General features: G+C 63.9%; 51 protein-coding genes (1 of these 51 running past the window's edge). 36 read left to right on the top strand and 15 right to left on the bottom strand.

The features are described 5' to 3' along the window. A protein-coding gene (locus RQH14_RS19950) for a phytanoyl-CoA dioxygenase family protein (RefSeq protein ID WP_311214864.1) crosses the window boundary here: on the bottom strand, nucleotides 1-308 show its beginning. The gene continues 544 nt to the left of window position 1, outside the view; only the first 308 of its 852 coding nucleotides appear in the window; the start codon lies at nucleotides 306-308; its stop codon lies off the left edge, out of view. A gap of 111 nt (nucleotides 309-419) precedes the next feature. Here RQH14_RS19950 and RQH14_RS19945 point away from each other — a divergent pair, with 111 nt between their 5' ends. Beyond that, nucleotides 420-1,265 carry an AraC family transcriptional regulator gene (locus RQH14_RS19945; protein ID WP_311214863.1) on the top strand — a complete coding sequence of 282 codons (846 nt, stop codon included), beginning with the start codon at nucleotides 420-422 and terminating at the stop codon, nucleotides 1,263-1,265. Between the two features lie 160 nt (nucleotides 1,266-1,425). After that, nucleotides 1,426-3,441 (top strand): hypothetical protein, encoded by a 2,016-nt coding sequence (locus RQH14_RS19940; protein ID WP_311214862.1) that lies wholly within the window; start codon nucleotides 1,426-1,428, stop codon nucleotides 3,439-3,441. A 55-nt stretch (nucleotides 3,442-3,496) separates the two neighbouring features. Here RQH14_RS19940 and RQH14_RS19935 read toward each other — a convergent pair whose 3' ends face one another. Further along, nucleotides 3,497-4,633 carry an ROK family protein gene (locus RQH14_RS19935; RefSeq protein ID WP_311214861.1) on the bottom strand — a complete coding sequence of 379 codons (1,137 nt, stop codon included), beginning with the start codon at nucleotides 4,631-4,633 and terminating at the stop codon, nucleotides 3,497-3,499. 133 nt (nucleotides 4,634-4,766) lie between these two features. Between RQH14_RS19935 and RQH14_RS19930 the strand changes: the two genes are divergently transcribed. The 9 genes from RQH14_RS19930 to RQH14_RS19890 all read left to right on the top strand — a co-directional run bounded on the left by RQH14_RS19930 (nucleotide 4,767) and on the right by RQH14_RS19890 (nucleotide 13,998). Continuing rightward, entirely contained in the window at nucleotides 4,767-5,813 is a 1,047-nt protein-coding gene (locus RQH14_RS19930) for a hydroxyacid dehydrogenase (protein ID WP_311214860.1), read from the top strand. A 1-nt stretch (nucleotide 5,814) separates the two neighbouring features. Continuing rightward, nucleotides 5,815-7,161, top strand: coding sequence for a sulfatase (locus RQH14_RS19925; RefSeq protein WP_311214859.1), 1,347 nt, complete (start codon nucleotides 5,815-5,817; stop codon nucleotides 7,159-7,161). A gap of 5 nt (nucleotides 7,162-7,166) precedes the next feature. Beyond that, a complete protein-coding gene (locus RQH14_RS19920; RefSeq protein WP_311214858.1) occupies nucleotides 7,167-8,453 on the top strand; it encodes an extracellular solute-binding protein in 1,287 nt (428 codons plus the stop codon). A 29-nt stretch (nucleotides 8,454-8,482) separates the two neighbouring features. Continuing rightward, complete coding sequence (locus RQH14_RS19915) at nucleotides 8,483-9,439, top strand: sugar ABC transporter permease (RefSeq protein ID WP_311214857.1); 957 nt, start codon at nucleotides 8,483-8,485, stop codon at nucleotides 9,437-9,439. Continuing rightward, entirely contained in the window at nucleotides 9,436-10,323 is an 888-nt protein-coding gene (locus tag RQH14_RS19910) for a carbohydrate ABC transporter permease (RefSeq protein ID WP_311214856.1), read from the top strand. Before RQH14_RS19915 ends, RQH14_RS19910 begins: the two co-directional genes overlap by 4 nt. Next, nucleotides 10,320-11,240, top strand: coding sequence for a gfo/Idh/MocA family oxidoreductase (locus tag RQH14_RS19905; RefSeq protein WP_311214855.1), 921 nt, complete (start codon nucleotides 10,320-10,322; stop codon nucleotides 11,238-11,240). The genes RQH14_RS19910 and RQH14_RS19905 overlap by 4 nt, the downstream gene beginning before the upstream one ends. Nucleotides 11,241-11,319: 79 nt before the next feature. After that, the gene (locus RQH14_RS19900; RefSeq protein ID WP_311214854.1) at nucleotides 11,320-12,282 is read left to right on the top strand and encodes an ROK family protein; all 963 of its coding nucleotides are present in this window, start codon (nucleotides 11,320-11,322) and stop codon (nucleotides 12,280-12,282) included. A gap of 34 nt (nucleotides 12,283-12,316) precedes the next feature. Further along, nucleotides 12,317-13,108 (top strand): glucosamine-6-phosphate deaminase, encoded by a 792-nt coding sequence (locus RQH14_RS19895; protein WP_311214853.1) that lies wholly within the window; start codon nucleotides 12,317-12,319, stop codon nucleotides 13,106-13,108. A gap of 41 nt (nucleotides 13,109-13,149) precedes the next feature. Beyond that, entirely contained in the window at nucleotides 13,150-13,998 is an 849-nt protein-coding gene (locus RQH14_RS19890; protein WP_311214852.1) for a CPBP family intramembrane glutamic endopeptidase, read from the top strand. Between the two features lie 82 nt (nucleotides 13,999-14,080). Here RQH14_RS19890 and RQH14_RS19885 read toward each other — a convergent pair whose 3' ends face one another. The 6 genes from RQH14_RS19885 to RQH14_RS19860 all read right to left on the bottom strand — a co-directional run bounded on the left by RQH14_RS19885 (nucleotide 14,081) and on the right by RQH14_RS19860 (nucleotide 20,030). Further along, nucleotides 14,081-14,689, bottom strand: a complete 609-nt coding sequence (locus RQH14_RS19885; protein ID WP_311214851.1) for a dihydrofolate reductase family protein — start codon at nucleotides 14,687-14,689, stop codon at nucleotides 14,081-14,083. Nucleotides 14,690-14,838: 149 nt separating this feature from the next. Then, nucleotides 14,839-16,035: an amidohydrolase gene (locus RQH14_RS19880; protein WP_311214850.1), complete on the bottom strand. Its 1,197-nt coding sequence runs from the start codon at nucleotides 16,033-16,035 to the stop codon at nucleotides 14,839-14,841. A 23-nt stretch (nucleotides 16,036-16,058) separates the two neighbouring features. Further along, complete coding sequence (locus tag RQH14_RS19875; protein ID WP_396136282.1) at nucleotides 16,059-16,850, bottom strand: amino acid ABC transporter ATP-binding protein; 792 nt, start codon at nucleotides 16,848-16,850, stop codon at nucleotides 16,059-16,061. Next, nucleotides 16,838-17,803, bottom strand: a complete 966-nt coding sequence (locus RQH14_RS19870; RefSeq protein WP_311214849.1) for an amino acid ABC transporter permease — start codon at nucleotides 17,801-17,803, stop codon at nucleotides 16,838-16,840. The genes RQH14_RS19875 and RQH14_RS19870 overlap by 13 nt, the downstream gene beginning before the upstream one ends. Nucleotides 17,804-17,805: 2 nt before the next feature. Beyond that, entirely contained in the window at nucleotides 17,806-18,741 is a 936-nt protein-coding gene (locus RQH14_RS19865; RefSeq protein WP_311214848.1) for an ABC transporter substrate-binding protein, read from the bottom strand. Between the two features lie 86 nt (nucleotides 18,742-18,827). After that, a complete protein-coding gene (locus RQH14_RS19860; protein WP_311214847.1) occupies nucleotides 18,828-20,030 on the bottom strand; it encodes an amidohydrolase in 1,203 nt (400 codons plus the stop codon). Between the two features lie 436 nt (nucleotides 20,031-20,466). Between RQH14_RS19860 and RQH14_RS19855 the strand changes: the two genes are divergently transcribed. Continuing rightward, nucleotides 20,467-21,453 (top strand): ornithine cyclodeaminase family protein, encoded by a 987-nt coding sequence (locus RQH14_RS19855; protein ID WP_311214846.1) that lies wholly within the window; start codon nucleotides 20,467-20,469, stop codon nucleotides 21,451-21,453. A gap of 46 nt (nucleotides 21,454-21,499) precedes the next feature. Here the strand turns inward: RQH14_RS19855 and RQH14_RS19850 are convergent, their stop codons facing one another. Beyond that, nucleotides 21,500-22,579 (bottom strand): substrate-binding domain-containing protein, encoded by a 1,080-nt coding sequence (locus RQH14_RS19850; protein ID WP_311214845.1) that lies wholly within the window; start codon nucleotides 22,577-22,579, stop codon nucleotides 21,500-21,502. A gap of 129 nt (nucleotides 22,580-22,708) precedes the next feature. Then, the gene (locus tag RQH14_RS19845; RefSeq protein WP_311214844.1) at nucleotides 22,709-24,730 is read right to left on the bottom strand and encodes a hypothetical protein; all 2,022 of its coding nucleotides are present in this window, start codon (nucleotides 24,728-24,730) and stop codon (nucleotides 22,709-22,711) included. Nucleotides 24,731-25,020: 290 nt separating this feature from the next. Between RQH14_RS19845 and RQH14_RS19840 the strand changes: the two genes are divergently transcribed. The 5 genes from RQH14_RS19840 (at nucleotide 25,021) to RQH14_RS19820 (ending at nucleotide 31,829) form a co-directional block, all read left to right on the top strand. Next, complete coding sequence (locus RQH14_RS19840; protein WP_311214843.1) at nucleotides 25,021-26,334, top strand: sugar ABC transporter substrate-binding protein; 1,314 nt, start codon at nucleotides 25,021-25,023, stop codon at nucleotides 26,332-26,334. An 84-nt stretch (nucleotides 26,335-26,418) separates the two neighbouring features. After that, complete coding sequence (locus RQH14_RS19835) at nucleotides 26,419-27,351, top strand: carbohydrate ABC transporter permease (protein WP_026547885.1); 933 nt, start codon at nucleotides 26,419-26,421, stop codon at nucleotides 27,349-27,351. Next, the gene (locus RQH14_RS19830; RefSeq protein WP_311214842.1) at nucleotides 27,348-28,307 is read left to right on the top strand and encodes a carbohydrate ABC transporter permease; all 960 of its coding nucleotides are present in this window, start codon (nucleotides 27,348-27,350) and stop codon (nucleotides 28,305-28,307) included. The genes RQH14_RS19835 and RQH14_RS19830 overlap by 4 nt, the downstream gene beginning before the upstream one ends. Beyond that, the gene (locus RQH14_RS19825; protein ID WP_311214841.1) at nucleotides 28,304-29,317 is read left to right on the top strand and encodes a hydroxyacid dehydrogenase; all 1,014 of its coding nucleotides are present in this window, start codon (nucleotides 28,304-28,306) and stop codon (nucleotides 29,315-29,317) included. Before RQH14_RS19830 ends, RQH14_RS19825 begins: the two co-directional genes overlap by 4 nt. Nucleotides 29,318-29,396: 79 nt before the next feature. After that, complete coding sequence (locus RQH14_RS19820) at nucleotides 29,397-31,829, top strand: HAD-IC family P-type ATPase (protein WP_311214840.1); 2,433 nt, start codon at nucleotides 29,397-29,399, stop codon at nucleotides 31,827-31,829. Here RQH14_RS19820 and RQH14_RS19815 read toward each other — a convergent pair. Further along, entirely contained in the window at nucleotides 31,811-32,221 is a 411-nt protein-coding gene (locus RQH14_RS19815; RefSeq protein ID WP_311214839.1) for a hypothetical protein, read from the bottom strand. The two genes, RQH14_RS19820 and RQH14_RS19815, sit on opposite strands and share 19 nt — an antisense overlap. 133 nt (nucleotides 32,222-32,354) lie before the next feature. Here RQH14_RS19815 and RQH14_RS19810 point away from each other — a divergent pair, with 133 nt between their 5' ends. Then, nucleotides 32,355-33,947, top strand: coding sequence for an alkaline phosphatase D family protein (locus RQH14_RS19810; RefSeq protein WP_311214838.1), 1,593 nt, complete (start codon nucleotides 32,355-32,357; stop codon nucleotides 33,945-33,947). 90 nt (nucleotides 33,948-34,037) lie between these two features. Here RQH14_RS19810 and RQH14_RS19805 read toward each other — a convergent pair whose 3' ends face one another. Continuing rightward, nucleotides 34,038-35,564, bottom strand: coding sequence for a GMC family oxidoreductase N-terminal domain-containing protein (locus RQH14_RS19805; protein ID WP_311214837.1), 1,527 nt, complete (start codon nucleotides 35,562-35,564; stop codon nucleotides 34,038-34,040). A 212-nt stretch (nucleotides 35,565-35,776) separates the two neighbouring features. Between RQH14_RS19805 and RQH14_RS19800 the strand changes: the two genes are divergently transcribed. The 17 genes from RQH14_RS19800 to RQH14_RS19720 all read left to right on the top strand — a co-directional run bounded on the left by RQH14_RS19800 (nucleotide 35,777) and on the right by RQH14_RS19720 (nucleotide 53,167). Further along, the gene (locus RQH14_RS19800; RefSeq protein WP_311214836.1) at nucleotides 35,777-36,754 is read left to right on the top strand and encodes a helix-turn-helix domain-containing protein; all 978 of its coding nucleotides are present in this window, start codon (nucleotides 35,777-35,779) and stop codon (nucleotides 36,752-36,754) included. A 108-nt stretch (nucleotides 36,755-36,862) separates the two neighbouring features. After that, entirely contained in the window at nucleotides 36,863-37,555 is a 693-nt protein-coding gene (locus RQH14_RS19795; RefSeq protein ID WP_311214835.1) for a hypothetical protein, read from the top strand. Between the two features lie 35 nt (nucleotides 37,556-37,590). Further along, complete coding sequence (locus tag RQH14_RS19790) at nucleotides 37,591-38,991, top strand: phage tail sheath subtilisin-like domain-containing protein (protein ID WP_311214834.1); 1,401 nt, start codon at nucleotides 37,591-37,593, stop codon at nucleotides 38,989-38,991. A 1-nt stretch (nucleotide 38,992) separates the two neighbouring features. Further along, nucleotides 38,993-39,472, top strand: a complete 480-nt coding sequence (locus tag RQH14_RS19785; protein WP_159708998.1) for a phage tail protein — start codon at nucleotides 38,993-38,995, stop codon at nucleotides 39,470-39,472. Between the two features lie 1,145 nt (nucleotides 39,473-40,617). Next, nucleotides 40,618-41,376, top strand: a complete 759-nt coding sequence (locus tag RQH14_RS19780; RefSeq protein ID WP_311214833.1) for a hypothetical protein — start codon at nucleotides 40,618-40,620, stop codon at nucleotides 41,374-41,376. Further along, a complete protein-coding gene (locus RQH14_RS19775; protein WP_311214832.1) occupies nucleotides 41,373-42,893 on the top strand; it encodes a phage baseplate assembly protein V in 1,521 nt (506 codons plus the stop codon). The genes RQH14_RS19780 and RQH14_RS19775 overlap by 4 nt, the downstream gene beginning before the upstream one ends. Next, nucleotides 42,894-43,232, top strand: coding sequence for a hypothetical protein (locus tag RQH14_RS19770; RefSeq protein WP_311214831.1), 339 nt, complete (start codon nucleotides 42,894-42,896; stop codon nucleotides 43,230-43,232). A 13-nt stretch (nucleotides 43,233-43,245) separates the two neighbouring features. Beyond that, on the top strand, nucleotides 43,246-43,680 hold the full coding sequence (locus tag RQH14_RS19765; protein ID WP_311214830.1) for a GPW/gp25 family protein: 435 nt from the start codon (nucleotides 43,246-43,248) through the stop codon (nucleotides 43,678-43,680). After that, nucleotides 43,677-46,319 (top strand): baseplate J/gp47 family protein, encoded by a 2,643-nt coding sequence (locus RQH14_RS19760; RefSeq protein ID WP_311214829.1) that lies wholly within the window; start codon nucleotides 43,677-43,679, stop codon nucleotides 46,317-46,319. Before RQH14_RS19765 ends, RQH14_RS19760 begins: the two co-directional genes overlap by 4 nt. After that, nucleotides 46,312-46,842 (top strand): phage tail protein, encoded by a 531-nt coding sequence (locus RQH14_RS19755; RefSeq protein WP_311214828.1) that lies wholly within the window; start codon nucleotides 46,312-46,314, stop codon nucleotides 46,840-46,842. Before RQH14_RS19760 ends, RQH14_RS19755 begins: the two co-directional genes overlap by 8 nt. Beyond that, nucleotides 46,835-47,311, top strand: coding sequence for a hypothetical protein (locus tag RQH14_RS19750; protein ID WP_311214827.1), 477 nt, complete (start codon nucleotides 46,835-46,837; stop codon nucleotides 47,309-47,311). Before RQH14_RS19755 ends, RQH14_RS19750 begins: the two co-directional genes overlap by 8 nt. A 54-nt stretch (nucleotides 47,312-47,365) precedes the next feature. Next, nucleotides 47,366-48,295 carry a PASTA domain-containing protein gene (locus tag RQH14_RS19745; RefSeq protein ID WP_311214826.1) on the top strand — a complete coding sequence of 310 codons (930 nt, stop codon included), beginning with the start codon at nucleotides 47,366-47,368 and terminating at the stop codon, nucleotides 48,293-48,295. Between the two features lie 43 nt (nucleotides 48,296-48,338). Beyond that, the gene (locus RQH14_RS19740) at nucleotides 48,339-49,580 is read left to right on the top strand and encodes a pyridoxal phosphate-dependent aminotransferase (protein WP_311214825.1); all 1,242 of its coding nucleotides are present in this window, start codon (nucleotides 48,339-48,341) and stop codon (nucleotides 49,578-49,580) included. Nucleotides 49,581-49,675: 95 nt separating this feature from the next. Next, on the top strand, nucleotides 49,676-50,386 hold the full coding sequence (locus RQH14_RS19735; RefSeq protein WP_311214824.1) for a hypothetical protein: 711 nt from the start codon (nucleotides 49,676-49,678) through the stop codon (nucleotides 50,384-50,386). Continuing rightward, on the top strand, nucleotides 50,383-51,696 hold the full coding sequence (locus tag RQH14_RS19730; RefSeq protein WP_311214823.1) for an Ig-like domain-containing protein: 1,314 nt from the start codon (nucleotides 50,383-50,385) through the stop codon (nucleotides 51,694-51,696). Before RQH14_RS19735 ends, RQH14_RS19730 begins: the two co-directional genes overlap by 4 nt. A 98-nt stretch (nucleotides 51,697-51,794) precedes the next feature. Beyond that, entirely contained in the window at nucleotides 51,795-52,253 is a 459-nt protein-coding gene (locus tag RQH14_RS19725; protein ID WP_311214822.1) for a carboxymuconolactone decarboxylase family protein, read from the top strand. A gap of 17 nt (nucleotides 52,254-52,270) precedes the next feature. Then, entirely contained in the window at nucleotides 52,271-53,167 is an 897-nt protein-coding gene (locus RQH14_RS19720; RefSeq protein ID WP_311214821.1) for a sigma-70 family RNA polymerase sigma factor, read from the top strand. A 4-nt stretch (nucleotides 53,168-53,171) separates the two neighbouring features. Here the strand turns inward: RQH14_RS19720 and RQH14_RS19715 are convergent, their stop codons facing one another. From RQH14_RS19715 to RQH14_RS19705, 3 genes are read right to left on the bottom strand one after another with little or no spacing between them, the layout of a single operon-like run. Beyond that, nucleotides 53,172-53,984, bottom strand: coding sequence for a hypothetical protein (locus RQH14_RS19715; protein WP_311214820.1), 813 nt, complete (start codon nucleotides 53,982-53,984; stop codon nucleotides 53,172-53,174). Between the two features lie 24 nt (nucleotides 53,985-54,008). Next, complete coding sequence (locus RQH14_RS19710; RefSeq protein ID WP_311214819.1) at nucleotides 54,009-54,479, bottom strand: hypothetical protein; 471 nt, start codon at nucleotides 54,477-54,479, stop codon at nucleotides 54,009-54,011. A gap of 19 nt (nucleotides 54,480-54,498) precedes the next feature. Continuing rightward, nucleotides 54,499-56,454 carry a primary-amine oxidase gene (locus RQH14_RS19705; protein WP_311214818.1) on the bottom strand — a complete coding sequence of 652 codons (1,956 nt, stop codon included), beginning with the start codon at nucleotides 56,452-56,454 and terminating at the stop codon, nucleotides 54,499-54,501. A gap of 273 nt (nucleotides 56,455-56,727) precedes the next feature. On the opposite strand from RQH14_RS19705, the gene RQH14_RS19700 reads away from it, so the two are divergent. Further along, a partial coding sequence (locus RQH14_RS19700; RefSeq protein WP_311214817.1) for an aldehyde dehydrogenase family protein occupies nucleotides 56,728-57,671 on the top strand: 944 nt, incomplete at its 3' end.

The following is a 57,671-nucleotide window of genomic DNA, read 5'->3' as shown; positions in this document are numbered from 1 at the left end:
CCCGGCACTATGCGGTCGAAGAGCCCCCGGCGCAACGCAGCACGGTCCACATCACCTGGCGCTGCAAGGCCATCACGCGGATCCGTGCCGGCCGCGTACACATTGGCTTCGCCTAAGGACTCGAAGTAGAACTCCCGGAAATCCAGCAGCTGGTCCGGTTTCAACTGCCCCTTCAAGTAGAGGTAGCCATCCCGGCGGAGCCTTGCCCACAGCGCGTCACGATCCCGGCGCTCGGAAGGGGGTACCGGTTCCAGCTCGGCGAGGCGGGTCTCCGATTCGTCCAGAACATAGCCATTCGAAGTCAACATGTTCTCCACTGTGGCAGTGGCAGGCGGTGAAGTGAATGGACTCAGGTTTGCTGATACTTGGACTTTTGTGTGGCTTGTTTTGGGCTTCGGGTAAGTGCAGCATGGGAGCCTATGGACAATTGGTCAAGCTACCGGCACCCGGCACTCCCCCTTCGTGACCTTGGCCTTGCTTGTCTGGGCGTCGGGGAACAAAGTGGCCTGCTGCCGTCCTTTGCCGGCCGGACCCTCAGCAGCCACGGCATCGTCCTGGTATCCGAAGGTTCGGGCCATTTTTCTGTTGATGGTAAGAGATTCGAGGTCCGCGCCCCCGCGATCATGTGGCTTTTCCCGGGTGTGAGCCATGGGTACGGACCTGGGCCTGCAGGGTGGAAAGAACACTGGCTGTTGTTCACCGGACCTACGGCGAGAGCGTTTGAAGAGTTGGGGTGTTACGCCCGCGACTACCCCGTGCTGCAGCTTAATGGTTCCCCGGGAAACACCTTGATGGAAACACTTGGACTCTTTCCGGCCCTGCGTACGGCCCTCTCGGTGGGCGGTAACCCCTCAGACCTGGACGCTTCCCTACTCTGCCAGCAGGTACTCGTCGAGGCCGGCAAGCATCGCAATCATGGCGCCAGCGGGTCCCCCTTGGATGAGGAGAAACTGCTCACCAGGCTTCATGAGATGGCCCATCTCCCGCTCAGCCTGCCGCAACTGGCCGCTTCAATGGACATGACCGCCTCCGAACTCCGGCAAGCAGTCCAGGCTGCCACGGGCGTGGGGCCGAAAGAGCTGGTGATTCAGCTCCGGATGTCGCGTGCCCAATCACTCTTGGCGGACACTGACCTGCCGGTCCAACGCGTCGCCACGCTCACCGGATACGACGATCCCGCCTACTTCAGCCGACTCTTCACCAAGAAGACCGGGGTTTCTCCGAGCCAATTCCGCCGCGATCATCACCGGAAAAGTCCGCACTGACCTCCACGCAGCCAATGTCTGAAAATGTTCGAATCATGGATTTCCCAGCCCCTGCCTGAAACCCTGAGTGCAGTGCACAGGACGTATCCGGAACGTCCCCAACGACACCACACCACCCAACGATCACTGCCCCACGGGATACTCAATGAGGAGATCTTCCATGTCCACATTTGCCATCAATCGTCGCCAATTGCTGCAGACCGGGGGCATCGGCGGACTCGCCGTAGCACTGTCGGCAATGTCCTCCGGCGCAGCCCATGCTGCACCAGGAAAGCAGACCGCTGGTGGTCCGAAAATCACCGATCTGGGACCCGCCGTCGTGCAGTTTTCCCTGATGAGTTCACTGCTGGTGGGCGACACCGTCTACATCGGTTCCCGCAACCTCAATCCTGTGCGGATCATCGGCTTCCACCTCCCCACCCGCACCATCACTTCAAGGACAGACCTCGGCTCCGGGTACAGCATTCAAGCCCTGGCTGCTGACTCCACCGGCCGCTACCTCTATGCGGGCGTGCTGCGCGAGGGCATCGACGGTAAGCCCAACCTCTACCGCTGGGACCTCAGCACACCCAATGCTCCTGCAGTGGGTGTCGGCGAAACAGGAGACCGGGACATCCGGGCTTTGGCTGTAGCCCCGGACAGCAAGGTCTACGTTGCCGGTGGCGGGTTGACCACCAATGCACCCTCCCTCTGGGAGTACGATCCCGCCACGAATGCCATGACCAGTTGGGGTGTCCCGGACCCCGGAGCCACCATTGCCCAGGCTGTGGCTGCCACTGCCAGCCACGTGTATTTCGGCACAGGCAGCACACTGGGAGGCGGCAACGGCTCCAGCCCGGCCCGCCTCTTTGCGTTCGATCGGACAACGAAGTCCTCCACGAACATCCTTCCGGCCGAGGTAGCCACGGGTGTGTCCGTGACTTCGTTGAGCGTTTTGAACGGACAGCTGGGAGTAGGGGTCAAGGGACCAGGAAAGTCCGTGCTGATCAATCTGGCGGACCACTCCAAGTACACGATCATCGCCAAGACCGGCGTGATGTTCCGGCAGTTGGGCAACGACGTTTTCTTCGTCAAGGAGCCGGGCGTCTGGTCCTACAACATGGTCAGCAAGAAGATCACCCAGATCCTCACGGAGGATGTTGGCGCTATGTGGGGCCTGGACGTCTACTGCAACAAGGCTTTGACGGTGTCTTCTTACGATGTCATCGAGGTGGACCCCGTCGCGAAAACTGCCGTGAAGCATGACCTCACCCAGGCTGGAGCGCCGGGCGGACCGCAGTCGTGCATGGGCCTGGCCGCGGGAGCCGGGGACGTTTATGTGGGCGGCACTGGCACCATTGCGCGTCACCAATTGGCCTCAAACCAGGTTTCTTACCTCCGGGCGACGGGCGAGGCCAAGGACGCCGTGGTGGTGGGCGGAATCCTGTTCGCGGGCCAGTACAACTCCAGGGGCATCTACTCCTACGATCCCTCCACCGGGCAACTCCCCTATCAAGTGGCTGCCCTCCCTGCCGGGCAAAACCGCCCGCTGGATGTCTGCTGGGACGCCGTCAACGGGCTGGTCATTGCCGGCGCGCAGAACGATACCGGCGGAGGCGGCTGCTTCGCCGCTTATAACCCGGTGACAACGCAGGTCATCACCAAGGTCAATCCAATCGATGCCCTCCAGATGGTCCGGGCCGTCGCCACAAAGGACGGAGTGGCCTACCTCGGCGGGGACAACATCTACGCCACCGGCCCCCGGAGCACCGTGGTTGCCTGGGATCCGGTAGCAAACCAGGAGTTGTGGCGCCTTGATCCGGGCCAGCCCCAAGGGATCGCAGCAATGGCCATCCACGGCAAGTACCTCTACGGCATGTCCCGCAAGGCTGCGGGCCTGTTCGTCATTGACCTCGACACCCGTCAAGTGGTTCACCGGGGCGACCTGAGCAGCGTCTGCACGGACTTCGGCGCCCTCCAGGTCAGCCGTGGGATTGTCTACGGTGTATCCGACACCACTGTGTTCCGCATAGACCCGATCACGTTCGCGACGTCCGTTGTTGTGGCAGACATCAATGGCGGCTGGTACAGCGGGCCCCACATCACAGCCGACGAGGACGGTTTGCTGTACACCCTCCGGGGACCCAACCTCGTGCGGATTGACGATCAGCAGGCGATGCAAACCATGCGGCGCTAGGCCGAATCCAAGTAGCAGCAGATGCCGTTTTGAGCTCTCAAAACGGCATCTGCTGCTACCCAGTTGGGCTGGCAGTGAACAGTCCCGCAAGCACCGAACAAGCAGCACCCCTGGCCAGCGCTACGGGATCCGCAATGGCGGTATCAAGGATTGGAGGCGGAGTATTCGCGTGGTCGTATTGCCGCACGAACGCGTCCTTGGTCTGCTTGGCAAACGTGCCCAGAGCGGCTTCAGGAGCGAACCCGACCACCACCTGGCCAGGGCCCAGGACCTTGGCTATGTTCGCCATGCCGATGCCCAAGTGCAGGGCTGCGTCGGCAATCAGTGCGGAGTCGCCGTCGGGGTCCAGCCGCCTGTCCTGGCCGTGTCGCTCCAGTTCACGCTGCATGCCCCACAGGCTGCCGCGGGTCTCGAAACAGTCCTCCGCGCCGCAGTGACAGGGCCTGGCCGGCTCGGGACCGGTGATCGCCCTCGAATGAGCGAAGCCGCCTGCAGAACCGTTGAAGCCACGCTGGATACGGCCTTCAACCACGACGGCGGCGCCCAGGCTGGTGCCGACGCTGAAGATGAGCATCTCGCGGCCTGCAAAGACGTCGTCGAAAAGCAGCCCGCGCGTGTAGGCGTTGACGTAACTGTCGATGATGACGGGGTGGTCCGCGGCTTCTTCGAGGAGCTCTTGGAACGCTATGTCAGCCCAACTCATGGCCCCGCTGTGCCGCACCAGGCCACTTGCTTGGTCCACCACGCCGGAGACGGCCGCCCCCACACCAATAAGCTTGGGCTCCCTGCCGTCTGCAGCAACCCGCACAGCCCTTGCCGCGGCTGCTGCGGCTTCGGCAGGTTCCGTGGATGCCAACGGCTCGCTGTGCGTGGCCACCACGTCACCGCGCAAATCGACGACGACGGCGTGCGCTTCCGTAGCGGACAACCTCACGCCCGCGGCGAAAACGCCCTCGCGGCCAAGTTCGAGCAGGCGGGCGGGCCTGCCGCCCGTGCTGGGCGCGATCTCGGTTTCCACCAGCAGGCCCGAGTTGATGAGCTTGCCCGTAATTCCGGTGACGCTGGCAGCGCTCAAGCCGGTCTGAACAGTGATGGCGGCCCGGGAGACGGGCGATTGAGTCCGCACGACGTCGAGCACCAGGGCCTCGTTGATCTCGCGGATCAGGGCCTTGCTGCCTGCACGTGGCTTCATTGCTGGTGGCTCCTGTTGTTGCGCGGCAAAGGATCCCACCCATTCTGGCATCCGTAGCGCGGTTGCTTTCACACTCTCCATGATACTTACTTTAGTCATTGACAAAAGATATTGAAACTGGCAATCTCAACCCATGAACATCAACAACGGCGTTGCATCGACACCACCTCCACCCACCACCTCCCGGCCGAGGATTCTCCTGAGCATCCCGGACGTGGAACGGGCGGCCTTCATCTCCCCGGAAACCCACGCTGCGCTGAACCAGCTCGGCGAAGTCACCGCCATCGCGCCGGCCCAGCTCCAGTCATTGGAGGCTTTCGCCGCGGCGGCAGCAGAGACAGAAATCTTCATCACCGCCTGGGGCTTCCCCCGCCTCGACGCCGAACACCTGGCAGCGGCACCGAACCTCACATGCGTCGTCCACGCCGCGTCCTCGCTGCACGCCCTTGTCAGCGACGCTTTCTGGGCCGCCGGCATCCCCATCTCCCAAGCGGGCGCAGCAATGGCCCCGGCCGTCGCCGAGCTCTCGCTCACCTTCACGCTGAGCCTGCTGCGCCGCGTGCACCAGCTGGATCACAGCCTCCGCTCCGGCACCAACTGGGACGATGCCCGCACCGTCCCGAGGGCCCGTGAAGTCTCCGGCGCCCGCATCGGCGTTGTCGGCGCCTCACGAACAGGCCGCCGCTATATCGACGCCTGCCGGGCACTCGGCGCAGAGGTATGTGTCTACGACCCATACCTCCTTGAGGGGGATCCCCTTGCGGACAGCTCAGCCACCTTGCATGGCTTGATGGCAAACAGCGATGTCGTCGCCATCCACGCCCCCGCCACCAGTGAAACCGCGGGGCTCATCGGTGCTGCCGAACTCGCCCTGCTTCCGGATGGGGCAGCGTTCGTGAACACGGCCCGCTCCACCATAGTGGACATGGAAGCCCTCTACAAAGAGGTGCATTCGGGCCGGATTGACGCTGCGTTGGATGTCTTCGACGCCGAGCCCCTTCCCGTAGATGATCCTTGGCGCTCCCTGCCGAACGTGCTCATCACGCCCCACCTCGGCGGCGCCACTGTTGACTCGCGGCTACGGGCCGGCGGCATCGTCGTTGACGAACTCAACCGCTTCGTCAACGGCCGGCCCATGGAACACGCCCTCACCCGGGCCGACCTCGAACGGATGGGCTGACATGCGCAACATCCTCTTGATCCACTGCCACGACCTCGGCCGTTTTCTGGGCACGTACGGAGTGGAAACGGTCTCAACCCCGCACTTGGACGCCTTGGCCGATGAGTCCGTGCTCTTCGAGCAGGCCTTCGCCACCGCTCCCCACTGCAGCCCGGCCCGGGCCTCCTTGTTCACCGGTACGTATCCCCAGACCAACGGTGTCCTCGGGTTGACCCACGAGCCGTTCGGCTGGGACCTCAAAGAGCCGAAAGACCACATCGCCTACAGGCTGAAGTCTGTCGGCTACCAGACCGAGCTCGTCGGTGTGCACCACGAATCGCGGGTTTTGGCCGACGACGTGGTCGCCGGAAGGCTCGGGTTCGACCACGCCCGTACGGGAGGTGCGCGGGACGTCGTCGTGGATCGCGCCACTGACGCGCTGCGTCGGATGTCCGGCAGCGACCGGCCTTTCTACCTGCAGGTCGGCTTCACCGAGCCGCACCGCGTGCCCTCCGCAAGGGACCGCCCGGGGGTGATGGGCTTCCTGTCCGACGGCGTCGAACCGGACGTCTCCCTGGGCCACACCGTTCCTGCCCACTTAGTGGACGACGACGGTGCCCGCGAGGAAATCGCCGAGCTCCAGGGCGCGGTCAAACACATGGATGAAGGCGTCGGCAGCATCCTCGCCGAACTGGATTTCCTGGGCCTTCGCGAGCAGACGCTGGTGCTGTTCACCACCGACCACGGGCTTGCGCTGCCCCGCGCCAAATGCACCTTGTACGACGCCGGACTCGGCGTGGCGCTGATGCTTCGCCATCCCGGCAACCCAGCGTGGTCCGGGAGACGCGTGTCGGACATCGTCAGTCACGTCGATGTCCTGCCCACCTTGCTTGACCTGGCAGGACTGTCGACTCCAGACGGCCTCGCCGGGACAACCCTGCGGCCCGCCGTCGAAGCAGGCGAGGCTACGCGAAGCCACTGTTTCAGCCAGCTGAGCTACCACACGTACTACGACCCCAAACGATCAGTGCGGACACCCACCCACAAACTGATCGTCAACTTTTCCAACGCACCACGCGCCATGGATCCCACACAATCCTGGATCCACCGCAGCCTGCCGGCGGACCTTGGCGGGCCCACCATCGGCACCAGCCCGGCGACGGAACTCTACGACCTCACCACAGACCCCGAGGAACTGGACAACATCGCCGGCCATCCGGAGCAGTCGGAAATCCTCAGGGATCTCTCCGCTGCCCTCTTCGACTGGATGCGGGAATGCGGCGATCCCCTCCTCACCGCCCCCGTAGCAGCCAGCCGCCACCAGCTCGCGCTCAGCGCGATCCAAGAAGCCACCCTCACCCGAAAGTAGCCACCATGTTCATTCGAAAGATGCACCGCACCGCTTTGGCGACAGCCGCCGTCGTCACCGCCGCTATGGCGCTCACCGCCTGCGGTTCCGCCGGTTCTACAACGTCCGACGGCGGCCAGGCCACCGGCAAGGTGACGCTCTGGATGTACCCCGTCATCAAGGACGAGACCGCCAGCAAGAAGTTCTGGCAGGACACCGAGGCCAGCTTCGAGAAGGCGAACCCTGGAATTGACCTGTCCATCGAACTCCAGACGTTCGACAAGCGGGACGCCCAGATCTCGGCAGCGTTGGCCGCAGGCTCGGGACCCGACGTCGTGCTCATTACGCCCGACCAAGCCGCAACCTACCGCAACGTGCGCGGGCTGCTTCCAGTGGATAAAGCCGTGGAGCAGGACAAGGACAGCTTCTACCCCGGGACTTTGGAAGCGGCGACGTTCGACAAAGAGGTGTTCGGCGTTCCGCTGTTCCAGAACATCAACACCACGTCGTACAACACCATGATCTTCGCGGACGCCGGGATTCCACTACCCAAGACCTGGGACGACCTCCGCAGTGCTGCGCCGATCTTGGCAGAGAAGGGCATCGCAGTGATGGACTACGCCGGCAGCCCTGAGCAGACGTTGAACCTGTCCTTCTATCCCCTGTTATGGCAGGCCGGCGGAACAGTCTTCACTGATGACGCCAAGGACATCGCCTTCGATTCCGAGGCCGGCGTTTCGGCGCTGCAATTGCTGATCGACCTCAAGAAACTCGGTGGACTTCCCGCGGATGCCGCCACCGACGGCCCCAAGGTTGAGGGTGCACCGATCGCCGCGGGCAAGGCAGCAATGCGGGCCACCACGTCACTGCCGGAGCTGAAGCAGATGCGCGCCGCGCTTGGTGCCGAAAACGTTGCCTTGGGTGCTCCTTTGCAGGGCAAGGTCCAGGCGACGTACGGCAACCCCGGGCTGCTCGCACTGACTTCCATCAACAAAAAGGAGAACCGCGAAGCTGCCTACAAGGTGATGAGCTACCTGAGTTCGGCTGAGTCCCAGAAGGCCCTCAACGCTGCTGCCGGCAACCTGCCCACGCGGACAGATGCCGCCGCCCTGGGCACGGACGCCGATTCCCTGGCCATGGCCGAGGCCCTGAAGTCCGCCAACCCCGGCGAACCGTCCCCGGTTGCACGCCAGGTCATGGGTGCCCTCGCACCGAATATCCAAGCTGCGCTCCGCGGCGATGTCAGCGCCAAGGAAGCCCTTGACCGTGCTGCCAAGGAAGCCCGAGGCATCCTCCAGCGCTCGGCATCCTGAGTCCAGCCCAACCACCGATTGGTCACCCCATGTCTGTAAACACCCGCACCAGAACCACGCTGGCCGGCCGACATCCAGAGCTGACGGCGTCACCGCTCAAGCCTTTTGGGGCCAAGAAGGCCCGTAGCCGCGAGGCACTGGCCGGCATCCTCTTCGTCCTGCCCACCCTGGTCATTTTCGGTCTCTTCAAGTTCCTCCCCATCTTCGGGGCCGGCGCCATGAGCCTGACCGAGTACAGCCTCAACGGCGACTTCGAATTCCTGGGCGCAGACAACTACACCCGCTTGGCTGCTGATCCCAACTTCTGGCAAAGCCTCAAGGTGACGTTCCTGTACGTGGCGATCTTCGTCCCGTTCATCATCGCCGTATCGCTGGCCGGCGCCGTCCTCCTGGACAAACTGGTCAGGTTCACCGGGACTTTCCGGGCCCTGCTGTTCATCCCCTACCTCAGCTCCTTCGTCATGGCCGGCATCATCTGGACGTGGATCTTCTCAACGGATGGTCCGCTGAATGCAGCGTTGGTTGGCCTGGGCATGGGCCCCGTCCCCTTCACGTCCGGGCCCCAACTGCTGGTCCTGCTCTCCTTGGCCGTGGTGTCCGTATGGAAAGGGTTCGGCTACTCCATGCTGATCTTCCTGGCCGGGCTCAAAGCACAACCGGCCGAAGTCCACGAGGCTGCGCGTATTGACGGAGCCGGCGCTTGGAAATCGTTCTGGTACGTCACGTTGCCCCTGCTGAAGCCCGTGGTGTTCTTTGTCCTGGTCATCGAGACGATCGTCGGATTCCAGGTCTTCGACACCATCTACGTCATGACTGGAGGCGGACCCGCCCGGGCCAGTCACAGCCTCATCTACTTCCTGTTCGATGAAGGATTCAAGTTCTTCGACTTCGGCTATGCCTCGGCCATTGGCGTGGTGCTGTTCGTCATCGTGCTCATCCTGTCGCTCATCCAGCAGCGCTTCTTCGAAGGTAAGGACTCCAAGTGACTGCCACTCTGCCTGCTCCCGCCGCTGGGCAACGGCCCGCCACGGGCCCCGCCCCGCGCAGCCCCCGCCGCAGCACCGAAAAGCGCCGCCAACGCACCCTGACCTGGGTGCTGGCAGTGATCTCGCTCTTCACGGTGGCGCCCCTGATTGCCGTTGCCGTGCTGGCCCTCTCCCCGGAAGATGCCCCCACGCTCCCCTACGCGTTGCCGTCGTCTCTGACGTTGGACAACATTGTGCGCATCTTCAACGTGGGCGAATTCCCGCTCTGGCTCTGGAACTCGTTCCTGTACTCGGCGGTGTCCGTGGTGGTTGTCCTGCTGACGGCCTCCATGGCCGCCTATGCCTTGGCCCGCAAACGGTTCCCCGGCCGTAACGCATTGCTGTGGGCCATCATCGCCACCATGATGGTGCCCGTCCAAGCCACGCTGATCCCCACCTTCATCCTCATCTCCAAGATGGGCGGCGTGAACACCCTGTGGGGCCTGATCCTGCCCACTTTGGCCAACGCCCAGGCAATTTTCCTCATCCGTCAGTTCGTCCGGGACATGCCGGAGGAACTGTTCGACGCCGCCCGGATCGACGGTGCCGGCGAATGGCGGACCTTCTGGCAGATCGTGCTCCCCCTGATCCGGCCCGTCCTGGCAACCCTGGCCATCTTCGTCTTCCTCTGGCATTGGAACGACCTCCTCTGGCCGCTGGTCGTGGGCCAATCGGACACGGCACGGACGCTCACCGTCGGCCTGGCAACGTTGAACACCGAGACAGCCTCCACGTCCAACGTCATGGCCGCAACGCTGGTCAGCTTCATCCCCTGCCTGGTGATTTTCGCCCTCCTGCAGAAGCACATCGTCGCCAGCATCACGCACAGCGGGGTGAAGGGATGACGCCTGTTGCGCCTATCCGTTTCGGCCTCATTGGCGTCGACTCCCCGCACGCGCCGTCGTTTACCCGCCTCTTCGGCAACGGTTCCGACGGCGTTGTCCCCGGCGGCACGGTGACGCACGCCTGGAAGGGGGAATCGGCGTCGGACTTTCCCTTGAGCCGCGACCGGATCGACGGCTTTGCCGACGAGGTGAGCGGACTGGGCGTCACCCTGTGCGATTCGCCGGAAGAGGTGGCCGAGGCCTGCGACGCCCTGCTGATCGTGTCCTCGGATGCGCGGACGCACCCACGCTACTTTGAGCGTGTGGTGCGGTTCGGCAAACCGATCTATGTGGACACGCGGTTCGCTCCCACCCTGGCTGAGGCCCGGACCATGCTCGCCCAGGCCCAGGCCTCCGGGACTTTGGTCCTGGCCGGGTCCCCCAAGCGGTTCACCCCGGAGTTCCAAGCGGCGCTGACCGGAGGGCCGTATCACTCTGTCTCCCTGGACGGCCCCCTCCCCACCCAGCCCGGCCACCCGGGCCTGGCCTGGTACGGCGTGCATCTGGTGGACCTCGCGGTGGCCGCGCTCGGTGCCGGCCCGGAAACTGTAACGGTCGACGCCGGGAGGCCGGGTCCTACGGACGGCGCCACCACGGTGACGGTCCGGTGGGGAGACGGACGCGAGGTCGCCATGACGGGCGAAGCGGCGTGGAGCCCGTTCACCATAGGGCGCATCGAATCCGAGGGCGGCTGTTCCGAGTTCTCGATCGAAGCCGGCCCGCCCATGCTGGTTGGCCTCCTGGAGGGGATCGTGAATTCCATCCGCAGCGGGACACCGAATGTACCGCTGCGGGAGATCCTCAGCATTGTCGCGATCGTGGAAGCCGCCAACAGAAGCCTGGAAGCCGGCCGTCCCGTCCCCCTCTCACCCAACTAAGTAGCAGCAGATGCCCTTTTGAGCACCCAAAACGGCATCTGCTGCTACCTACTTGGGTGCCAACCCCGAAAGATCACTGATGACACTGAGCTCCACCCCCGTCTTGCCCGCCCCGCACCCGGCTGAGCACTCAGCTACGCAAACGGTGAGGATCGGCGTCGACATTGGCGGCACCAAGATCGAAGCGGTCGCCATCGATCAGGACTGCACGGTCCTGCACACCGTCCGCCGTCCCACCGGATTTGGGAATGAAGCGCTGCTCAGCTCGCTCTTTGGCGTCCTCGACGAGTTGCGCGGCGCGGAAAACCTGGCGGACTGCACCGTGTCCGGGCTGGGCATCGGCATCCCCGGAACGGTAAATACGGAGTCCGGGTACGTAGCCAATGCCGTGAATGTCGGCGTTGCCGGCGTGGACCTCGGCAACCTGGTGGCAGCTGAGCAGGGACTGCCGGTAGCGGTGGAGAACGACGTCAATGCCGCCGCCATCGGCGCCCACTACTTGCTGGCCGATGCCTCCGGTTCCAGTGCCTACCTCAATCTCGGCACCGGGTTGGCCGCGGGCTACGTCAGCAACGGCGTCGTGGTCCGTGGCACGTCCGGAGCCGCGGGCGAAATTGGGCACCTCCCCCTCGGGCTGCAGGGCGAGGAATGTCCCTGCGGCCAGGCAGGTTGCCTTGAACTGATCGCATCAGGTTCGGGCATTGCCCGTCAGTGGAGGGGCGACGGCCAGTGGCCCGCCGTCTCACTTTTTGAGGCAGCGCTCGACGGCGACCCCGTCGCCAAAGTTGTTCAGCAGCGGTTCTTTGAAGGTGCTGCCACAGCCATCAGAATCCTTGGGCTGACGTACGACCCCTCCGCCATCTACATTGGCGGCGGCTTGAACGCCCTGGGACAGCCACTTCTCAGCGGTATCCAGCGGGAGCTTGCCCGGTTCAGCGCTCCCTCCCCGTTTCTTTCCGGCCTGGCGCTTGGGGACCGTGTCCAGTTGGTTCCGCCGGGGCTCTCCATTGGCTCTGTCGGCGCGGCGATCGCCGCCGACTAACTACGCTTTTCACCAGTTACTCAAAGGAAAACCCATGGCAGAAGTCATCATTGTCCGCGACCCCATCGAGGCAGGAAGCGTTGCCGCGTCGATCTTCGCGGAGCAGATCATCGCAAACCCCGCCACCGTGCTGGGCCTGGCCACCGGTTCTACGCCGCTGACCACCTATGCTGCGCTTGCAGCAGCTGTCGCGGAGGGTCCCATCGACGTCTCCGGAGTGCGTGGCTTCGCCTTGGACGAGTACCTCGGCGTCCCACCGGAGCACCCAGAGAGCTACCGCTCAGTGATCACCCGCGAAGTGGTGGAGCCATTGGGCCTCAACCCGGACCAGGTGTGGACGCCGCGAGGCACCGGCCCTGACATCACCCACGCCGGAGCAGAGTATGAAGCCATGATCGCCGAAGCGGGTGGAGTCGACATCCAGATCCTGGGCATCGGGTCCAACGGGCATGTGGGGTTCAACGAGCCCGGGTCCTCCCTGGCCTCCACCACCCGCATCAAGGCTCTGGCCGAGCAAACGCGCAGGGACAACGCACGGTTCTTCAGCACTCCGGAGGAGGTCCCTACCCACTGCATCACCCAGGGCCTCGGGACCATCCTCCGGGCCAGGCAGTTGGTCCTTCTCGCGTTTGGAGCGAACAAAGCGGACGCCGTTGCAGCCGCGTTGGAAGGACCCGTCTCCTCCGCCGTGCCGGGCTCAGTGATCCAGCAGCATCCGCGTGCCACTGTGATCATCGACGAGGCAGCCGCCGCTGGCCTGGCACACGCCGAGTACTACCGGCACGCCTGGCGATCGGCGCAAGATCTACGTGCAGTAGATTTCTAAACGGGACTATTCTTCGTCCCGCAGACTCAAGGGGGCATTTCGTGGACCAGACCGTCCATTCATCGCTTTGGAAAGCATTCTGGGACAAGGGTGGATGGTGGCGGGCCATCCTGCTGACCGTGCTCTATATGGCGATCTATCTGGGCGCCGGCCTAGTCATCGGGACCGTTGCGGGCGACCAAGTGGTGGCCGAGGACATCTTCCGCACGCCTCAGAGCGTCTTCGTCGGCCTGACTCTGTCCTTGATTGTGGGCAGCGTGGCCCTTGCTGCGTTCGTGTACTCCGTGGGCTGGTTCAAACCGCTGTTCGCTCCCCAGCCCGTCAAGGGAAGCTGGTGGATGTGGGCAGCACCGTTCTTCCTGGTGGCCGCCATCGCACTCCGCTTCCTGGGCATCAACTACGGCAGCTACCAAGCATCGGTGGTGGTCCTCATGCTCGTCACCGGGCTGCTGGTGGGCTTTGCCGAAGAGATCCTCACCCGGGGAATCGTGGTCAAAATGCTCCGCGATTCAGGTAAGTCCGAGTGGGTAGTCATGGTGCTGTCCTCTTTGGTCTTTGCGCTGCTGCACTCTGCAAATGCCCTGTCAGGCATGCCAATCGTCACAGTCTTGGCGACCATCGTGTTCACGTTCGGCTTCGGCATCTGCATGTACCTGACGCTGCGGGTCACCGGCAATCTGATCTGGCCCATGATTCTGCACGCGCTTTACGACCCCACGCTTTTCCTGTCCACGGGTGGAATCGACCAGGCCGCCACGGGTCCACAGAGCCCGCTCCTGCAGCTGGCGGGCCCTGCCAACATGATCTACATCCTGATCGGCGTCATCGCCCTGATTGTGGTGCGCGGACGGGCGCAGCGCTCACCTCTCGCGGCACCGGCGGTACTTTAGGGCAGACAAACAGAAGCGTTCGACGGCGGGTGCGTACCGCCGTCGAACGCTTCTGTTTTCTTTGGCTGTAGTCGGTGCGCCGCTACGCCTGGCTGATGTCGATGCCCGCCACGGGTGCGCCCGCGCGCTCGTAGACGAGCGCAACAGCGCCTTTCGAGAACCCCTGCGGCGGCTGGGCCAAGCGGAACGCAGCGGGCACACCGGCACCGTCCGGGAACAACCGCTTGCCCGAGCCGAACGTGAGCGGGTAGAGGTACAGGTTGAGCCGGTCCACGAGGTCGGCTTCGAGCAGTGACCGTGCGAGGTCGCCGCTGCCGATGACGTGGATGTCGCTGAACCGGCCCTTGATCCCCGCTACCTCTTCGATGTCCGCCAACGCCGAGGTCCCCTGCCAGGCGGGGTCGGTCAGGGTCCGGGACACGACGAACTTTGGCAGGGCGCTGAATGTCTCGCCGATATGGTCGCTTTGGGTGGGCCAATACCCGGCAAAGATGTCGTACGTCTTGCGGCCCAGCAGGAGCGCATCCATCCGATCGATGCCTGCGACGATCGCGTCACCGCTTTCCTGATCTGAATATGCCGCCTGCCAACCACCGAACTCGAAGCCGCCCGAACGGTCCTCGTCCGGGCCGCCGGGCGCTTGATACACGCCGTCGAGGGTGATGAAAAGGTCAACGGAGAGAATTCCCATGGTGTGCTCCTCTTGGTGAGTATTCCCGGCCTGCTCTTTGATGCGCGCCGTCCTAGTCCGGGCGCATAGTGGCGGGAGGGTCGCGCGGTACCTGCGCCGGCCGTGCCCGCAGCACCAGATCATTTTGATCAGGCACTGCGGGCGTGGCGTCAGACCAGCACTTCGCCGTCGCGGGTGACGACGCGGCCTGCGGAGACCACGAGCCGCCTCTGAGGGCAGCGCACGAGCGCGTCCGGGACGTTCTCGGCGTCGAGGAGCACGATGTCGGCGCGTGCACCGGCGACGAGGTCGTGCTGCTCCCGATCGACGAAAGGCGCGCCGTATTTGGTCGCGTACTCGACCGCGTTGGTGAGCTTATCGTCGTGGCGGAACCCATGAAGGCGTGCAAAGGCGAATGCCACGCGCAGCAGGTCCCCGTCCCCGAACGGCGACCACAGATCGCGGATGCCGTCGGTGCCGAGACCCAGCGGAACGCCGCGCTCCCGCAGCCGCTGCCAAGGCAACGGCGCTGTGCCGCTCATCGCTACGGTGGTCCACGAGATGCCCGCCTCGGCAAGCCCCTCGATGATCTCCTCCTGCACGCTCTTCTGCAGTGAGCCCATGGCGAAACCGTGGGAAATGTTCACCCTGCCCTGGAGGCCGGCGTCGATGGTGCGGCGGATCACCTGACGGTACTCGTAGGCGCCGAGCGAGCCGAAGTCATGCAGATGCAGATCAAGGCCGACGCCGCGCTCCACGGCGATCTGGAACAAGCCGTCGAGCTGCCCCTCGACGTCGCCGTCGATCGTTCCCGGATCGAGGCCTCCGATGGCATCCGCCCCTGCCTGAGCAGCCTCGTCGAGCAGCCGCAACACTCCCGGCCTGCGCAAGACGCCGTCTTGCGGGAAGGCCACCGTCTGCACCAGTATCGCCCCGTCGAGCTCGGCAACCGCGGCCTGCACGGACTCGAGGCCTTTAAGCCCGATGCCGAGGTCGACGTCGATGTGCGTGCGGGTCGCCGTGGTGCCGTGACGGAGGAACTCGCGCAGCACCGCTACGGCCGAATTCACGTTCGGGATGTCGTAGTTCCCACGCTCTGCGCGCTCGTTCGCGATCCAGCCCTCGACGGTCGGGTGCTCGGAATAGGTGTACGGCACCCACGGCTTGCCCCACCAGCTTTTGTCGACGTGGGCGTGCGTGTTGATGAACCCGGGCACGGCCAGCAACCCGCCACCGTCAAGGTCACCGGCGTCGGATGTTCCCGAGGCAGGTGCCACCTCAGTGATGACGCCACCGCTGATCGTGATATCCGCAGCCTCGGCACCCCACGGGCGCACGTTCCTCAGGGTAAATTTCTTGTCAGTCATTCTCTTCCTCTATCTATTCGGACTCAGTGCACGCGGCTCAGGAAGGACGCTGTGCGTTCGTGCTGCGGGTTGTCGAGCACATCGCGTGCCGGACCATCCTCGAGAACACGGCCTTGGTCCATGAAGACCACTCGGTCAGCGACCTCGCGGGCGAAGCCGATCTCATGCGTGACAACGATCATCGTCATGCCCTCCTCCGCGACCTGCCTCATAGTCTGCAGAACCTCGCCGACCAACTCGGGGTCCAGTGCGCTCGTCGGTTCGTCGAACATCATGAGTCGAGGCTCCATAGCAAGCGCCCTGGCGATCGCCACCCGCTGCTGCTGTCCGCCCGAGAGCTGGCTCGGATACGAGGCGTCCTTGTCGGCCAGGCCAACCTTGGACAAGAGCTGCCGCGCATGCGCGACCGCGTCCTTGCGCGGGCGACCCAGGATTCGGGCCGGGCCATAAGTGACGTTATCGAGGGCCGTCATGTGACCGAACAGGTTGAAGTGCTGGAACACCATGCCGATGTGCTGGCGGGCCTTGGCCACGTGTCGTTCGCTCTGTTCGTAGAGCTGCTCGCCGTGGAGGTGGTAGCCGACGCGCTCACCGTTCACTTCAATGAGGCCACCGTCTACGGGGTCGAGGTGGTTGATGCACCGCAGCAACGTACTCTTGCCAGAGCCCGACGGACCGAGGATGCAGACGATCTCACCTGTTCGCACCTCGATGTCCACGCCACGGAGCACATGATTGTGCCCGAGCCACTTGTGAACGCCGTCGATGCGCAGCATGGTGTCAGTCGCAGTTCTTGCGGGAGTTACTTGCGCCACAGCGCACCTCCGATGGTGGTCCGAAGAGTTGTGGTCGTCGCCGTCGCCGTATTCTTGGGCGCACGACGTGACCCGGGCTGCGAGGCATTGAAGCGACGCTCAAGGAAATGCTGGCCGGTGCCAGCGATGGTCACCAGGATCAAGTACCAGAGCACCCCAACGATCAGCAGGGGCAGGATCTTGAAGTTCTGGCCGTAGATGAGTTGTACGCGGGTCAGCAGGTCGCTGCCGCCGATCACGGACACGAGGGAGGTTGCCTTCAGCATGCCGATGAACTGGTTGCCGGTGGGCGGGATGATGACCCTTATCGACTGGGGCAGCACGATGCGGGCCAAGGCCTGGTTGCGCGTGAGGCCTATGCTCACGCCCGCGTCGGTCTGGCCCGTCGGCACCGAGATGATGCCGCCCCGGATGATCTCCGCCATATAGCCCGACTCGGCGAGCGAGAGGGCGATGAGGCCGGCAGTGAAACCCGAGATGAGGGTGTTCGTATCCTGTCCGAGGATTACAGGGAAAAGCACCGCAAGGTTGAACCAGAGGAGAACCTGCACGAGCATCGGGACGCCACGGAAGAACCAAACGTAGGCGCGTCCGATGACGCTCACGACCTTGTTGTTGCTCTGGATCATCAACGCGATGACGAAGGCGAGCACAATGGAGATAAGCATGGCGAAGATCGCCAGCTGGATCGTTACGCCGACGCCCTGGAGCACCACCGGGTTGAACATGTACTCCCCGGTGACGTTCCACTCCATATTGGGGTTCTGGGCCTGGGACTGGACGAAGAGTAAGAGCAGCGCGATCGCGATGAACCCTATGGCTATCTGGCCGTATTGGGGTCGCCGCTTCGCACGGATCGGCGACTCCTGTACGGGCGGTTCGTCGCCGGGCCTGCGCACGTAGTGCGACGACTTGTTTGAGGTCGGGACTGGTGAGTGCGTGATGTCAGACATGATCACTTCTTCGCCAGGTTGATACCCGGTGCATCGAGGTCGATGACCTCGACATGCCAGCGCTTGAGGACTTCGTCGTAGGTGCCGTCCTCGTGGATCGCCTTGAGGGCGGTGAGGAAAGCGTCGCGGAGCTCCGTCTGCGCCCTATTGAAGGTCATACCGAGGTAGACCTTCTCCTCGAAGTCGACGGGGAGTGACTCGAGCTTGTCGCCGGTCTCGCGCTGGATGACCGAGACCGCCATGTCGGGCCAGAAGATGGCGTCGATCCGGCCAGAGGTGAGCGCCAGGTTCTTATCACTCGAGTTCGGGAAGGAAATGAGCTCGGTGGCAGGCTTGCCCTTCGCGGTACACGCCGCGGCCATTAGTTCTACGAGGCGGTAGGCATCGGATCCCTTTACGTCGCCAATCTTGGCGCCGCAGCCGCCGTCGACGGCGCTCGTGATGCCTTTGGGGTTGCCCTTCTGCACCATGAAGACTGTGCCGGCCCACTGGTAGTCGATGAAGTCGACCTGCTCCTGCCTCTTCTTGCGGTCGGTCATCCCGGCTATCGCCGCGTCGAACTTTCCGCTCTGCATACCGATCAGAATCTGATCGAATGGCACTTTCTCCCACTTGACCGGGATACCGAGCTGCTTCGCCATCAACTCCATAAGATCGACGTTGTAACCTTGGATGCCGGTGGAGCCGGCCGGGGTGAAGTTAGCCGGCTCGAAGTCGGGCTGTGTGGCGACGGTAAGCACCCCCTTGTCCCTGAACTTCTGCGGCAGCAGGTCGAAGAGGGGCGCTTTCTCGTCCAAGGCGGCGGGCTTCCCCGATTCCCCGACGGCCGTAGCCGTGGAGCCGGAGACGCCGCATCCGGTGATAGCGAGCACTGCGAGGCTGCCTGCCACGATGATGGCTGCAGCGCGGCGTACAAAGGTGGTGCGGTAGAACGACATTGTTCTTGCCTTTCGGGCGGGGTTCCGCGGGATGCGGAACTGGTTGGGGGGAAGAAGCGAGCAGGGTCCCGCTCGCTGGGCCTGGTTTACCCCTTGCGCAGGGGGTTCCCGTGGCGTGCGACGACTTTGCCGCGTTTCAGCACGAGCCGCCGAGGCGTCCGGGCTGAGACTGCCTCACCGATGCTGGCGGCATCGATGAGGAAAAGATCGGCGGGTGCGCCGGGTTCGATCCGGGCGGGTTCGCGCCCGAGGGCGACCGCCCCGCCGCTAACCGCCACGTCAAATGCCACGGCGATCTGTTCGTCGGTGCGATAACCGTTTCGATAAGCGAGGTGGAAGGTGCGGTCGAGCATGTCGCCGTTTCCGTAGGGTCCCCAGTGGTCTCGCACGCCGTCATTGCCTGCACCAATGTTGACGCCGCGTCCTCGCAGCTCCGCAATCGGCAGAACGGGCGTGTTGTAGACCGTTGAGGTCAGCAGGGAGATCCGCGCTTCCGCGAGGCCCTGCGAGATCCGCTCGGACTGGACGTGGTCAACCTCGATGATGGCCACACCGTGCGAGATTGCCACCCTGCCCTCGAGCCCATCGCGCAGCACTCGCTCGATGATGAGCTCCATCGTGTGCGCGCCGAGAGTTCCGCGTTCGTGAAGGTGGATGTCCAGCCTGGTGCCGTAGGTCTTGGCGAGCCCGAAGATCAGGTCAAGGTGACGCACCGAGTCGCGCTCCAGCGCGGCGGGGTCGATGCCTCCGAGACATCCGACCAACCCTTGCTGAAGGGCCGACTCGAGCAGTTCAGCCGTGCCGGGACGAGTCAGCAGTCCGCCCTGAGGGAACGCGACCTGTTCGACGTCGATCACGTCCGCCAACTCTTCGGCGACGCCCGCGACGCGCTTGAGACCGTGGAGCCCGATTTCCGGATCAACATCGGTGTGAGTGCGCGCGAGGGTCGTCCCCGTGGCGGCCATCTGCTCGAGTAGGGCATACATACTGTCGCGGCTCGGCAGGCCAAGCTCCGCGCGGCCTCGCTCGCCATTGGCGATGCGGTCCTCGAGCACGGGCCCCGCGGAATGGGGAACCCATCCCCGACCCCAAAGGGTCTTGTCAATGTGGCAATGGGCGTCAACCATTCCGGGCAGAGCGAGCGCACCAGCACCGTCCTCGCGGCCCGCAGTGCCGGGGTCGATGACGCCGGACGGCCGGATCCGAGCGATATGGCCGTCCTGGACGAGCAGGTCCACCGGCACCGTTTCATGCGCCAGCCGTACGCGCTCTATAAGAGTGTCCCGCACCCAAACCTCCCACTTTTATGACGATCGTCACGTTGACGAGATGCACACACATTAGGACGCTTTGGTATCCCAGGCAATAGCAAGAAGACAAAGTTTCGGATTATTTCGTATGTAATAACGGGTTATAGCCTCAAGAAGACTTGCCGAGTGGACAACTTGGAATACCAAGTAGCAAGAGGTGAACCATGGGCCTCGGGGTCTCGGCGCGCGCACCACCTCTTCGGCATCCATGCCAGTCTCCTGGATTGAGCGGCGGAGTTGCAGACTTATTTTTGTATACCAGACACATCAGATCGGTTAGATTGGCGTTGCGAGTCGTAATAAAATCACCGTGAGTACGGGGCGTTCTTCATTTGCGGTTGACGGCAATTTCCGGCTTGGTATACCTTGAGCGCAATCCATCCCACTTTCCACAGATCAATCCCTGAAGGTGCCCATGACCCTCATTCTCACCGCTTCAGTCCTTGAACATCTGGCCAGCATGGCCGAAACCATCTCCGCCGTGGAACGCGGATTCGTCGACATCGCACGGGGAACCGCCCAACAGCCAGCTCCGCTGTCCCTTCACTTGCCGTCTTCGGACGCACGGTATTTGCTCATGTCCGGGCTGGCCGACACACAGCGGCTCGCGGCAGTAAAGCTGTTGTCCGATATTCCTGCCAACCGTGAGGCTGGACTTCCCACACAGCGATCAAGCATCCTGCTGGCGGACCAGCTCACGGGTGAAACGCTGGCCCTTCTCGATGGCAGAGTTCCTACCCGGGTCCGGACGGCTGCGGCAAGCGCTGTGGCGAGCAAGCATCTTGCCCGACCCGACAGTTCAACACTTGCCCTGATCGGCGCCGGCGCCCTGGCGATCGCCCACGTCGAAGCCCTGCTGCACGTGCTCCCCATCAAAAAGGTTGTCGTCTGGTCCCGCACCAATGCCACCATTCAAGCCTTCGAGGCGAGGATCACGCACCGCGCCATCGAGGTCGTGGCAGCATCCAGTATTCAGGAAGCGGTGGAAGCCGCTGATGTCCTCTGCACGTTGACACCATCCGTAGAGCCTCTGGTCCACGGCGAGTGGTTCCGTCCGGGTCTTCACATCAATGCTGTCGGGGCGCGCCCCCGGCCAACCCACCGCGAAATAGATTCGGCCGGGATGGGTCGTTCCAAGGTCTTCGTCGACAGCACGGAAACGGCCGTCCAGAAATCAGGCGACCTCATGCTGGCCGTGTCCGAAGGCGCCATCTCGCTCGACGACGTACGGGGTGAACTCGGCGCGGTCATTTCCGGGCAGATAGCCGGGCGTGACAACGACGACGACATCACCCTTTTCAATTCAGTCGGCATCGGCATGCAGGACCTGGCCATCGGTCGTCTGCTCTACGATGCTGCCCTCCGGAACGGGCTCGGAACGGATGTTGACATGTCGCGTTGAAATCCACGAGTCGGCAGTGAATGCTGCCGCGTATCAGACCAAACCCCTACTCCGCGTCCTCCCCCATCACCGTGGACTCCCGGATGATCAGCTTCGGGGCCAGGCTTACGCGGCGGAGTGCGGGCGACACCGCGGAGCCAGTCTTTCCCGCGAGGCGTTCCATGCACATGGTCACTGCCGCGTATCCGACGTCGCGTTTTGGCGGGGCGATGGAGGTCAGGGGGACGGGGGCGAGGTCGGCCACTTCGTCGTCATAGGCAACGATCGCGAGGTCCTCCGGGACGTCGACGCCGGACTCCTCGGCAAGGTTGATCAGCGTGATGGCTTCCTCATCGGGGAGCACCAAGGCAGCGTGGGTATCGGTCCGGCGGCAGTCTTTGAGGAACTTCGCAAACTCCTTCTGGTTGTTGCCTGCACCCACCACTGACCGGACGTACTCCATGACGGGGGCATCATTGTCGAGGCCGAGCTTGGCCACCATCCGCTCATGGCTTTCACGGAGCCAAGGGGCCGTGGGGCTGGCGGCAATGGCCAGCCCAATCCGGCGGTGGCCCAGCGAAGCAAGGTGCTCGATGGCCAGCTCTGCGCCGTAGCTGTGATCGGACATCACGGATTCGAACACCCGGCTTGAACGTTCCACGAGCACTACGGGGATTCGCAGCCCGGACAGCAACTCAAAGGTGGGCGAACCGGGTTCAAGGGGGCCTGCTGTCGCCAGGAGAATCCCATCCACGGAGTTGGCCACCATGCGCTGGAGTTGGCGAAGCTCGTCCTCTGCCGAGTAGTTGCTGACACCGAGAATGAGGCGGGCGTTCAGCGCATTTGCTGCAGCCTCCGCGCCGCGGATGACTTCCGGAAAGTAGTAGCCGGTGGTCGGGACAATGAGGCCCAAGGTGGCCAACGGCTGGCGCGGCCTCCTGTGGACGGTGTCGCCAGGCCGCTCCACCACCATCCGGACTGCCCCGCCATGGACCCTCCGCAGCAGGCCCTGGGCAGCGAGCTGCGTAAGGTCCCGGCGGATGGTCATGGTGGACTGGCCGCTCTTTTCGGCAAAATCGTTCACGGTCAGGGTCCCGCGCAGCTCCAACTCACGGAGTATCTTCTCGTGGCGTTCCCCGCTGAGCATGCCAATCCTCTTCCGGAATCCCAATGTTCAAACAAGCATAAATGACCGAATACAAACAACGGTGCGGGGCCCGCTCTGCGCGTAAAACACTCGCCAGAGCGCGCAGAGCAGGCCCCGCAACGCCAGCCACTACCGCCGGGGGTGGTCGTCGATGCGGACCACGTTCCGGCCACGCATGGTGTAGAGGTAGCCGTCTTCGTCATTGGTGATGTGGGACCCGCTGTACCAGCCGCCGTCGATATCTGCTACCACGGTGGCCAGCTCGAAGGTCTTGGAATCGAAGCGGAAAACGTTGGTATCCGACACACCATAGACAGCGCCGCGGTTGGTCACCAGTGCGGCGAATCCACGGCACACCGAGCTGATGTCTGCCTGGTGCACCAGCGTGCGCTTCGGCAGGTCGATCACAAAGACGCGTCCGGTCCGCACAATCCCGTAGAGGTACTTGCCCTGCACCGCCAAGGCGGAAATGCCGGCACCCAGCCCGGGATCGAGGCGCCACAGTTCCTTGCCTGCCACAGGATCGAAGGCCACAACCGTGCCGGGCCCCTCGGTACCGGGCTTTCCGCCGCCCAGGTAAGCCACGCCGTCGCGCGCTGTCACGGCGCGCACCAACTGAACGTTGTCGATGGGGTTAAGGAAGAAGCCCGACTTGCCCGTGGCGGGATCGTAGGTCCACAGCGAACCGCCACCTTCGGTGTCCGCCTGCGCGCAGACAAGGACCAGCTTGTTGACCTCATCCCAGTGGACGTCCAACGGGCGGTTCTGCTCGGAGGAGAACTTTGCCACCTGGCTCATGGGCTGGCCGCTGCGGGGGTCGTAGCTCCAGATGCCTTGGGAGCTGTACTGGCCGGTGTAGAGGACGTTATCCACCACTACGACGTCCTTCGCCTCACCCGGAACGGTCATATTGGTGACCTTTCCGTCCTTCAGCGACCGCCGCGAGATGACACCGTTGCCGCCCACGTAGACCAGGCCGCCACCGGCTGCCAGGCCCATGGCTTCCTGTGCATCCGACGGCGCACCGGCGTCGCCAAGGTCGGTGGTCTTGTACGTCCCGGACGTGGGATCGATCTCCGCCACGAACCCAAACGCGGACGTCACCAGGACCTTGCCGTTCAGGGCATCAACACCCCAGATCTCGCCCAGGAACGGGCCCTGATAGGGCACCGCAGAAACCGTGTTGGCGGAAAGTGAGTAGGCCAGAAGCCCGGCTTCGTTGGCGAAGTAGACCTTGTCCCCGATCGCGGCGAAGTTCTTGGCGGTCTTCCCCTGGGACACTGCCACTGCCGACGAGGACGGATTGGCCACGCTCACGGCGGCGATCTTGGACGTGGACGTCGACGCCGCCGAGCTCACCATGACCTTGTCCCCCACAATCGCGAGGTCCCTGATACTGGGGTCTGCGACCATCTGGGCCGGCGTGACATTGGTGAAGGTCTTGGCGGCATGGTTGTACGCGTACAGGCACGCCCTGCTGGCGCTGCCTCCGCCGCCCAGCGTGCTTCCTGCGCCGAAGAAGATGGTGGAATCCGTGGCCGCAACTGCACGGGCCAGGGTGGCTCCGGCGTCCGGAATGCCCAGATTGGAGACCAGCCCGGTGGCGGGATCGTATTCCCACAGAGCCGGCGCCGTGCCGCTGCCGCCACCCACGGCATAGAGCCGACCGTTGGGTGCCACGCTCAGGTCGCGGACGTCGCGGTCGCCGATGCGCCCCACGGGCGTGGCCTTCGCGCCCGGGTTGGACAGGTCCCACCGGAACAGGTTCGGCTTGGGGCCGGTGGCGTTCTGCAGCACGCCGGCGTAGAGGTAGCGACCGGACGCGTCGGCGGCCAGGGTTTGGATGGCGTAACCGTTCTCCAGCTCGGTGACACCGGTGACTTTGCCGGTGGGGACATGGAACGCCACGATGCGCACCGGATCCAGGTTCCGCGAACCGATGTAGAGCGTCTCGCCCACCAGCAGCCCGCTCATGAGGGAGAACTGTACGACGCCGGGACCCAGGTCCAGGATTTCGGTCGCCTTGGGCTTGGACCCCAGGAAGGTAGACGCCGACGCCGGGTGGCTGGCTGCCAGCCCGAAGGCCGCCGCGAGCGAAGCCGCGCCTCCCACCTGTAGGACTGCCCGCCTGCTGATGTTCGATTTCTCCATTGGAATCCCTGTTCTTAGGTAGTGACTTTGATGAGTCGCCGTTCGGGTATCCAGAATTCATAGCAGCGCCGAACGGACAGCGTCCAGCTTTTCTGTTCGTTCAAACAAATATGTGGAACCACTCTCTATGAGATTCCTTGAAGAACTCAGCAAAACTTCGAAGGAGAAATGTTTGAATTTGTTTGAAACGTTGAAGATGTTCGAACTTGCGGATTACATGGATCCATCACCGTGTGGCCCCAACCACATGTCCTCCCTCTTCGCATCGCAAGTCTTCAAAGGAGAACACCATGAAGCGTCGTCACCTATTCGCAGGGGTGGCCGGCCTGGCCGCAAGCACCCTGCTGCTCGCGGCCTGCGGGACCGGCCCCAGCACCTCCGCTGCCCCTACCCCCACGGAAGATCCCTCAGGGTCCATTACTTTCTGGTCCTCACTGGCCGGGATGGACAAGGTGGCTGAGGCGTTCAACGCCAGCCAGGACAAGATCAAGGTCAGCTTCGAAACCATCCCCAACGGCGCCAACGGTGGCTACGCAAAGCTCTCCACCGCCATCACGGCCGGCAACGGCCCGGATGTCGCCACCATCGAATACCCCCAGTTGCCGCAGTTCGTCAGCAACAGCCAGGTCATTCCGCTCGATGGCCTGATCAACAAGGCCGAAACAGTGGACAAGCTCACGGACGAGACCAAGGCTTTGGTCCAGTTCGGCGAGAAGACCTACGCCCTTCCGTACGACGCAGCCCCCATGCTCATGTGGTACCGCAAAGACATGCTGGCGAAAGCCGGCGTCGAGGTCCCTAAGACCTGGGACGAATTCGAACAGGCCGGCAAGAAGCTCAAGGCCGTAGCGCCTGACTCCTATCTGGCCAGCTTCAACCCCAACGAGGTAGCGGCGAGCGCAGGCCTGGCCTGGCAGGCAGGGGCGAAATGGTTCGGTACCGAAGGCGACAGCTGGAAAGTCGGAGTCAACGACGAAGCAACGCAGAAGGTTGCCAATTACTGGCAGAAGCTGATTGACCAGAAGATCGTCAAGGTCACCCAGGCCTACAGCGACGAGTGGAGCCTGGACCTCGCCAACAGCACGGTGGTTGGCGTAGTGGGCGCGAACTGGAGCGCCACCGGCATCCAGAAGCGCACCGAGGCCAGCGGCCAGAAGGGCCAGTGGATCGCTGCCGAACTGCCCAACTGGGGCAACGAATCCGGTGCGTTCTACGGCGGTTCCAGCTTCAACGTAACCAAGAGCAGTAAGAATCCGGCCGCGGCCGCCAAGTTCGTCGAGTTCCTCACCACCAACCAGGACGCCATCAAGGCCCGCGGCAACACCGGGTCCGCGTACCTTGCCTTCCCGGGCCTGACGCCCGTGGCCCAGCAGGCCTATGACGCCAGCTACTTCGGCAACGACATCTACGAGGTCTTCACCAAGGCGTACGGCACCATCACCCCGGGCTGGCAGTGGGGACCCAACTGGGACGTCACCAACACCGCCCTCAAGGATGCCTACGGCAAGCTCACCACCGGCGGCACCATTCTTGGCTCCGTCGATACCGCCCAGGACGCCACGGTGGCCAGCCTGAAGCAGGCCGGCCTGTCCGTCAAAGAGTAACTCCGCCAAAGAGTAGCTCCGTCACCGAGTAGCCACACAGGCAGGGGGCCTCTCCGGAGGCCCCCTCCCAGCTAGGAGAATCCCATGGCCACCCAGGCCCTCACCACCACAGTGCGCCGCCGAGGCCGTGCACTGGCGGGAACCGGCGGACGGACTGCCGCACTGTTCCTGGTCCCCTTCTTCGCCGTCTTCGCGATCGCCATGATCGCACCGGTGATCTACTCCCTGGTGCTGAGCTTCCACTCGCAGCAGAAGTCCGGACTGGGCTTTGGGGAAGCCAAGACCGTGTTCGTCGGGCTTGAGAACTACGTGCAGGTCTTCCAGTCCGAGACGTTCATGGAGGGCATCGCCCGCCTTGGCTTGTATTGCCTGATCTACATTCCCTGCATGGTGGGTGGCGCCGTGATTTTTGCCCTCCTCCTGGATGCGACGGTGGCAAAGGCCCGCAAACTGTTCCAGCTCCTGGTGTTCCTTCCGCACGCCGTTCCGGGCGTCATTGCGGCGCTTATCTGGGCGTATCTCTACACTCCGGGCATCAGCCCGCTGGTCCAGGCGCTCCAGGGCGGCGGCATCCAGATCAACTTCCTGGATGCGCACATGGTCCTCCCGTCCATCGTGAACATCGGTGTGTGGGAATGGACCGGTTACAACGTGATCATCCTCTTTACCGCTCTTCAGGCCGTGCCCCGGGAAATCCTGGAAGCCGCGCGTGTGGATGGGGCCGGCGAAATCCGTGCCGCCGTGAGCATCAAGTTCCCGCTGATCCTTCCGGCCTTGAGCGTCATTATGCTGTTCACCATCATCGGCACCCTGCAGCTGTTCACGGAGCCGAACATCATCTCCAAGGCCACAGCATCAGTCACCAGTACCTGGGTTCCCAACCTCTGGGCCTATGACGCAGCCTTCATCCGCCACAACCTCAACCAGGCCGCGGCGGCTTCCATCATCATTGCCGGACTGGCCGCGATCCTGTCCCTGGCCGTCACCCGCCTTAGCTCCAGGATGAACAAATCATGAGCACCCCAACACTCTCCCGCCCCGGCAACACCACTCCCTCCAAGCAGGCTCTCCGCCGCCACGGCTCCCGTTTTAACCGCAGCAGCACCCGCGGGAGCAACGGCGGCAGCTCCAACCGCAGCGGTGGGTTTGCCAGCAAGCTCACGGTCAACGGCCTCCTGATCATCGGCTCCGCCTACATGGTGGTTCCTGTCCTGTGGCTGGTCTTCGCTTCCACCAAGAACGCAGCCGACCTCTACGGCACCAGCGCCTATGCCTTGGGGAACTTCTCCCTGTTCGAGAACATCGCAAACGTGGCCAACCAGGACGGCGGCCTCTTCTTCCGCTGGCTGGGCAACTCCGTGATGTACGCCGGCGTGGGTGCCGTCTTCGGTAGCCTGATTTCGGTCATGGCAGGGTATGCGTTCGACAAGTTCCAGTTCCGTTGGAAGGACTCACTGTTCGGCTTCGTGCTGGTGGGCGTCCTGATTCCCAACACCGCCACAGTGCTGCCCATGTACCTCCTGGCCTCCCTGGTGGGCATGACCAACACCATCTGGGCCATCCTCATCCCGGTCCTGTGCAACCCGTTCGGCGTCTACCTGGCACGGGTTTACTCCGCCAGCTACGTGCCGGCTGAAACACTCGAGGCCGCACGCATGGACGGCGCCGGACCTGTCCGATCGTTCTTCTCCCTGGGCCTGCCCATGATGATGCCCGGCTACATCACCATCGCCCTGTTCCAATTTGTGGGCGTCTGGAACAACTTCATGCTCCCGCTGGTGATGCTCCAGGACCAGCAACTCCTGCCTGTCAGCGTCGGCATCTCCATCTGGCAGGGCTACTCCGTCCCGCAGCCCGAGTTCACGCCCATGGTCATCACGGGTTCGCTGTTGTCCATCCTTCCCCTGCTGGTGGCGTTCATCATGCTCCAGCGCTTCTGGAAGTCCGGCCTCACCGCAGGGAGCGTCAAGTGACCACCACTCCACTGAACGTCGCGCTCGCCATGGGTCCCGGCGTCGTATCCCGGGTCTTTCCCCGGCGCAGGTTGGAGACCATGCCTTCCGGCCTGCGGCTGCTCAGCCCGGAGCCCATGGAGGACTTCACCTCCCCACGTTCCTTGGAGCTCCTGGCGGAGACGGACATCCTCATCACCGGGTGGAACTGCCCGAGGCTGGACGCAGCCGCCCTGGCCGCAGCCCCGCGGTTGACCCACGTCCTCCACGCCGGCGGAACGGTCAAGCACCACGTGGGCGACGAATGCTGGGAAAGGGGCATCGAAATCAGCACCGCCGCAGATGCCAACTCCATCCCCGTGGCCGAATACACCGTGGCCATGATCCTGCTGGCCAACAAGCGGGTTCTCCAGATCGCCCGGAAGCTGCACACGGAGAAAACCGGGATCGAGCCGGACCAGGTATTCCCGGACATGGGCAACTTCGGCAAACGGGTGGGCATCATCGGCGCCTCGAGGATCGGCAAGCACGTCATCCGGCTCCTGAAGTCCTACGACGTCCAGGTTGTGGTAGCCGATCCGTTCCTGGACGATGCAGCGGCCGCGGCCCTCGGCGTCGAACGTGTCTCCCTGGAAGAGCTCGTGGCGACGTCCGATGTCGTCAGCCTCCACGCGCCGTCGCTCCCGTCCACCCGCAACTTGATCCACCAGGGCCTGGTGGCCGTCTTCAAACCTGGAGCCACGTTCATCAACACCGCCCGCGGTGAACTGGTGGATCAGGACGCGCTGCTCCGGCGCATCGAGGCAGGCGACCTGTACGCCGTCCTGGACGTCACCACGCCGTGGGTGCTCCCGGCGGACTCGGGCTTCTACACCCACCCCAACGTGTTGCTGACGCCGCATCTGGCAGGCTCGCTGGGTATGGAACTTGAGCGGATGGCTGTCAGCACCATCGAGGAAGCCCGTCGCATCGCACAGGGTCAACCACTCCTCCACAGGCTCCACGAGAAGGACCTCGCCTTCACCGCCTGACACCGCCGACGGCGACATAACCCGCCGTGGCTGGCATACTCAATCCCATCGCTCCACCGGCTCAACAATGGGGGCATGAGTGCCAAACGACAAAGACCTGCCAGGGGTAGGCGTCCGGCTAGTGGGGTCCTCGGCGCTGGGATTGAGCACTGCCGAGGTTGCCGAGCGGGTTGCCGCAGGACAAACCAACGCGTTCGTCCAGGACACCAGCCGCAGTGTGTGGAGCATTGTCCGCGCCAACGTGCTCACCCTGTTCAACGGCATCATCCTGGCCTGCTTCATTGTTTTGTTTGCGATTGGTCGCTGGCAGGATGCCCTGTTCGGGTTCAGTGCCGTGGCCAACGCGGTGATCGGCAGCGTCCAGGAGTACCGGGCCAAACGTGCCTTGGACCGCCTCGCCCTCCTGAACGCCCCACATGCCAGGGTGATGCGCGAGGGCTCCGAGGGCGAAATCGACCTGGACGACGTAGTGCTGGATGACACCCTGATCCTCCGGGCCGGTGACCAAGTACCCGCCGACGGACTGGTGGCCGGATCACGGGGCCTCCAAGTGGATGAGTCCATGCTGACCGGGGAGTCAGACGCCGTGGAAAAGGCCGACGGCGATCGCGTCCTGTCCGGGTCCGTGGTGGTGGCCGGAGAAGGCACGGCGGTGGTGGACCGGGTGGGCGCGGATTCCTTCGCCAACTCCCTCGCCGCCGAAGCCAAACGATTCTCGCTCGTGGCCTCGGAACTTCGCTCCTCGATCGACCGCGTCCTGAAATGGGTCACCTGGTTCGTGGGTCCCGTGGCGTTGTTGGTCCTGAACGCCCAGATGATCGCGCAGGGCGGGTGGGCCGAGGCCTCGGCGAGTGGAGCGTGGCGGGACGCGGCGACGGCGACCATCGCCTCCGTCGTCGCCATGGTTCCGCTGGGGCTGGTGCTCATGACCAGCATTACCTTTGCCGTGGGGGCAGTGAAACTGGCCCGGCAACAAGTGCTGGTGCAGGAGCTTCCCGCTGTGGAGGGCCTGGCACGAGTGGACATCATCTGCCTCGACAAAACAGGCACCCTCACCCAGGGCGACATCGTTTTCGACGCAGCGCATCCCCTGGCCAAACGCCCTGGTTGGGAGGCCGTGCTCTCCTGGTATGGGGTGCAGAACGACGCAAACGCCACGGCCCGCAGCCTTGCCGGGCATTTCACGGAGCCACCCGCAGAGCCACCGACAGACCGGGTGCCGTTCTCGTCAGCGCGCAAATGGAGCGCGGTGATTTTCGACGACGGAATGTGGATCCTGGGCGGCCCTGAAATGGTGTTCCCCGGGCACAGTTCCACTGATCCTTTGCGGCAGCAGCTCGCCAACCAGGCCACAGAGTTGGCCACCACCGGCCGCCGCACACTGGTCCTGGCCCACGGCACGCCCACCGATGACGAGACCGTACCAACAGACGCCGTCCCGGTTGCGCTCCTGACTTTCAAGGAGAACATCCGCCCTGATGCTGCGGAGACGCTCACCTACTTCGCGGCACAAGACGTGGATGTCCGCATCATTTCGGGTGACAACCCGCAGACAGTAGCCGTCATCGCCCGGGAGGTAGGGCTCGATGCGCCCCACGGCTTTGACGCCCGCCAACTGCCGGATGACGACCAGGAACTCCTGGAGATCATCAACAACCACGTGGTTTTCGGCCGGGTTACCCCGGACCAGAAGAAGCGGATCGTGGTGGTGCTCAAGTCCGCAGGCCGCACGGTGGCCATGACAGGCGACGGCGTGAACGATGCGTTGGCCATCAAGGAAGCGGACATTGGCGTCGCCATGAACTCCGGTGCTGCAGCTACCAAGGCTGTGGCCCGGTTGGTGCTCCTGGACGGAAAATTCTCGCACCTGCCCAGTGTGGTGGCGGAAGGCCGGCAGGTCATCGCCAACATTGAGCGCGTCTCCATGTTGTTCCTGACGAAAACCGCCTATGCCACGTTCCTGGCCATCGCTTTCGGCATTCTCCTGCTGCCTTTCCCGTTCCTTCCCCGGCAGCTCTCAGTCACTGATGGTTTGACCATCGGCATTCCGGCGTTCTTCCTGGCCCTGTTGCCCAACGCCCAGCGCTACATTCCAGGCTTCCTTCGACGCTCACTCACGTTCGCCGTACCGGCCGGTGTCTCCGTGACCTTGGGGCTTGCCTCCTACGCCCGCCTCGCCGCGAACCTGCAGATCCCGGAAGCGGAGATCAGGACCGGGTCAACCCTCATCCTGACGATCATCGGCATCTGGATCCTGGTGGTGCTCTCGCGTCCGGTCACACGCTTCAAAGGGCTGGTCATCGGCGCCATGATGATCGGACTGGTGCTGGTCTATTCCGTGCCGATCGCCCGGGACTTCCTGCAATTCACCGACCCAACACTGCCTACGGCACTACTCGTCCTGGGAACGTCGGCAGCCTGCATCGCGCTGATTGAGATCGTCCGCTTCGTTCACCGCCGCGTTGCCTACCGGGATGCCCAGGAGGCACTGCATCAGCGGGTCTCGAAGTAGCGGCGTCCGCGTCCCACCCACAGCGGCACCAGCACGGCGACCGTGGCAATGGACTGGGAAATGACGGCCGACCAGTCTCCATCCCCGGCAATGATGAGGTCCAACACGGCAAAGACCAGCCCCAGCAGCATGACCGCCGTTGCGCCACGGCGTGCCGCGCTGCTTCCCCGCGCCACTCCAGAGGCAAGCCCGATCACCAACAGCCCGAACAGGATCATTCCGGAACCGAGCAACGTGATGGGCAGGGCGATGCCTCCGGACTGGGCCTCCGGGGTGTAGCGCAGGAAGATCGTCAGGATCCCGAGAAGGATCTGGGCAATGCCACCGATGTACATCAGCACCACCGAGAATGTCACCACACCCGGCCGCTGAGGGCGCTCCCCCTTGATCATGACCTGAGCATAGACGAGTCCCTGGCAGTTCCGGCACCGGTTCAGAAGGGGATAACACCTTTTGTCACAGAATTAACCGCTCATTCATACCGCCCTTGAATCCAGTCAATCAGGGAATCCTAGGCTGGGCCATATGGAAAACATCTCCCGTAGATCCCTCATCTCAGCCGGCCTCGGGGCCGGGCTCGTCGCCGCCGTATCCGCTCCCGCCGCCAGTCCCGCCGTCGCGATTTCAACAGCGGACGACGCCGGTCTCCGCACCGATCCCTTCACGCTCGGCATCGCATCGGGCGAACCGTGGCCCGACGGCTTTGTCATCTGGACCCGCCTGGCAGTGAACCCGGTGGCCGAGGACGGCCTGGGCAGCATGCCTTCGCGCCCCGTCGCCGTCGCGTGGGAAGTTGCCGAAGACCCGGCGATGCGCCGGGTAGCAGCCCGCGGCGTCGAGCATGCCAGGATCGAAACTGCCCACTCGGTGCACGTGGAACTAAGGGGCCTCAAGCCGGGCCGGGAGTATTTCTACCGTTTCCGTACCGGGCGGCACGTGAGCGAAGTAGGGCGCACTCTGACCAGTCCGGCACCGGGTGAAACCCCCGCAGCCTTGGCCATGGCGTTCGCCAGCTGCGCCCAGTACGAGCACGGCTATTTCACCGCATACAAGCGCCTGGCCGAGGACCACCCGGACCTGGTGCTGCACCTTGGCGACTACCTCTACGAGTACAAGAAGGGCAGCTACGTGATCGGGGGCGGCAACCCGCGCGATCATGAGGGTCCCGAGACTGTGAGCCTCGCGGGCTACCGCCAGCGGCATGCCCAGTACAAGTCCGACGCCGATCTCCAGGCAGCGCACGCGATCGCACCGTGGCTGGTGGTCTGGGATGACCACGAGGTGGACAACAACTGGGCGGACGAGATCCCCGAGAACAACGACGCAGGCCAGCTCAACGACACCACGGAGCATTTCCGCCAGCGCCGCTCGGCAGCGTTCCAGGCGTACTACGAGAACATGCCGCTGCGCCGGTCATCAGTCCCTGCCGGGTTCGACATGAAGATCTACCGCACCATCCAATGGGGCCAGCTGGCCAACTTCCACATGATGGACACCCGCCAGTACCGCGACGATCAGCTGGCGGGTGACGGCTGGCGGAAGAACATCGCCGAACGCCTGGACGAAAACCGCACCATCACCGGCGCCGAGCAGGAGAAGTGGCTGCTGGACGGGTTCAGGAACTCCACGCAGCGGTGGGACATCCTGGGCCAGCAGGTCTTCTTCGCCGAGCGGGACCGCGACAAGGCGCCGGAAATCGACGACGTCTCCATGGATGGCTGGGACGGTTACGCCGCCTCCCGCCGCCGCATCACCCAAGGTTGGGTGGACGCCAAGGTTCGCAACGCCGTCGTACTCACCGGCGACGTTCACCGCCACTGGGCCACCGACCTCAAGGTGGACTACAAGGACCCCGCGGCGGCCGTGGTGGGCTCGGAACTGGTGTGCTCATCCATCACCTCCACGGGCGATGGCACGGGGTCCATCACCGACCCCACCATGGCGTGGAACCCGCACCTGAAGTTCTACAACGACAACCGCGGCTACGTGAACACGCGCATCACCAAGGATGCCTTGACCGCGGACTTCCGCGTGCTGGACTACGTCACCACACCCGGCGCACCTGTCAGCACCAAAAAATCCTTCACGATCACCGACGGCGTCCCCGGTCTCGCCTGAGCCTGGTTCACCCAACTAGGTGACAGCACCTGCTCCAATGAGCCTTCATTGCGACGTTTGCTGTCACCCAGTTGGGTTGCCCGCCTTGGGCTATGAACCGAGGATCAGTTCCGCCGCTTTCTCCCCGATCATGATGGACGGCGCATTGGTGTTGCCACTCGGGACGAACGGAATGATGGACGCATCCGCCACCCGGAGCCCCTCGATCCCGCGGACCCGGAGCTGCGGATCCACCACGGACAAATCGTCCACACCCATTTTGCAGGTGCCAACCTGGTGGTGATAGGTCCCGGCCACCTGGCGGGCGAACTCCCGCAGCTGGTCGCGGGTCTGGACTGCGGAGCCAGGAGTGAACTCATCCTTTCGGAGCGGCGCGAAGGCCTCCTGCCGGCCAATTTCGCGGCACAGTATGATCGCGTCCACCAGTGCCTCCAGGTCATACTCGTCAGCCAAGATGTTGGGATCAACAAGCGGCGCTGCTGCCGGATCAGCCGAGGCCAGCGTCAACGTTCCGCGTGAGCGTGGACGGACAATCCCGGGTGCAATGGTGTAGCCGTGCTCAGGTGCTGCCCCTCCGTCGGTGGGGTACGGGAGGTGGAGGAACAGTGGCTGAAGGTCCGGCGCTTCCTCATCGGTCTGGTTGCTGTGCGCGTAGAGCTGGCTTTCAAGGAGGTTGTGCCGTCCCGCCACCAGCGGCTCCTTGGCTTCGTAAATGTTCCCGGCAAGCAGATGGTCGTGAAGGTTCTCACCGACGCCGGGAAGGTCCACCACCGAGTCGATGCCCAGCTCGCGCAGCTGTTTCGATGGCCCGATGCCGGAGAGCAGCAGGACCTTGGGAGAGCCGATCGCACCGGCGCTGACGATCACTTCCGCACCGGCCGCCGCCCGGCGCAACTCCCCGCCTGCCTGGAATTCGACGCCGGTGGCCCGCCCTTCGTGGACCACGATCCGCGTCACCAAAGCGTCCGTGGTGACCGTCAGGCGTGGGTGGTCGAGCACCGGAGCCACAAAACTCTGCCAAGCGCTGGCACGCTTACCGTCCTTGGTGGTGGTGTGGTTGAACCCGACGCCGGTCATCTGGATTCCGTTGAAGTCTTCCGTTTCGCTGTGGCCCAGTGCTTTGGCCGCGTCTACGAACGCCTGGGCGGCGGGGTGTCGCTCGGCGATGCGCTCCACATGCAGGGGTCCACCCTTTCCATGGAATTCGCTGGCACCGTCCTCATGGTCTTCGGACTTCTTGAACAGCGGCAGGACTTCGTCCCACGACCACCCCTCGGCACCATTGGCGGCCCAGGAGTCGTAGTCGTTCTTATGGCCGCGGATATAGATCATGCCATTCAAGGAGCTGCTGCCGCCCAGTACCCTGCCGCGGGGCCAATACAGGCTCCTGTTGTTGGCGTGCTTCTGCGGCGTGGTCATGACCGCCCAGTCGTTGGCGCCGGTCAGCAACAGCGGCCAGCCTTGGGGACTGTGGATGTTGGGATCGGTGTCCACGGATCCGGCCTCCACAACATGGACAGTGTGGCCGGCATCCAGCAAGCGGCGGACAATGACACTTCCTGCCGAGCCTGCACCGACCACCACATAATCCGAACGGTGAGTTGGGTTTTCAGCCATGGGTTCCTCCTTGAACGGGGCGTAACACTGAGTCTGATGCGCAACCGGGCCACGCTGGCCGGCGCCTTCAACAGCAGTCTGCCGCGCACCGCCGTCGTACATCTTGACCCGGTGCGCACAGCAGTGCTCACCATCCGCACGCTTGTGATGCGGATCACTGGGCGGGACATGCCCGTGGGACACTGGAGATGTCATTTCAAAGGAGAACCGACGTGACCGGTGCCATCGCCAAACAGCCGCGGGAAGAATTCACCACCACTGCCCTCGCCAGGCCCGAGCGCTTTGACGCGTGGAGCCAAGCCGTGAACAACGCTTTCGTCCCACTGTCCGTGGTGGCACGAAACCCCGACGAATTCGACGGCGGACTCATCAACCAGACAGTGGGGCCGGTCTTTCTTAGCGCGGTCTCCGGAACGGCGAGCCACGTCAGCCGGAGCACCAAAGAGATCCAGGCCAACGATCCCGGCTTGGTGAAACTCGGCCTTCAGCTCAGGGGCTACTCGGTAGTGGCCCAGGACGGGCGGGAAGCTGCCCTGACTCCCGGCGACTTCGCCATCTACGACACCACCAGGCCCTACGACCTCTACTTCGATGACGCCTTCCGGATGATGGTGGTCATGTTCCCGCCCGAGGCCCTCCACCTGAGCCGCAAGAGCATCGCCGCGCTCACCGCGTCCAGGGTTTCCGGCCGGCAGGGTCTGGGCTCGCTGACGTCGGCCCTGCTCGGGGCTGTGGCCAAGCAACTCCACGAGGGTGCCGTGGCCGATGCTGCCACCGTTTCGGATGCCCTCATGAACCTGGTCTCCGCCGTGTTCGCCGAGCGGGTGCCGCCGTCGTCGCCTCTGTCGCAGGAGCGGCTCGCGCTGATGGAGCGGATCGAGGCGTTCGTCGGTGCCCGCCTGGGCGATCCCGAACTGACCGTCGGCGACATCGCGGCTGCCCACAATGTGTCCGTGCGGTACCTCCAAAAACTCTTCGAAGAGCGCCACGACACCGTCAGCGCCTGGCTCCGCCGGCAGCGACTGGAGAAATGCCGCACGGATCTGGTTGACCCCCGCTTGCAGATGCGGCCAGTGTCCGCCGTCGGGATGCACTGGGGGTTCACGGACGCCTCCAGCTTCTCGCGGGCCTTCAAGACGGCGTTCGGATATTCGCCCTCGGAATACCGCTACTCGTACCGACCTGCCTGATCGCTCAGCGGGTGCTCTGGGTGAGCCAACCGTCAACCGAATGGAATTACCCCTGAAACCCCAGTGACTACGCGCAACAGCGGGAGTAACCTAGTCCCAGTTGCATTAGTGGTCACCTTTCGAGTTCTGGGTTCTGCCGTGGGCTATGTGCGTTCGTCGTTGACCGACCTTCTGGGTGTGCTTTCCGACGCCATCTCTCCCCAGCGCGTGCGGTTCGACGACGGCTCCCCCGTCGCAGGCGTACCGCCGCCTGACGCTCCCGTGACCGTCCATGCCGTCACGTTGAACCGTGTGGGAAGGTCCCGCCGGGACGGCCCTGTATTGGACCTCGAACTCCGGGTAGCGGTTGAATGCCATGGAGCCGATCAGCTCGACACCATGGAAAAACTGCTTCTGGCCGTGGAGCACCACAGCCAGTATTCAGTGGTGTCAACCGGCGAATTCCGTCCCGAGGAATACTCCGGCACCCTGCGGCAAGGACTGGGCTTCCTTGTCCGAATCCCTGTAGCCCTCCGCTTCGAAGAACCTTCCGGACCACCCGTCCTGGAGCCACTCATCGCCAAGACTGGCGTTGCCCGCCGAATCCACGGACGCCTTGTGGACGCCCACAACAAAGGCATCCCCGACGCCTATATCCACGCCCATTCCTCCGCCACGGCCGTGGTCAGCGATGCCACCGGCCACTTTGAGGTCCTGGCCTCGACGGATGAACTCCAGCACTTTGCCGTGGCTGTCCACGGCACGGAACGGGAAGTCTCGGCCAGCACCAGCAGCCTGCCGGTCATCATCCGGTGGACGTGAGCACCCGCTGAAGCGGGCAGGAAAGAGAGCGCACCATGGCGAACTATCAGGCGCCAGGCGTTTATGTTCAGGAAGTGCCCAGCGGCGCACGCGCCATCGGGCAGGTCAACACCAGCATCGCCGGGTTCGTGGGCCTCGCTCCCAACCGCGACGCCCTGGTTGACGAGCTCCGGGTCCTGGACAACTGGACCCAGTTCGTGGACCAATACGTCGGCAACGCGACAGCGGGCACACCGCTTTCGAACGCTGTGTACGGCTTCTTCTCCAACGGAGGAAGCCGTTGCTATGTGGTGAACATCGGCGAGGACGGCAGCCTCACGGGGACCGCGGCGAAGCCCACGGGACTCACCCTGTTTGAGGCTGTGGACGACCTCTCCATGGTGGCCGCGCCAGGTTTCGCCACCGCCGAAGCGTACGCCGCACTTCAGGCACACGTTGAGCATCCGCTCCGCCAGGACCGCATGGCGATCATGGACACGGTGGAGAAAGTGGACGACGTCGGCGCTCTCACCCGGGCGGCGACGTCCGGCGTACCTGATGGTGCTGCTTCGCTTGAATCGGATGGCGCGACGACGGACGCGGACTCTGATGCCGACGCTTCAGAAGCCGGGGACGCAACCGAGGAGGCGGACGACGCCGGAGGCAACCCGCCGTCGTCGTCCTCTGTGCCGTCTGACGCACCCGACTGGCCCGACTCGACGCGTGCCGCAGCGTCCGCGTCCGCATCAGCCAGTCCGGACGCGGAAGCCGGCGAACAACAGGACCTCGGCGCCCCGCAATCCCCCGGCGGCTACACGGCACTGTATTACCCGTGGATCGTGATGATCGATCCCGTGTCCGGCAAAAAGGTGACCCAACCGCCGTCGGGCCATATCGCTGGTGTGTGGGCACGCGTTGACGCGACCCGCGGCGTCCACAAGGCGCCCGCCAACGAGCCCATCCAGGGCGCCATCGACCTTGTTCGTCGGGTGAGCCGCGGCGAGCAGGAAGTCCTGAACCCGGCCGGCGTGAACTGCATCCGCTATTTCCCTGGCGAGGGCATTCGCATTTGGGGCGCACGAACCAAGGCGCCGGAGGCCAGCGAATACCGCTACGTGAACGTCCGAAGGCTGACCAACATGATCAAGGAATCCGTGGCAGATGGCACGCGCTGGGTGGTGTTCGAGCCCAACGACCACACCCTGTGGAAGTCGATCCGCCGCGACATCGGCGCGTTCCTGACGAATGTATGGCGCGATGGAGCGTTGCTGGGGACTACTCCTCAACAGGCGTTCTTCGTGAAGTGCGACGAGGAAACCAATCCGCCCGAGGTCCGCGACGCCGGGCAAGTGGTCACACTGATCGGGATCGCGCCCGTGAAACCGGCCGAGTTCGTGATCTTCAAGCTCATGCAATCGGCGGACAACACCAGCGAGACAGAGAGCGCAGGAGCCTGACATGACCACCCCAACACCTGCCGCCCAGCCCGGCAATGTGGTGGACCCGTACCGGGCCTACAACTTCAAGCTGGTCATTCAAGGCGTCGTGCAAGGCCATTTCACCAAGGTGGAGGGACTCGGCCTGAAGATCGACCGCATCCTCTACCGCTCCGGCGGCGAGAACAGCACCGTCCGCGTCATCCCCGGCCAGGTGGAATACACGCCGGTGACCCTCAAGTACGGACTCACCGACTCCACCGAAATGCTGCAATGGCTCTTCAAGGCCGTGGATGGAAAAGTGGAGCGCCGCAACGTGTCCATCGCGATGCTCAACGACGCCGGGTCCGTGGAAGTACGGCGATGGAACCTCCTGGGTGCCTGGCCGTGCGACTGGTTCGGCGCACCCCTTGACGCCCTGGGCAAGGACCTCGCCATCGAATCCCTCAGCATCGCGTACGACCGCCTGGAGCTCGACGATGCCCGCGCTCCCGTCGCCTGAGACCGGGTCTTCCTGGCGGGGGTCGGCGGCGCGTCGTTTGCGGGGGGTGGCTGCGTGGCTGGATGGTGGGGCTACCGGGGATTCGGGGGTCTATGGGCCTTCCTCGGTTTCGGGGGCGTTCTCGGCTTTGGGAGCGTCCTCGGTTTCCGGGGCGTCCTCGGAAGGCACGACGTCGGTGCGCGGGTTTGAGCTGAATGGCGCACCCGAGCATTGGGTCCGGTTACTCCGCGACGCCGGGCTGGCCCCACCCGTTGCGGGGCCCGCTCTACGCCCTTGGTCCCGTTTTAGGCGCGCACACCAGGCCCCACAAAACGCGCCGGCCACCTCTCCCGCTGCCTCCGCACCTGCCCCAGCACCTGCCCCTGCAAGCCAAGCCCCTCCCGTTGTGGGGCCTGCTCTGCGTGCCTGGGAGCGCTTGAGAGGCGCAAAGCAGGCCTCACAAGTTGCTAAAAGCATCCCAATTTCTCAGCCCGGCCCGTCCTTCCCCATCCCAAGCCCGCCCGAATCACCCGCGCCGGCTCCAACCCAGCCTTCTTATGCTCACCCCTCTTCGGGTAACCGGCGACCCTTCGTGCCCCCGGTACCGCAAGCAAGTCTCGCTGTGAGGCCCGCTCTACGCGTCTGGATACGTTCCAAGGGCGCAGAGCAGGCCCCACAACACATCCCCGGCGAGGCACCACCCCTTGTTGGGCCCGGTGTGCGCCCTTTGGCTCCCCGTAAGGACGCAGAGCAGGCCCCACAACGCATGCCCGTGTTGAGGCTTCGTCCGGCTCGGTCAAGATCCCTGCTCGCCGCCCCCACCAACGTTGCGGGGCCCGTTGTGCGTGACTCAAGCACACCCAAACGCGCAGAACAGGCCCCACAACGCATCCCCAACGAAGCCCCACCCGTTGCGGGGCCCGCTGTGCGTGACTCAGGCGCACCCAAACGCGCAGAGCAGGCCCCACAACGCAGCCCCGAGCCCCAGGGACACCCAAGCGCCGTCCGGAACCACACGCCCGCATCGCCCACCCGTGGCACGTGGCCCGAGCTCACCCCACGACCCGCCCACACCTTAAAAAACACCCAGTCCGCCCCACTGACTCCCCTGGAAAACGCAATATCCCGCCAGACCCGCCTCCACGACGAACAGGCGGCACTCTGACATGGAACGTGTCGCTTTCCTGATCGAGGACACCGGGGAACACCTCGGCTGCCTGCTGAACCCTGAAACGGTGGTGATGCAGCGATCGGCCGGTGTTGAGCCGCGTAGGAGTGCGGGCGGCAAACTGAGCGGCAGCGGATTGGCGGACGATCCCCTGCTCTTCACCGGGGGCGGCCACACGGAACTGCGGCTGGACCTGTTGTTCGACGTCGACCTCGCGCCGGCGTCGCTCCATGTCCAGGATGTGCGCCAAATGACCCGCCCCATCTGGGCGCTGGCGGAGAACAGCGCCGAAGTCGAAAGGCAGCGCAGGCCGCCGTCGGTCCGGTTTGTGTGGGGCCGTGCCTGGAACGTGCCGGGTATCGTGACGGAGGTGGCGGAGCGTTTCGACCGGTTTGCCCCGGATGGATCCCCGCTCAGATCCTGGATGCGCATGGTCTTCGTCAGGGTGGGGCAGGCCGCCGATGAGGAAGGCGGCGAAAACTACGAACTCGCCCAACGACTCCCCGCCATTGACCTGACGGCCCCTCCTGTGGACACGCTGGCCGTGACCGGCGACGGCAGCACAGACCGGGATGCGTTCATGTCCGACGGCGGCGAACTGCTTCCCGAGGTACCCCCGGCTGAGCTGGGACGACTGTCCGTGGAAGCGTTCGGCACACCCCTGTTCTGGAAACTCCTCCTGGAGTACAACAACATCGACGACCCCGCGCACTTCAATGGACCACTCGCCGTTCCGCCCATGGGTGACACGCCATGAGGCAACTCCAGGGCCTACCGGAACTCATCGTCACCCTCGGCCGGCGCAGGCTGAGCACGGCCGAAACCGCCGCCATAGTTTCCGTCCAGGCGCTCAGCTCACTGGCACGCCCGGCCCAGTGCCTCATCAGCTGGCGTCCCGGCCCCGGACGCACTGCGTCAGCAAGGGGAGGCGTGGATCCAGCACCCGGAGACGCCCTCAGGGTAGAGCTCGGCGGCCAGCGGACACCGCTCTTCGTGGGCGAGGTGACGGTAGTGGAGTACAGCTACGGCGCGGATCTCGGACAGGAAATCCGGATCAGGGCCTACGACGCGTTGCACCGCTTGCGGAAGCGCCAATTCACCCGGCTGCACCACGACGTGGACCTCGCCGGGCTCGCCAGGACGCTCTGCGAAGGCACCGGGCTGGACGTGGTGGGCGGCGGCGACCGGCTCGGCCAGGTGTACCAGTGCGCGCGGACCGACCTCAGCCTCCTCGTGGAACAAAGCGCCCGCGTGGGCGCCTACCCCGTGGTGCACGATGGCACCCTCAGGCTCACAGGACTCGACGGCGAAGGCGAACCTTTGGAGCTAAGCCTCGGGACCACGCTTCATTCCGCGGACATTGAGCTCAGCCAAGAGCCGGCATATGCAGGGGCCCAAGCCAATGGCTGGCGCAGCGATGACGCCTCCGTCCACCAAGCCGACGCAACAAGCAGCGACGCCAAAGCCCGGGTCACAGCCGATCCGGCGCTGGCCAGCGTCGGGGCCGGCGGCAACCTCAGACGCGACAACGAGGTCCTCGAATCCACCGCGCTCGCCGACGGCCTTGCCATGGCAGAGCTGGACACAAGGGCCGCGGGCCAGGTCACGGCCGTCTTTGTCGCCGAAGGCAATCCCCGGCTGAGGGCAGGCGGTCGGGTAAGGATCAAGGGAGTCGCGCCGAGCATTGAGGGAACGTACCTGATCGCGAGCGCCTCGCACCGCTTGGACGGGACCGGCTACGAAACCACCCTGACCACCCGGCCTCCGAACTCCGTCCCGGAACGGCGTCCGGACGTTTTTACCCTCGGGATGGTCACTGATGTGGATGATCCCGAAGCCCGGGGCCGCGTCCGGGTCAGGCTCCCCGCCTACCCCGACCTCGAAACCAATTGGGCTCCTGTGCTGACTGCAGGCGCAGGTCCGGGTAAAGGCCTCGTTGTCCCGCCGGCTCCCGGAGACAACGTCCTGGTCCTGCTCCCGGCCACTGATCCGGCGCAGGCCATCATCCTGGGCGGCCTCTACGGCAGCGAGCAGACCCCGGACAGCCGGATCGGCACGGACAGGGACAGCCGCTACACGTTCTGCAGCGCGGACGGTCAGCAGATCATGCTCGACGGCGGTGCCCACACCGTCAGCTTCACCGACGGCCACGGGTCCTCCGTTGAGCTGGGACCGGACAAACTCAGGATCACTGCCGCCACTGACCTGGTGCTCGAGGCCCCTGGCAAGGCCATGAAGATCCGCGCCAAATCCGTCGACTTCGAGGAGGCCTAGATGAGAATCCTCGTCAAGGAAGCAATCCTGCGCTGTGGGCACGACGGCAAGGTGGAGAACGTGCCCTCCCAGGAGTGGGTCCGCATCAAGGATTCCCCCATTCTGGTGGACAGCGATCCCCAGGGACGGGATATCAGCGTGTGCCCGCATATCGGCATCAACATCAAGCCCTGCAACAAGACCCTGCCGGTGACCAAGGGCTATTCAACGTTCATCACGATTGGCGGCAAGGCGGTCTGCCTGGACACCGTGGAGGGCTTCACGGACGGGACGCCCCCGGGTGCGGTCAAGTACAACGTCCGCAGGCCCGGACAAATACTCGTGGGAGCCGGTTCATGAAAAGCCACCAGCCATGAGCGCCCCACGTTACAAGTCGGTGGCCTTCATCCACCCCGACTTCGACGCCACCGCAGGCATTCCCGGACTCAGGCTGACGGCGTCGGGAATGCTGGCCACGGTCACGGACGCGGCGTCGGTGAGGCAAGCCCTGCTCCTCCTGCTGAGCACCCGGCCAGGCGAGCGCGTGAACCGACCAACGTACGGGTGTCATCTCTTTCGCCTGGCTTTCGCACCGGCCGACGACACCACGGCCGGTCTCGCCATCCACTATGTTGCAAAGGCGGTAGAGCAGTGGGAGCACCGCATCACCGTCCTGTCCCTTGACGCCTCAAGGTCGCAGGAGGAGCCCGAAGTTCTCGAAGTCAGGCTGAAATACCGCGTGCGGACCACCCAGCTTGAGGACCAGATCACCATCGCCCTGCCCGTGGAATCCGGAGGTGCAGCATGAGTATCCCCGTGCCCAACCTGGACGACCGCAGCTTCGCGGACCTCGTGTCCGGTGCCCGCGAGCGCATCCAGCAGATTGCCCCGGAATGGACCGATCTCTCCGTCCACGACCCCGGCATCACCATCGTCGAGGCCTTCGCGTACCTCACGGACACGCTGATGTACCGGCTCAACCGTGTGCCGGACAAGCTGTACGCCGTGTACCTGAACCTGCTGGGCACGTCCCTCTATCCGCCCAGCACAGCCGAAACCATGCTGGAATTCAGCCGCGCTTCCGCCTCGACCCCAGATCAGGAAATCCGCATCCCGCGCGGCACCCAGGTCAGTTGCCCGCCCGGCGTTCCCGGTTCACCCCAGCCGGTATTTACGACGACGGCGGCAGCCACGTTGGCGTCCGGCAAGACCACCGTCCTGGTCCCGGCGGCCGATGTCGCACTATACGATGCCGTTCCTATCGGTACGGGAACCGGCAGACCCGGCCAAAGCCTGGTGATCCCCAACGCGCCGATCGTCTCGGGCGCAGGGCTGGCAATCGCCGTCGAGGTTCTGGCAGGGACGCGGCTGAGCAGCGGCGAGGCGGTACTGGTGGACGGCAGGACGTTCCGGTATTGCCAGGAAGTGGGGGCGTTCGCTGACGCAAGGCCCGGGGAGATGCCGGTGCGGATAGATCGAAGTGCCGGCGTCGCGATGTTCGCCTGGTGGGACGATGAGTCCACAACGCGGACAGCAGCCGGGGAAAAAGCCCCGGTTCCGGGCCCCGGCGCCGAAGTCCGGGCCTGGTACCGCAGTGGCGGGGGTGCCGGTGGGAACGTCGGGGCCGGCCAGCTCACGGTGTTGCGCTCCCCTGTTCCGGGGGCCAAAGTCACCAATCCGGAACCTGCCACCGGGGGCCGTGACGGGGAATCGTTGGAGAACGCACTGAGGCGTGCCCCGCAGGATTTCCATGCCCGCGACCGTGCTGTCACCGTCCGAGACTACGAGGTCCTGGCCCTGCGGCACGGCGGTGTGGGCCGTGCGCGCGCCTTCACCCGCAAGGAGCTGTGGGCGTTCGCCCGCCCCGGTGAGGTGGAAATCGTGCTGGTGCCGTTCGTCCCCGGAAGTGGGGCAGCCGGAAGCCGTGCATCGGTACAAAAGCCCCTCAGGGCCGCCGAACTCGCGGCTCATGCCCGGGACGAAGTACGGCTTGAGGTGGAACAATATCTTCGCAGGCGCTCCACGGTCGGCGCCGAGCCCGTGGTGCGCTGGGGGCTCTATAAGCAGGTGCTGGTTGATGCGAGGATCGTTGTCCGTCCCGACGAGGATGCAGAGGCCGTGAAGTCCCGGATCGTGGGAAGGCTCTCTGAAGGAATCAGCCCGTTGAGCCCTGACTCCTCAAGTTACGGATCGGGGTTCGGCAAGCCGTTGCGCGTATCCAACCTGTACCGGGCCATGGAGGAAGCCGAACCTGGGGTGCAGTACGTGGACCGGGTGACGCTGGAGGTGGACAAGGTTCCGGACTCCGACGCCGTGGCCTTGGTGCAGGCAGAGGGCCAGGACAAGACGTGGTTCGTGGCACAGGGCAGCACATTGTTCCGCACTACGAACGCTGCCGATGGATGGGAGGCCTGCGCCGAGTTTGGTGATACTTCCGACGGGGATGCTGAGGAAACAGTGCGTGCGATCGCGCCGTTCCGTTCACCCGCGCCGGGCCGGGTCGGGCCCGAAAAGCACCCGGGGATGGTGGCTGTCAGCACCGTCACGGCCACGGGTTCCCGTATTTACATCAGCGATGACCTCGGCGAATCCTGGCGGAAGGCAGCAGAACTGGGTTTCGTCGTCGCCGATTTGTGCTGGGTGGACCGGCAGGGCGAGCCGCTGTTGCTGTTGGCCGGCGAGCGCGGACTTTACGAACTTCCCGTCGGCCAGGGCGCCATTCCGGTGCAGAATGTGGTGGACACGAGCCAGCCTGACCGCGGTTTCTATGCCGTGGACACGCTGGTGGACGTCCGCGGCAGGACGGGGGTGGTGGTGGCCGCCGAGGCGTCGGCGGGTGTGTGGCTCTCCCCTGACGCCGGAACCGCCGGGAGTTTCAAACAGGTGAAAGCGGCAGGCGAGGACATCCGCTGCATGACCGTCCAGTACGACGGCGGCGCGAGCTATGTGTGGCTCGGCCGTGCTGTGCCGGAAGGTACCGGGACGGGATGCCTGCGGTTGAAGATCGACGAACTGGGCCGCACGGATTTTGACGAATCGTTCATGAACTCCTGGGAGCAGTTCAGCGCCGGGTGGACCGGCGGCAGCTGTTGGGGCGTGCACGTGATGGGCAAGGCCGCGTATGCCGCGACCCAAAGCGGCGGTGTCCTGCGGCTGCAACTCGGTCACGCCGCGGCGCAGTGGAGCGTCCCGGACGTGAACTGCAAGCTGCCGTTGCGGGACCGGACGCGGTTTGAGCCCGTCCGATCTGTGTCCGGCGCAGTTCTTGCCGGCGGCCAGGTCCTGGTGCTGGCCGCCGGACCCAAGGGTGTCTACCGCAGCAAAGACGACACCGTCTCTTGGGAAAGTTGCACCAGGCGGGTGGTGGACGATGTTGTGACGCTGCCGGATACGTGGCTGTTCTGCTCGGGTGACCACAGGATCGAGGTGGTCCACGGCAATGGATAGACCTTCCGAATCATCGAAACTCCTCAAAGTCCTCCCCGAAGTGTTCCAGGTAGCCGCCGATGCCAGCGCACCCATGCAGGCACTTCTTGCCGTGGCAGAGGACATGCACCAGCCCGTCCGGAAAGTCCTTGACCGCCTCCATACCGTTCCGGATCCGGGGCGGGCACCGGCGTCGTTGGTTCCTTTCCTGTCCCGGTGGGTGGACCTGGACTGGTTGACGCTCCCCGGGGCAGAAGGCGCCGCCGGGGGTTCCGGCGCGGTGCCCATCACACGTCAACGTGACCTGATCGCCGCCGCAGCGCAGCTCTCCTCACGGCGCGGAACCGCTGACGGGCTCACCCGCTTCCTGCACCTCGCCACGGGGGTGACGGGTTTCGACGTCGAATCCGTCCCGGGTGCGTTCCACATCAAGGTGATGGTCCCCGCCGGGGCTGCCGGGCAGTTGGAACTGATCCGGAGGATCGTCAAAGGCGTGAAGCCGGCGCACGTCACCCACGAGATCGAGGTGCGGACCGGTGAATAAGGAGAACCGGACACCCATCTTGGTGGTGATTGCCTGCGGGGTGATCGCGATCCTGGTGCTGGTGTTCGGCGTCAGCTGCGGCGGAGGCAACGACGACGCCGCCGCGGATTGGCAAGGCGGATTCTCCGGACCGGCCGTGGGCGCCAAGCTCACTGCCGCGGACTTGTCGGTGCAGAGTGGCTCCTGTTCGGCGTCCGATACACAGCTGGTGGTGACCGGGGCCTGCGTGTTCGAGGTGGAGGAATTCGGTGGCGGCCTGTTCTCCTTTGGGCCACCTACCAAGCGGGCCAGGCTCGCGCCCCAACAAGCTGTGACTGTTTTCCTGTTCGTCCAAGACACCCGTGCCGAGCAGGACTCCGGCCCGGGGAAGACCGTGGACGTGACCTTCGGGACCTCCGGCGGACAGCTGGGAATTGCCTGCCGGGCGCTTGGAGTTTGTGTGCTCCTGATCCAGGAACCCGGAGGATGACATGACCTGCTGTGCACCGAATCCATCACCCGCCATCCCAGGAGTTGTTGTGCCATGACTGCCATCACCATGACGTTGAGCTCCCCGGACGTTGTCCTCAAGGATGGAAAGGGATCGCTGACGGCGTCCGTCACCAACGGCTCCGCCGAAGCCGAGCGGGTGGTGCTCGGCGCGTTCCCCGGGCAGGTGACCAGTCCGCCGTCGAAAACGTATGCCACCATCTCCAACCCGTTGCGGACCATCGCTGCCGGGGCCACGGAACAGTACGTTGTCAGTTTCGACACCGCAAGTGCCGCCGCAGGCAGCTACCCGGTGAAACTGATCGCATACTCCGCCGACGACGCTCCGGAAGATTACGCGGACCAGGCGCATGTAGTGACCTTGAGTGTTCCCGCTGCCGAAGAACCCAAACCGCCCCGGCCTTTCCCATGGCTGTGGGTGATCATCGGGGGCGTAGTGCTGCTCGCCGTCGTGGGCCTGATCCTGTTCTTCATCTTCAAGGACGCCAACGTGCCGGATGTGAAAACCAAACCGCAGGCCGAAGCGGTGAAGATCATCGAAGATGCAGGGTTCAAAGCCACCACATCGCAGACCGAAAGCACCTCACCTGAAGGAACTGTGGTGAACCAAAGCCCGGCAGGCGGCGAAAAGGTGGGCCGCGGCAGCACGGTGAATCTGGAGATTGCGGCGCCGGTCCAGATGAGGGTTCCCGAAGTTGTTGGTCTCTCGGTTGAAGATGCCCGCAGTGTCCTCCAAGGGGCGGGGTTGCAAATGGACTTCACAGTTTCAGCTGCCTGCCGCACCACCAGGGACGCAGGACGGTTTGGCTGCTTTGTGGCGGGAGTTTTTCCTAACCCCGGCGAACCCATCAGGTCCAATTCGCTGGTTTTGGTGAAAACGCGTATCGGGCTGCGTCTTGACGTTGATGTGAAATTCAATGAGTGTCTCACCGACCCCAGGTGCAGGGAGGTCCTGCAACGATGAGACGTGTTTGCCCGCTGGGGCCGGCGCCATGAAAAGATCAACCATGCGTCCGATGCAGCACTCCAGCAAACTCCAGAACGTCCGCTATGAACTCCGTGGACCCATCCTCCAGGCGGCCAAGGCCATGGAGGCCGAGGGACACCGCATCCTCAAGATGAACCTTGGGGACACCGCGCCGTTCGGTTTGGAGGCCCCGGAGTCTGTTGTGGTGGACATGATCCACCACCTCCGCGGCGCGCAGGGCTACAGCGATTCCAAGGGCATCTTCTCCGCCCGCACCGCCATCTCGCAGTACTACCAAACCCGCGGGCTGATGACCATCGGCGTCGAGGATGTCTTCATCGGCAACGGCGTCAGCGAGTTGATTTCCATGACCCTGCAGGCCTTCATGGAAAATGGCGATGAGATTCTCATCCCTGCCCCTGACTACCCGCTGTGGACCGCTGCCGTGACGCTGACCGGCGGCCAGGCCGTGCACTACCTCTGCGATGAGGAGGAGAACTGGTGGCCGGACATGGCCGACGTCGAAGAGAAGATCACCCCACGTACGCGTGGGATTGTCATCATCAACCCGAACAACCCCACGGGCGCCGTCTACCCCCGGCACATCCTGGAGCAGTTCGCATCACTCGCGCGGAAACACGATCTGGTCCTGTTCTCGGATGAGATCTACGAGAAAATCCGTTACGTCGATGCTCCCCATATCCACACGGCCGCTGTAGCTGAGGACGTGTGCGTCCTGACGTTCAGTGGGCTGTCCAAGGCGTACCGCATGCCCGGCTACCGGGCCGGCTGGGTTGCCGTCACTGGACCTTTGACGGCGACGGCGGCCTACCGCGAATCGCTGGAACTGCTCGCCTCACTGCGGTTGTGCGCCAATGTTCCTGCACAGCACGCCATCCAAACCTGTCTGGGCGGGTACCAAAGCATCGAAGCCCTCATCCGTCCCGGTGGACGCCTGCGCGAGCAGCGGGACTTGGCATGGAAACTCCTGACTGCGATTCCGGGCGTCAGCTGTGTCCCCGCAGCCGGGGCCATGTACTTGTTCCCGCGTTTGGACCCGGAAATCTACCCCATCGCCTCTGATGAGAAATTTGTCCTCCAGCTCCTGCAAGAGCAGAAGATCCTGGTCTCGCACGGCACTGCTTTCAACTGGCCCACGCCGGACCATTTCCGGTTCGTGATCCTCCCCGACGTCGGAGACATCGAAGAAGCAGTCCGTCGCATCTCCACGTACCTGGCCGCGTACCGGAACCGGGTGGAAGACCCTGTACACGAGGAATAAAACCGCAGAAAACAGCGGCTGCGTGTTCAATAATCCAATCGATAGACGTAAAATCACTCTGATAGACACCGCGCACCTTCCTAAGCTGGTACAGCATGTGCGAACAGCCCAAGCGACACATCCGAAGCGCCTTGACTCCGCTGCGGGTTGTGCTGGCAGGTCTGGGAATCGCGGTGATTATTGCCGCAGTGGTGATGCTCCTTTCCCCTGAGGATGTCCTTCCCGAAGCCGTCCCTGACGTATTGCTCCCTTTGGCCGTGGGCGCCGGTATTGTGCTGCTCGTCGCTGGCGTCTTCATGCCGATGGTGAGGGAGATCGAACTCGGCCCTATCCCCACTCTCAAGATCGCCCCAGCACTGAGGGATCGCGAAAGTGAGCTCCGCAGCGTCTTCGAACGGCAGAAAGGGGACATGGAGTATTGCGCCCATCTGCTGTGCGATAACCCGGAGACGGCGCGGAAACTGCTCGAGGCCTCCTGGTCCCTGGCGTCCAGCGCGTGGAAAGGACCGGTGACTCCCCAACTGCGCGTCTACACGTTATGCGTTTTTGTGGAGCTCCTCCGTAAGCATGAAAAGTGGCTCCAATCAGATGGCGACCGGACACGAAAACCACCCCGGCGGAACCGGAACCCGCTATCCAGGCTTCCCTACGAGGAGCGGATAGCCATTGTGCTCCACGAGTTTGCCAACCTGACTGTTGGTGAAATTGCGGGCATGACGGGGCGTCCGGCAGAGAGCGTCGGTAAATCCTTGGCGCACGCCGAGGCAACGACCGGTCGCCTGGCCTTGGAGGAGGGCCGGCCATGAGGGACGTGCTGCGGGAACGGTTGCTGGCCGAGGCCTCGTTGCACGCACAAACACATCCCGCAGATCTGGGTCTTGCCCTGGCCGAAGGGATGTCCACCGTTCGCCGCCGGATCATCCGGGCCTGGGTGATAGCCGTGGTGGTGTCGTTGGCTTTAATGGCGGCCTTTGTGGCAGCAGTGATGATGAGATCCGCGCCGCCGCCACCGCCTATTCTGCAATCAATCACCATCACGGCTCCAAGCCAGCGCCTCCATCCTGATGCCACAGTGAATCTCAAAGCCTCGGGAACTTACAGCAACGGCGAGACAAAGGAACTGGGCGACGGTCTGTCGTGGAATTCAGACATGCCGGAGATTCTTGCCGTTTCCGAGACCGGGGTTGCCACGGCGGCCACGACAGGTGCTGCGCAAATAACAGCGGCTCATAGTGGGGTCTCCGGCTTACTGGAATTTCAGGTCGTCGATCCGGACCCTGGCCTAAGCCTCGTCAGCCTTGTCGTAGTTCCTGGCAGCAGAACAGTTCCTGCGGGTGAAACCACCCAGCTCATGGCCCACGGCACCTTCAGCGACGGTTCAATAGGGAACCGCAATGATCCGGCTATCTGGGACTCCCTCAACAAAGGCATTGCTACCGTCGACGGAAACGGGCTGGTCACAGGTGTCAGCCAGGGTGCCGCCACCATCACTGCCACGGAAGGCAACTTGCGGGCAACGGCTGCCATCACGATCACTGGTCCGGGCACCCCCACCGATCCCCCCGCGGGGTGCGTTGTTAACCCTGCCACGCTGCGTGTCAAGCACACCCAAACACAACCACTGACGGCCTTCATCACTGCTTCGAATGGGACGCGGGCACCCCCCACGACGGTGACGTGGTCTTCGAAGGATTCCAAGATCGCGAGCGTGAATACGTCGGGTTCAGTCACAGGCACTGGTCATGGATCGACGACGATAATCGCGCTGTGCGTCGACGCCAACGGCAAGGAGTGGCAAGCTACGGCATCCGTCACCATCGAACCTGTGGCGACAGCAATAGCCGTCTCTCCCGCAGGACCGCACGGACTCACTATTGGTCAGCAGCGGCAACTCACCGCGACGGTCAAGTTCAGTGATGGAACAACGAGCGCTGCTGCTCCAGTAGCGTGGCGTGCCATTCCCCCGCTCGCGGCAAGAGTGGACGCGAGTGGCCTCGTTACCGGTTTGCGTAACGGGCAGGCCAGTGTGACCGCCTCACTCGACAACGCAATCAGTAAACCCGTCTCATTTGCCATAGGCGACACGGTGGCCACCCAGCAACCACAAGCCCAATAACGGTTGCTGCCGGCCCACGCCTGCTCCACGAGGTGTCACACTTTCGGCGTCGGATCCGACATCCCTGATGTAAGGCTCCATCACTGAAGGGAAACACCATGACCCGCATCAACATCGGACGCAGCAACAAGCTCGGCTACGCCGCCGTCATCGGACTGGAGGGCTACGCCCGCAAATCGGTGGATCCTGATCTGTACGAACTCATCAAGCTTCGCGCCTCCATCCTCAACGGGTGCGGCTTCTGCGTTGACATGCATGCCACGGACGGCCGGAAACGTGGGATTCCGGCCCGCAAGCTGCATGCCGTGGCGGCCTGGCAACATTCCAAAGTTTTCTTCGATGCACGCGAGCAGGCCGTGCTGGCACTCACGGACGCTGTGACGCAGCTCGGTCCCGACACCGTGACAGACGAAATCTGGAACGCGGCAGCCACCCATTTCGACGACAGCCAGATGGGCGGCCTGCTCCTGGCCATCTCCACCATCAACGTCTGGAACCGGATTGCCATCAGCACGCAAATGGAACCGCCATTGGATGAGAAGAACCCGCTGGTCTGAGCGGTAGCGTTGGCAGCATGACTCTTGGGGTGTCGGCCACGGTGGCGTGGCAGAGCGAACGGAATCGCCTGCTGGGGATTGCCTACCGGATGTTGGGCGATTTCGGCCATGCAGAGGACGTCGTCTCCGAAGTGGCGATCGACGCCGTACGGCAGGAGGGGAAGGCGGAGTCCCGGGTGGATTCCTGGCCTGCGTGGCTGACCACCGTGTGCGTGCGGCGATCCGTGGATCGCGTCCGCCAACTCGCCGCAGCGAGGGAGGAATACATTGGCCCTTGGCTGCCCGAGCCGGTGGACACGTCTCGGCTCCCGGAGGAAACGCTGGCCAACCGCGAGCTCCTGTCCTTGACCTTGTTGCATCTGGCTGAGCAACTGGCGCCGGAAGCGCGGGCGGCGCTGGTGCTGCACCGCGCTTTCGGGATGTCGGCCCCGGAGATCGCGGAGATCCTGGAAAAGACCCCCGCCGCGGTACGCCAAATGATTTCGCGCGCTGAACGCCGCTTGGACATTGATCCGGACGCCCCGGCGCCCCGGGCTAAAGACCGTGCGGCGTTGGACAAGCTGGTGCACGCGATTGAACAGGGCGAGCTTGAGACCGTGGTGGCCATGCTGGACCGGGATGCGGTGCTGTGGGCCGACGGCGGAGGCAAGGTCAAGAGCGCCATGAACCCGCTGTTCGGGGCAGCAAGGATCGCGCGCTTCTTTACAGGCGTGCTCGGTAAGGCGGTGGTTTTCGATCCTGTCCGCCCGGTTCGGGCAGAAATCGTCGAGGTGAACGGCGAAGCGGCCCTCGTGCTCAGGCACAACGGGCGGGCTGACATCGTGACCATCCATTGCAGAGCGGACGGGGCCATCCGCGAGCTGCGCCAGGTTTCCAACCCGGACAAGCTGACGCGGCTTTCGCTCGTTCCGTAGGTCCTCAGTCCCCCGCCGAGCCGCTGACACGCAGGGCGTTGATGATCGCCGGGATGGAGGCGATCAGCATAATCAACGCCCACACCAGCGCCACCACCACGGTGATCAGCGCCCAGAACTGATCACCGATGGACACCAGCGGTCCAGGCAGGAAGCCGTGAATGATCCCCAGAACAACCTGCAGCAGCACCGAAATCACCAGCAGTACCACCAAGCCAGTGACCTTGAGGAACTTCGGCTGGCTCAGGATCAGCAGCACGGCGAAGACGATCTTGAGCAGCAACAACAGGCCAAGGATGGCTGCGGCCTGGCCTTTGGGAAAGCTCCCCCACAAGGCCAAGTACGCGATGGTCCCAAAGGGTGCGGCCACGAAGAGCCCGATCATGAGGAACAACTTCGCCAGAGCCAGCATCGCAGTGAGGAAGGCAGCGATGACCCACAGCAGCGTCACGATCAGCGTGGCAATTCCCTGAACCCGCCCGTACGTTCGCAGGTCCATGATCAGGCTGAGCCCCAGCATCACCACGGTGAACAGCAGCAGCCCATCCAGGAAAGCCAGAAAACCAATCCCGGCACCGGGCGGATCGGCGTCCGGCCGCTGCAAACTGCTGAATACCGGAAGCGGAACACCCAGCTTGGTGGCTTCGGCTGCGGATACGGGCTCGACGGCGGCCTGGCCCAGCAGGAGCGACATCCCCACCTCGGCCAGGACTACTACTGCGAAGACCAGCAGTGCCGCGTAGAAGAAGGGACGGCGCAGGGCATCCGGGTCAGGCCCGCTGCGGAACCCCTCACGAAGTGACCACGCTGCGGCCATGGGTCCATTGTGGCACCAGGGGTTTCAAATACAAGGTTGGTCCAGTGGACCGTTGGCTCCTGACACCATCGCTACCCGGCGCCGAAGCCGGGCCACCAGCGTGGCGGCGAGTAACGCCGTCGTGATTTCCAGTCCGATCACCAGCAAAAGTCCGGCAGCGCCGGATGACACAACAGCGTTCGACGCCGGTCCCCCGCCGTGGGCGTGGCCGGAACCGCCCGTTCCCAACAGCAGGACAGCGTGGAGTCCAACCATGGCCAACGCCGAAACGGTCACTTGATGCAGCGCTCCGACCCGGCTGTGCCTCCAGATGTGGACTGTGCACGGGACGCAGACTGCCGCCAGGCCGATCATGAGGATGCCCAGCCACGCCGGATGGTGTCCGGCGGCGGCGAGCCACAGATGCACCAGGCAAGAGACAGCCGTGAGGGCCGCGCAGATGCGGGGGTGCAGGACAGGCCCGGAGACCCGGACCCGTCCTGCCATTGTTGTCATTTCTTTGTTCCGATGCGGTTCAGTGGCAGTGCCCGGCGGGCTCGCCATGTTCGCCGCCGGCCCCGCCGGCCTCGCTGTGGCAACTCGAACCTGAGGCGTTGGCCGGGACGTCCAGGACCGGGCTGCGGTCGAAGAAGCCTTCCGGGCGGAGCTTGAAGCCAACCGTATCCACAGGCATGATCGGCCAATCTTCCACGCGCGGGAAGTGCGTCAGGCCGAAGGTATGCCACACCACAATGTCCTGGCCGTCGATCTCGCGGTCCTGGGCAACGTAGGCCGGCAAGCCCGCACCGCCGGAATGCTGGTTCACGAAGTCGCCCGTAGGGTAGCGCTCCTCCTCGGAATAGCGGGTGACCCACAGGTCCTTGGTGGCGAACGCCGCCCGCTTGGCGATGGACGAGCCGGGATCGGCCAGCAGCGTGGGCTGGTTCTCGGCGTGGAGCTTGTAACCAACTGGCTCGCCGAGACGATTCCTGGACTCCGGGTTGGAGATGATCCACGTCCTGCCTGCGCGGGCGTCGGCCTCGCGGACGGCTTCTGATTCTTTGGTCAAGAGTGTGCGCTTGCGGGAGAACGCGTTGCCACGTTCATTGCCTTCACCCATCGCTTGGCGGACCACGTCTTCTTCCTCCACCTGGTTGGTGAAGCCGTCAATGGCCATGTCCAGCCGGGCGCTGAAGAGGTGTTGGTGGAAGGGTGCACCGAGGCCCGGGGCGAGCTGGGAAATGTTGTCCGAGCCGCCTTCCGGGAAAGCGCTGGTGAAGACGACGCCGGTGGCTTTGGCCTCGAACTCGATGGTGCCGTCCAGGTAGAGGTACCAGTAGAAGCCGTAATCGTAGTTGCCGATGGTGGTGAAGAAGGAGATCACCAGGCGGCGGTTGCGGCGGGTGTAGTTGATGCCCGTCCAGAGGTCCGAGTGCTTGGAGAGGATGCCCCAGTCTTCCTCGTGCATGCAGATGCCGTTGCGGATTTCGCGGGGGTTGCCGAAAGCGTCACTGATGACGGGGCTGAGGTAAGTGATGTCCCCCAGGCAGTCACAGCCCAGTTCCAGGGAGTTGGCGTACTGACCCACCAGGTATTCGCCGGTGTCGAAGTAGTTCTGCCAGGACCTGATGGGCGAAGGGTCGCCGTAGGGAACCACCATTTCTGCGATGGAGGCACGGTTGATGATGGGGCGCTTTGTGTCGCCGTCCTGGAAGGCGAGGTTGTGGAGGACAACTCCCTCCCTGACATCGAAGCCGACGTCCACGCTCCACTTTTCCCACTCAACATGGTTGCCGCCGGTGACGCTAAAGCTCGGGCCTTCGGGCTGGGTAATGCTGATGGGCTTTTGGGTTTCGCGCAGCGGACCTGTGAGATCAGGATCTGTGTAGTTTCCGTGCTCTGCCGGGATCGGCATGGCGCCGAGGTCGATCACCTGGGTGACTTCCTTGTTGACCACGTCCACGTAGCCCACCAGTCCGTCCACGGGATGCGCCCAGGCGCTGTCTTCGGGGAAGTCCTGTACGAACGCCAGACCGCGGAGGATGCGGCGGCCCCGTTCCTCTTCATATTCAAAGTAACCGGCGGACAGAGGGGCTACGCGGACTTTGGCGACGTCCAAATTGCGCACAGCGAGTGCGGCAAGCCACCGTTCGTCGGTGGAGAGGAGCGTCTCCACTACTTCGAATTCCTCTTCAAGGACGGGAAGTTCGCCGCAAACCTCGGTGTCCAGTTCCTTCGCGGTCAGGATCTCGCCGCGGGTCACGGAGACCAGGACGTCACTGGGGGCTCCGCCGGAAATGTCATGAATGAAGACGCGGAAGCGGCGGTCCTGCTCAGTGGCACCCCGGGAAGGATCCACCAGCCCCAAGTAAGCGATGCGCTTCTGCGGACCCAAGAGATCGTTTGACCTCAACAGGGCTTGGAGTGCCGCGACCTCGCTGGCACTTGCCATCGGATGGAGTTGAGTGGCCTGCAGAAGTGGAGTGCTCATGGTTCCTCGTTTTCAACGACTGGGAAAGAGTTTTTTTCTATGGTTGTAGAGAATACGCTGAATGTGACTACCACCACAAGCGATGGCTCGGCAAAAAAAGTTTTTTTCGACAAGTGTGGAAAAAAGATGCATCCCGGGTCTACTGTGTGTTCAGTCACATCATGTGAGCGTCCCCTTGCATGACTGCACCGGCTCATTTCCAGAGAGAGCCACCTCTTCCGCCACAGCGCCCGTCCCAGGCCCGAGCGAACCAACTCACCGAAGGATCATCAAATGACCGTCAGTTCAGCAACCTTGGATGTGCCCTCCGCTCCCCTTCAGTCACGCACCATTTTTGACCCCGCGACGGGCGAGGCTGTGGGTGAAGCACCTGTTCACACCGTCGAAGACCTCGAAGCCGCCATCACCGCCGCTACCGCAGCACAGCCGGCTTGGGCTGCCTTGGGCCACGACGCCCGGTCCGCTGCGCTCATGAAGGCCGCCGACGCCGTCGAACGCTCCGCCGAAGAACTCGCCCAACTCCTCTCCCGCGAGCAAGGCAAGCCACTGAACGGCCCGAACGCCCGCTTCGAAGTCGGCGCCTGCGCCGCCTGGCTCCGCGCCACCGCTGCCACGCCCCTGGATCCGGAAACCGTGGTGGACGACGGCGAAACCCGCGCCGAACTGCACTACCGGCCCATCGGCGTCGTCGGCGCCATCGGCCCGTGGAACTGGCCCATGCTCATCACCGTCTGGCAGATCGCACCGGCACTGCGCATGGGCAACGCCGTGGTGGTCAAACCGTCCGAATACACCCCCCTGTCCGTATTGGCACTGGCCGCGATCATCAACGAAGAACTCCCCGAAGGCCTGCTCTCCGTGGTCTCCGGCGGCCGCGACGTCGGCGCACGCCTGGCCGAGCACCCGGCCATCGGCAAGGTCATGTTCACCGGCTCCACCGCCACAGGCAAAGCCATCATTCGCTCCTCCGCAGACACCGTCAAACGGCTCACCCTGGAACTTGGCGGCAACGACGCCGGCATCGTCCTCCCCGACTCCGATCCCAAAGCAATCGCTGAAGGTCTGTTCTGGGGAGCGTTCATCAACACCGGCCAAACCTGCGCCGCCCTCAAACGCCTCTACGTCCACGAATCCCAGTACGACGCCGTCTGCACCGAACTCGTCGCCGTAGCCCAGGCCATGCCCATGGGTAACGGGCTCGATGAGAACAACGTCCT

The organism is Arthrobacter sp. WCS2018Hpa-7 (assembly GCF_031843805.1).
GTDB lineage: Bacteria > Actinomycetota > Actinomycetes > Actinomycetales > Micrococcaceae > Arthrobacter.
Note: the sequence above shows the minus strand (reverse complement) of the source record. Positions and strands in the feature narration are given on the sequence as shown.

Excerpts from the sequence above, each read along its gene's own strand:
- RQH14_RS19945 (WP_311214863.1), top strand. The coding sequence starts at position 420 with ATGGACAATTGGTCAAGCTACCGGCACCCGGCACTCCCCCTTCGTGAC.
- RQH14_RS19940 (WP_311214862.1), top strand. The coding sequence starts at position 1,426 with ATGTCCACATTTGCCATCAATCGTCGCCAATTGCTGCAGACCGGGGGC.
- RQH14_RS19935 (WP_311214861.1), bottom strand. The coding sequence starts at position 4,633 with ATGAAGCCACGTGCAGGCAGCAAGGCCCTGATCCGCGAGATCAACGAG.
- RQH14_RS19930 (WP_311214860.1), top strand. The coding sequence starts at position 4,767 with ATGAACATCAACAACGGCGTTGCATCGACACCACCTCCACCCACCACC.
- RQH14_RS19925 (WP_311214859.1), top strand. The coding sequence starts at position 5,815 with ATGCGCAACATCCTCTTGATCCACTGCCACGACCTCGGCCGTTTTCTG.
- RQH14_RS19920 (WP_311214858.1), top strand. The coding sequence starts at position 7,167 with ATGTTCATTCGAAAGATGCACCGCACCGCTTTGGCGACAGCCGCCGTC.
- RQH14_RS19915 (WP_311214857.1), top strand. The coding sequence starts at position 8,483 with ATGTCTGTAAACACCCGCACCAGAACCACGCTGGCCGGCCGACATCCA.
- RQH14_RS19905 (WP_311214855.1), top strand. The coding sequence starts at position 10,320 with ATGACGCCTGTTGCGCCTATCCGTTTCGGCCTCATTGGCGTCGACTCC.
- RQH14_RS19900 (WP_311214854.1), top strand. The coding sequence starts at position 11,320 with ATGACACTGAGCTCCACCCCCGTCTTGCCCGCCCCGCACCCGGCTGAG.
- RQH14_RS19895 (WP_311214853.1), top strand. The coding sequence starts at position 12,317 with ATGGCAGAAGTCATCATTGTCCGCGACCCCATCGAGGCAGGAAGCGTT.
- RQH14_RS19885 (WP_311214851.1), bottom strand. The coding sequence starts at position 14,689 with ATGGGAATTCTCTCCGTTGACCTTTTCATCACCCTCGACGGCGTGTAT.
- RQH14_RS19880 (WP_311214850.1), bottom strand. The coding sequence starts at position 16,035 with ATGACTGACAAGAAATTTACCCTGAGGAACGTGCGCCCGTGGGGTGCC.
- RQH14_RS19870 (WP_311214849.1), bottom strand. The coding sequence starts at position 17,803 with ATGTCTGACATCACGCACTCACCAGTCCCGACCTCAAACAAGTCGTCG.
- RQH14_RS19865 (WP_311214848.1), bottom strand. The coding sequence starts at position 18,741 with ATGTCGTTCTACCGCACCACCTTTGTACGCCGCGCTGCAGCCATCATC.
- RQH14_RS19855 (WP_311214846.1), top strand. The coding sequence starts at position 20,467 with ATGACCCTCATTCTCACCGCTTCAGTCCTTGAACATCTGGCCAGCATG.
- RQH14_RS19850 (WP_311214845.1), bottom strand. The coding sequence starts at position 22,579 with ATGCTCAGCGGGGAACGCCACGAGAAGATACTCCGTGAGTTGGAGCTG.
- RQH14_RS19845 (WP_311214844.1), bottom strand. The coding sequence starts at position 24,730 with ATGGAGAAATCGAACATCAGCAGGCGGGCAGTCCTACAGGTGGGAGGC.
- RQH14_RS19840 (WP_311214843.1), top strand. The coding sequence starts at position 25,021 with ATGAAGCGTCGTCACCTATTCGCAGGGGTGGCCGGCCTGGCCGCAAGC.
- RQH14_RS19835 (WP_026547885.1), top strand. The coding sequence starts at position 26,419 with ATGGCCACCCAGGCCCTCACCACCACAGTGCGCCGCCGAGGCCGTGCA.
- RQH14_RS19830 (WP_311214842.1), top strand. The coding sequence starts at position 27,348 with ATGAGCACCCCAACACTCTCCCGCCCCGGCAACACCACTCCCTCCAAG.
- RQH14_RS19815 (WP_311214839.1), bottom strand. The coding sequence starts at position 32,221 with ATGATCAAGGGGGAGCGCCCTCAGCGGCCGGGTGTGGTGACATTCTCG.
- RQH14_RS19810 (WP_311214838.1), top strand. The coding sequence starts at position 32,355 with ATGGAAAACATCTCCCGTAGATCCCTCATCTCAGCCGGCCTCGGGGCC.
- RQH14_RS19805 (WP_311214837.1), bottom strand. The coding sequence starts at position 35,564 with ATGGCTGAAAACCCAACTCACCGTTCGGATTATGTGGTGGTCGGTGCA.
- RQH14_RS19790 (WP_311214834.1), top strand. The coding sequence starts at position 37,591 with ATGGCGAACTATCAGGCGCCAGGCGTTTATGTTCAGGAAGTGCCCAGC.
- RQH14_RS19785 (WP_159708998.1), top strand. The coding sequence starts at position 38,993 with ATGACCACCCCAACACCTGCCGCCCAGCCCGGCAATGTGGTGGACCCG.
- RQH14_RS19780 (WP_311214833.1), top strand. The coding sequence starts at position 40,618 with ATGGAACGTGTCGCTTTCCTGATCGAGGACACCGGGGAACACCTCGGC.
- RQH14_RS19775 (WP_311214832.1), top strand. The coding sequence starts at position 41,373 with ATGAGGCAACTCCAGGGCCTACCGGAACTCATCGTCACCCTCGGCCGG.
- RQH14_RS19770 (WP_311214831.1), top strand. The coding sequence starts at position 42,894 with ATGAGAATCCTCGTCAAGGAAGCAATCCTGCGCTGTGGGCACGACGGC.
- RQH14_RS19765 (WP_311214830.1), top strand. The coding sequence starts at position 43,246 with ATGAGCGCCCCACGTTACAAGTCGGTGGCCTTCATCCACCCCGACTTC.
- RQH14_RS19760 (WP_311214829.1), top strand. The coding sequence starts at position 43,677 with ATGAGTATCCCCGTGCCCAACCTGGACGACCGCAGCTTCGCGGACCTC.
- RQH14_RS19755 (WP_311214828.1), top strand. The coding sequence starts at position 46,312 with ATGGATAGACCTTCCGAATCATCGAAACTCCTCAAAGTCCTCCCCGAA.
- RQH14_RS19745 (WP_311214826.1), top strand. The coding sequence starts at position 47,366 with ATGACTGCCATCACCATGACGTTGAGCTCCCCGGACGTTGTCCTCAAG.
- RQH14_RS19740 (WP_311214825.1), top strand. The coding sequence starts at position 48,339 with ATGCGTCCGATGCAGCACTCCAGCAAACTCCAGAACGTCCGCTATGAA.
- RQH14_RS19735 (WP_311214824.1), top strand. The coding sequence starts at position 49,676 with ATGTGCGAACAGCCCAAGCGACACATCCGAAGCGCCTTGACTCCGCTG.
- RQH14_RS19730 (WP_311214823.1), top strand. The coding sequence starts at position 50,383 with ATGAGGGACGTGCTGCGGGAACGGTTGCTGGCCGAGGCCTCGTTGCAC.
- RQH14_RS19725 (WP_311214822.1), top strand. The coding sequence starts at position 51,795 with ATGACCCGCATCAACATCGGACGCAGCAACAAGCTCGGCTACGCCGCC.
- RQH14_RS19720 (WP_311214821.1), top strand. The coding sequence starts at position 52,271 with ATGACTCTTGGGGTGTCGGCCACGGTGGCGTGGCAGAGCGAACGGAAT.
- RQH14_RS19715 (WP_311214820.1), bottom strand. The coding sequence starts at position 53,984 with ATGGCCGCAGCGTGGTCACTTCGTGAGGGGTTCCGCAGCGGGCCTGAC.
- RQH14_RS19710 (WP_311214819.1), bottom strand. The coding sequence starts at position 54,479 with ATGACAACAATGGCAGGACGGGTCCGGGTCTCCGGGCCTGTCCTGCAC.
- RQH14_RS19705 (WP_311214818.1), bottom strand. The coding sequence starts at position 56,454 with ATGAGCACTCCACTTCTGCAGGCCACTCAACTCCATCCGATGGCAAGT.